This window comes from Duganella sp. CF458 (genome assembly GCF_900113115.1).
Classification (GTDB): domain Bacteria; phylum Pseudomonadota; class Gammaproteobacteria; order Burkholderiales; family Burkholderiaceae_D; genus Rugamonas.
In genome coordinates, this window is the sequence record NZ_FOOF01000007.1 from 171,849 (window position 1) to 229,364 (window position 57,516).

General features: G+C 62.0%; 51 protein-coding genes (2 of these 51 running past the window's edge). 17 read left to right on the forward strand and 34 right to left on the reverse strand.

The window, feature by feature from the left end; all coding sequences use genetic code 11:
• From BM269_RS12690 to BM269_RS12725, 8 genes are all read right to left on the reverse strand, one after another.
• Positions 1-725: the 5' portion of a Zn-dependent hydrolase gene (locus tag BM269_RS12690; protein ID WP_090437375.1), read on the reverse strand. 511 nt of this gene lie to the left of the window's left edge; 725 of the gene's 1,236 nt are visible here — the first part of the coding sequence; the start codon lies at positions 723-725; its stop codon lies beyond the left edge, outside the window.
• 10 nt (positions 726-735) lie between these two features.
• A complete protein-coding gene (hydA, locus tag BM269_RS12695; protein ID WP_090437376.1) occupies positions 736-2,130 on the reverse strand; it encodes a dihydropyrimidinase in 1,395 nt (464 codons plus the stop codon).
• Positions 2,131-3,609, reverse strand: coding sequence for an NCS1 family nucleobase:cation symporter-1 (locus tag BM269_RS12700; RefSeq protein WP_090437377.1), 1,479 nt, complete (start codon positions 3,607-3,609; stop codon positions 2,131-2,133). It abuts the gene before it with no gap.
• The gene (gene preA / locus BM269_RS12705; RefSeq protein WP_090437378.1) at positions 3,606-4,892 is read right to left on the reverse strand and encodes an NAD-dependent dihydropyrimidine dehydrogenase subunit PreA; all 1,287 of its coding nucleotides are present in this window, start codon (positions 4,890-4,892) and stop codon (positions 3,606-3,608) included. Before preA ends, BM269_RS12700 begins: the two co-directional genes overlap by 4 nt.
• A complete protein-coding gene (locus BM269_RS12710; protein WP_090437514.1) occupies positions 4,892-6,259 on the reverse strand; it encodes an NAD(P)-dependent oxidoreductase in 1,368 nt (455 codons plus the stop codon). Before BM269_RS12710 ends, preA begins: the two co-directional genes overlap by 1 nt.
• 11 nt (positions 6,260-6,270) lie before the next feature.
• Positions 6,271-7,773: a CoA-acylating methylmalonate-semialdehyde dehydrogenase gene (locus tag BM269_RS12715; protein ID WP_090437379.1), complete on the reverse strand. Its 1,503-nt coding sequence runs from the start codon at positions 7,771-7,773 to the stop codon at positions 6,271-6,273.
• A gap of 15 nt (positions 7,774-7,788) precedes the next feature.
• Positions 7,789-8,904, reverse strand: a complete 1,116-nt coding sequence (gene ald, locus BM269_RS12720) for an alanine dehydrogenase (RefSeq protein ID WP_090437380.1) — start codon at positions 8,902-8,904, stop codon at positions 7,789-7,791.
• Positions 8,905-8,984: 80 nt separating this feature from the next.
• Positions 8,985-10,301 (reverse strand): omega-aminotransferase AptA, encoded by a 1,317-nt coding sequence (locus BM269_RS12725; protein ID WP_090437381.1) that lies wholly within the window; start codon positions 10,299-10,301, stop codon positions 8,985-8,987.
• A gap of 163 nt (positions 10,302-10,464) precedes the next feature.
• On the opposite strand from BM269_RS12725, the gene BM269_RS12730 reads away from it, so the two are divergent.
• Positions 10,465-11,919: an aminotransferase-like domain-containing protein gene (locus BM269_RS12730; protein WP_090437382.1), complete on the forward strand. Its 1,455-nt coding sequence runs from the start codon at positions 10,465-10,467 to the stop codon at positions 11,917-11,919.
• Positions 11,906-12,562 carry a TetR/AcrR family transcriptional regulator gene (locus BM269_RS12735; protein WP_090437383.1) on the forward strand — a complete coding sequence of 219 codons (657 nt, stop codon included), beginning with the start codon at positions 11,906-11,908 and terminating at the stop codon, positions 12,560-12,562. Before BM269_RS12730 ends, BM269_RS12735 begins: the two co-directional genes overlap by 14 nt.
• Here BM269_RS12735 and BM269_RS12740 read toward each other — a convergent pair.
• The 5 genes from BM269_RS12740 to BM269_RS12760 form a co-directional block, all read right to left on the reverse strand.
• Positions 12,559-13,638, reverse strand: coding sequence for a hypothetical protein (locus BM269_RS12740; protein ID WP_090437384.1), 1,080 nt, complete (start codon positions 13,636-13,638; stop codon positions 12,559-12,561). The genes BM269_RS12735 and BM269_RS12740 overlap by 4 nt on opposite strands.
• Positions 13,639-13,720: 82 nt before the next feature.
• Positions 13,721-14,665 carry a sensor domain-containing diguanylate cyclase gene (locus BM269_RS12745; RefSeq protein ID WP_090437385.1) on the reverse strand — a complete coding sequence of 315 codons (945 nt, stop codon included), beginning with the start codon at positions 14,663-14,665 and terminating at the stop codon, positions 13,721-13,723.
• Positions 14,666-14,668: 3 nt separating this feature from the next.
• The gene (locus BM269_RS12750; RefSeq protein WP_090437386.1) at positions 14,669-15,106 is read right to left on the reverse strand and encodes a nuclear transport factor 2 family protein; all 438 of its coding nucleotides are present in this window, start codon (positions 15,104-15,106) and stop codon (positions 14,669-14,671) included.
• Positions 15,106-15,477 (reverse strand): VOC family protein, encoded by a 372-nt coding sequence (locus tag BM269_RS12755; RefSeq protein ID WP_090437387.1) that lies wholly within the window; start codon positions 15,475-15,477, stop codon positions 15,106-15,108. The genes BM269_RS12750 and BM269_RS12755 overlap by 1 nt, the downstream gene beginning before the upstream one ends.
• A 45-nt stretch (positions 15,478-15,522) precedes the next feature.
• A complete protein-coding gene (locus tag BM269_RS12760; RefSeq protein ID WP_090437388.1) occupies positions 15,523-16,125 on the reverse strand; it encodes a hypothetical protein in 603 nt (200 codons plus the stop codon).
• Between the two features lie 101 nt (positions 16,126-16,226).
• On the opposite strand from BM269_RS12760, the gene BM269_RS12765 reads away from it, so the two are divergent.
• From BM269_RS12765 to BM269_RS12795, 7 genes are all read left to right on the forward strand, one after another.
• Entirely contained in the window at positions 16,227-16,778 is a 552-nt protein-coding gene (locus BM269_RS12765) for a GNAT family N-acetyltransferase (RefSeq protein WP_090437389.1), read from the forward strand.
• 113 nt (positions 16,779-16,891) lie between these two features.
• Positions 16,892-17,134: a hypothetical protein gene (locus BM269_RS12770; RefSeq protein ID WP_139232726.1), complete on the forward strand. Its 243-nt coding sequence runs from the start codon at positions 16,892-16,894 to the stop codon at positions 17,132-17,134.
• Positions 17,127-18,023 (forward strand): sensor histidine kinase, encoded by an 897-nt coding sequence (locus BM269_RS12775; RefSeq protein ID WP_090437391.1) that lies wholly within the window; start codon positions 17,127-17,129, stop codon positions 18,021-18,023. Before BM269_RS12770 ends, BM269_RS12775 begins: the two co-directional genes overlap by 8 nt.
• Before the next feature lie 3 nt (positions 18,024-18,026).
• Positions 18,027-18,812 (forward strand): LytR/AlgR family response regulator transcription factor, encoded by a 786-nt coding sequence (locus BM269_RS12780; RefSeq protein ID WP_090437392.1) that lies wholly within the window; start codon positions 18,027-18,029, stop codon positions 18,810-18,812.
• 78 nt (positions 18,813-18,890) lie between these two features.
• The gene (locus tag BM269_RS12785) at positions 18,891-19,316 is read left to right on the forward strand and encodes a VOC family protein (RefSeq protein ID WP_090437393.1); all 426 of its coding nucleotides are present in this window, start codon (positions 18,891-18,893) and stop codon (positions 19,314-19,316) included.
• Positions 19,316-19,714: a VOC family protein gene (locus BM269_RS12790; protein WP_090437394.1), complete on the forward strand. Its 399-nt coding sequence runs from the start codon at positions 19,316-19,318 to the stop codon at positions 19,712-19,714. Before BM269_RS12785 ends, BM269_RS12790 begins: the two co-directional genes overlap by 1 nt.
• Positions 19,715-20,095, forward strand: coding sequence for a YybH family protein (locus BM269_RS12795; protein ID WP_090437395.1), 381 nt, complete (start codon positions 19,715-19,717; stop codon positions 20,093-20,095).
• A 4-nt stretch (positions 20,096-20,099) separates the two neighbouring features.
• Here the strand turns inward: BM269_RS12795 and BM269_RS12800 are convergent, their stop codons facing one another.
• The 7 genes from BM269_RS12800 to xapA form a co-directional block, all read right to left on the reverse strand.
• The gene (locus BM269_RS12800; protein WP_090437396.1) at positions 20,100-21,314 is read right to left on the reverse strand and encodes a nucleoside deaminase; all 1,215 of its coding nucleotides are present in this window, start codon (positions 21,312-21,314) and stop codon (positions 20,100-20,102) included.
• Positions 21,315-21,320: 6 nt separating this feature from the next.
• A complete protein-coding gene (locus BM269_RS12805; RefSeq protein ID WP_090437397.1) occupies positions 21,321-21,725 on the reverse strand; it encodes a cytidine deaminase in 405 nt (134 codons plus the stop codon).
• Between the two features lie 115 nt (positions 21,726-21,840).
• Positions 21,841-23,163: a thymidine phosphorylase gene (deoA, locus tag BM269_RS12810; protein WP_090437515.1), complete on the reverse strand. Its 1,323-nt coding sequence runs from the start codon at positions 23,161-23,163 to the stop codon at positions 21,841-21,843.
• Between the two features lie 93 nt (positions 23,164-23,256).
• Entirely contained in the window at positions 23,257-25,644 is a 2,388-nt protein-coding gene (locus BM269_RS12815) for an aldehyde dehydrogenase family protein (protein ID WP_373994389.1), read from the reverse strand.
• Between the two features lie 12 nt (positions 25,645-25,656).
• Positions 25,657-26,619: a deoxyribose-phosphate aldolase gene (gene deoC, locus BM269_RS12820; RefSeq protein ID WP_090437399.1), complete on the reverse strand. Its 963-nt coding sequence runs from the start codon at positions 26,617-26,619 to the stop codon at positions 25,657-25,659.
• Complete coding sequence (locus tag BM269_RS12825; RefSeq protein WP_090437400.1) at positions 26,616-27,809, reverse strand: phosphopentomutase; 1,194 nt, start codon at positions 27,807-27,809, stop codon at positions 26,616-26,618. The genes deoC and BM269_RS12825 overlap by 4 nt, the downstream gene beginning before the upstream one ends.
• Before the next feature lie 113 nt (positions 27,810-27,922).
• A complete protein-coding gene (gene xapA / locus BM269_RS12830) occupies positions 27,923-28,762 on the reverse strand; it encodes a xanthosine phosphorylase (RefSeq protein ID WP_090437401.1) in 840 nt (279 codons plus the stop codon).
• A 221-nt stretch (positions 28,763-28,983) separates the two neighbouring features.
• Between xapA and BM269_RS12835 the strand changes: the two genes are divergently transcribed.
• Genes BM269_RS12835 through BM269_RS12845 form a run of 3 tightly spaced genes read left to right on the forward strand, consistent with a single transcriptional unit; the run spans position 28,984 to position 31,902 of the window.
• Positions 28,984-30,084 carry a carbohydrate kinase gene (locus BM269_RS12835; protein WP_090437402.1) on the forward strand — a complete coding sequence of 367 codons (1,101 nt, stop codon included), beginning with the start codon at positions 28,984-28,986 and terminating at the stop codon, positions 30,082-30,084.
• Positions 30,085-30,088: 4 nt separating this feature from the next.
• Positions 30,089-31,015 carry a pseudouridine-5'-phosphate glycosidase gene (locus BM269_RS12840; protein WP_090437403.1) on the forward strand — a complete coding sequence of 309 codons (927 nt, stop codon included), beginning with the start codon at positions 30,089-30,091 and terminating at the stop codon, positions 31,013-31,015.
• Positions 31,000-31,902 carry a LysR family transcriptional regulator gene (locus tag BM269_RS12845; protein WP_090437404.1) on the forward strand — a complete coding sequence of 301 codons (903 nt, stop codon included), beginning with the start codon at positions 31,000-31,002 and terminating at the stop codon, positions 31,900-31,902. Before BM269_RS12840 ends, BM269_RS12845 begins: the two co-directional genes overlap by 16 nt.
• Here the strand turns inward: BM269_RS12845 and pcp are convergent.
• The 4 genes from pcp to BM269_RS12865 form a co-directional block, all read right to left on the reverse strand.
• Complete coding sequence (gene pcp / locus BM269_RS12850; RefSeq protein ID WP_090437405.1) at positions 31,899-32,543, reverse strand: pyroglutamyl-peptidase I; 645 nt, start codon at positions 32,541-32,543, stop codon at positions 31,899-31,901. The genes BM269_RS12845 and pcp overlap by 4 nt on opposite strands.
• Entirely contained in the window at positions 32,540-33,490 is a 951-nt protein-coding gene (locus tag BM269_RS12855) for a DUF979 domain-containing protein (protein WP_090437406.1), read from the reverse strand. Before BM269_RS12855 ends, pcp begins: the two co-directional genes overlap by 4 nt.
• On the reverse strand, positions 33,487-34,182 hold the full coding sequence (locus BM269_RS12860; RefSeq protein WP_090437407.1) for a DUF969 domain-containing protein: 696 nt from the start codon (positions 34,180-34,182) through the stop codon (positions 33,487-33,489). The genes BM269_RS12855 and BM269_RS12860 overlap by 4 nt, the downstream gene beginning before the upstream one ends.
• Before the next feature lie 93 nt (positions 34,183-34,275).
• Complete coding sequence (locus BM269_RS12865) at positions 34,276-36,543, reverse strand: TonB-dependent receptor (RefSeq protein ID WP_090437408.1); 2,268 nt, start codon at positions 36,541-36,543, stop codon at positions 34,276-34,278.
• A gap of 392 nt (positions 36,544-36,935) precedes the next feature.
• On the opposite strand from BM269_RS12865, the gene BM269_RS12870 reads away from it, so the two are divergent.
• From BM269_RS12870 to BM269_RS12885, 4 genes are all read left to right on the forward strand, one after another.
• Positions 36,936-37,949, forward strand: a complete 1,014-nt coding sequence (locus tag BM269_RS12870; protein ID WP_090437409.1) for a BMP family lipoprotein — start codon at positions 36,936-36,938, stop codon at positions 37,947-37,949.
• Positions 37,950-38,029: 80 nt separating this feature from the next.
• Positions 38,030-39,559 carry an ABC transporter ATP-binding protein gene (locus BM269_RS12875; RefSeq protein ID WP_090437410.1) on the forward strand — a complete coding sequence of 510 codons (1,530 nt, stop codon included), beginning with the start codon at positions 38,030-38,032 and terminating at the stop codon, positions 39,557-39,559.
• Positions 39,560-39,561: 2 nt separating this feature from the next.
• On the forward strand, positions 39,562-40,644 hold the full coding sequence (locus tag BM269_RS12880) for an ABC transporter permease (protein ID WP_090437411.1): 1,083 nt from the start codon (positions 39,562-39,564) through the stop codon (positions 40,642-40,644).
• Positions 40,645-40,648: 4 nt separating this feature from the next.
• Positions 40,649-41,620 carry an ABC transporter permease gene (locus tag BM269_RS12885; protein ID WP_090437412.1) on the forward strand — a complete coding sequence of 324 codons (972 nt, stop codon included), beginning with the start codon at positions 40,649-40,651 and terminating at the stop codon, positions 41,618-41,620.
• Here BM269_RS12885 and BM269_RS12890 read toward each other — a convergent pair.
• The gene (locus BM269_RS12890; protein WP_090437413.1) at positions 41,607-42,170 is read right to left on the reverse strand and encodes a PEP-CTERM sorting domain-containing protein; all 564 of its coding nucleotides are present in this window, start codon (positions 42,168-42,170) and stop codon (positions 41,607-41,609) included. The two genes, BM269_RS12885 and BM269_RS12890, sit on opposite strands and share 14 nt — an antisense overlap.
• 145 nt (positions 42,171-42,315) lie before the next feature.
• On the opposite strand from BM269_RS12890, the gene BM269_RS12895 reads away from it, so the two are divergent.
• Positions 42,316-43,212, forward strand: a complete 897-nt coding sequence (locus tag BM269_RS12895) for a hypothetical protein (RefSeq protein ID WP_229204628.1) — start codon at positions 42,316-42,318, stop codon at positions 43,210-43,212.
• Positions 43,213-43,238: 26 nt separating this feature from the next.
• On the opposite strand, the gene BM269_RS12900 is transcribed toward BM269_RS12895, so the two are convergent.
• The 9 genes from BM269_RS12900 to xdhA all read right to left on the reverse strand — a co-directional run.
• Positions 43,239-44,264, reverse strand: coding sequence for a S1/P1 nuclease (locus BM269_RS12900; RefSeq protein WP_090437415.1), 1,026 nt, complete (start codon positions 44,262-44,264; stop codon positions 43,239-43,241).
• Entirely contained in the window at positions 44,261-45,517 is a 1,257-nt protein-coding gene (locus BM269_RS12905; RefSeq protein WP_090437416.1) for a phospholipase D-like domain-containing protein, read from the reverse strand. Before BM269_RS12905 ends, BM269_RS12900 begins: the two co-directional genes overlap by 4 nt.
• 13 nt (positions 45,518-45,530) lie before the next feature.
• A complete protein-coding gene (locus BM269_RS12910) occupies positions 45,531-47,186 on the reverse strand; it encodes a bifunctional metallophosphatase/5'-nucleotidase (RefSeq protein ID WP_090437417.1) in 1,656 nt (551 codons plus the stop codon).
• A 124-nt stretch (positions 47,187-47,310) separates the two neighbouring features.
• Positions 47,311-50,745 (reverse strand): TonB-dependent receptor, encoded by a 3,435-nt coding sequence (locus tag BM269_RS12915; protein ID WP_090437418.1) that lies wholly within the window; start codon positions 50,743-50,745, stop codon positions 47,311-47,313.
• A 424-nt stretch (positions 50,746-51,169) separates the two neighbouring features.
• Complete coding sequence (locus BM269_RS12920) at positions 51,170-52,588, reverse strand: adenosine deaminase family protein (RefSeq protein ID WP_090437419.1); 1,419 nt, start codon at positions 52,586-52,588, stop codon at positions 51,170-51,172.
• Positions 52,589-52,601: 13 nt separating this feature from the next.
• Positions 52,602-53,909 carry a guanine deaminase gene (gene guaD, locus BM269_RS12925; protein WP_090437420.1) on the reverse strand — a complete coding sequence of 436 codons (1,308 nt, stop codon included), beginning with the start codon at positions 53,907-53,909 and terminating at the stop codon, positions 52,602-52,604.
• Between the two features lie 3 nt (positions 53,910-53,912).
• Positions 53,913-54,836, reverse strand: coding sequence for a xanthine dehydrogenase accessory protein XdhC (gene xdhC / locus BM269_RS12930; protein ID WP_090437421.1), 924 nt, complete (start codon positions 54,834-54,836; stop codon positions 53,913-53,915).
• Position 54,837: 1 nt separating this feature from the next.
• Positions 54,838-57,180: a xanthine dehydrogenase molybdopterin binding subunit gene (xdhB, locus tag BM269_RS12935; RefSeq protein ID WP_090437422.1), complete on the reverse strand. Its 2,343-nt coding sequence runs from the start codon at positions 57,178-57,180 to the stop codon at positions 54,838-54,840.
• A 9-nt stretch (positions 57,181-57,189) separates the two neighbouring features.
• A protein-coding gene (gene xdhA, locus BM269_RS12940) for a xanthine dehydrogenase small subunit (protein WP_090437423.1) crosses the window boundary here: on the reverse strand, positions 57,190-57,516 show its end. The gene runs 1,140 nt beyond the window's last position; 327 of the gene's 1,467 nt are visible here — the last part of the coding sequence; its start codon lies beyond the right edge, outside the window; the stop codon is at positions 57,190-57,192.

Consider the following 57,516-nt stretch of genomic DNA (forward strand, 5'->3'; position numbering starts at 1 on the left):
GCGACCTGCATCGCATCCTTACGCAAGTGCATCGGGGTCGGTCCGGCGTGTGCTTCCATGCCGGTCACGGTGCAGTCGTACCAGGAAAGGCCCATCACGGCAGGCACTACCCCGATCACCTTGTCTGCGTCCTCCAGCACAGGGCCTTGCTCGATGTGCGTTTCGAAGTAGGCGCCGATAGGGTGCTGGCCGGGCACTTCATCACCCTTGTAGCCGATGCGTTCAAGCTCCTCGCCTACCGTTTTGCCCTCGGTGTCTTTAGCGGCGTAGGCATGTTCCAGCGTGAAGGCGCCGCAGAACACGCCCGAGCCCATCATCACCGGCACAAAGCGCGATCCTTCCTCGTTGGTCCAGAATGCGACTTCGATTGGCGCGCGTGTTTTGATGCCTTTGTCGTTCAGGGTGCGGACTACTTCCAGGCCTGCCAGCACGCCGTAGTTTCCATCGAACTTCCCGCCCGTAGGCTGGGTGTCGATATGGCTGCCCGTCATGATCGGCGGCAGCGTGTTGTCTTCGCCGTCGCGGCGCATGAAGACATTTCCTATCTGGTCGACCGTGATCGACAGTCCGGCATCGCGCGCCCAACCTGTCACCAGGTCGCGGCCCTGCTTATCAAGGTCGGTCAGGGTCAAGCGCTTGACGCCCCCTTTCGGGGTGGCGCCTATCTTGGCCAGCTCCATCAGCGAATCCCACAGGCGGTCGCTGTTAATGCGTAGATCGCTCATGATGCACTCCTTAGCGCGCCGTCACCGGCGCAAAGGCAGGACGGTCGACGTGGCGCCCAGCGCCTTCGACTGCCCGCAAATCCCCACGATGAAACACGACCTTGCCTGCCGCTACCGTGGTGCTTGGAATCCCTTTGACGGTACGTCCCTCGAAGACATTGAAGCCGCCCTTTGCAAACTGGGTCTTGGCCGAAATCGTGCGGCTACCCTCGGGGTCCCACACGACGATATCCGCATCCGAGCCAGCAGCTATCAGCCCCTTGCGCGGATAGATATTGAAGATCTGCGCTGCATTGGCCGATGTTACGCGCACGAACTCGGACGGCGTCAGCTTGCCGCTGTTGACGCCTTCGTCCCAGATCACCGCCATGCGGTCTTCGACACCGCCGCAACCGTTCGGGATCTTGGTGAAGTCGTTGCGGCCCGCCGCTTTCTGCTCGGCGCAGAAGGTGCAGTGATCCGTGGCGGTGGTGTGCAGGTTCCCCCCTTGCAGGCCTTGCCATAGCGCTTTCTGATGCTCGCGGCTGCGGAATGGCGGGCTCATGACGTGTCCCGCTGCGAAGTCGAAGTCGGGATGATCGTACACGCTGTCGTCCACGATCAGGTGGCCCGCCAGCGCCTCGCCATACACCCGCTGGCCGGCCGCGCGGGCGCGGGTAATGGCGTCCAGCGATTCCTTGCACGATACGTGCACGATGTACAGCGGAGTATTCAGGACATTGGCAATGGCGATGGCGCGGTTGGCCGCCTCCGCCTCCACTGCCGGTGGGCGCGACAGCGGATGCGCTTTCGGGCCAGTGATCCCTTGGCGCAGCAGATCCTGCTGCAGCTGGTACACCAGTTCACCGTTTTCGGCATGCACAGTCGGGATCGCGCCAAGTTCCAGCGCGCGGCGGAAGCTTTTCACCAGCGTTTCATCGTCCGCCATGATGGCGTTCTTGTACGCCATGAAATGCTTGAAGCTGTTCACGCCATGGTTGCGCACCAGCGTGCCCATTTCCTCATGCACCTTGTCCGACCACCAGGTGATCGCCACGTGGAAGGTGTAGTCGCCGGCCGCCTTCTCCGCCCAGCCGCGCCATTGGTGATAAGCCTCGAGCAATGGTTGCTGCGGATTGGGGATGACGAAATCGATGATGGTGGTGTTGCCGCCGGCCAGGCCGGCTGCCGTTCCGGTGAAGAAGTCGTCCTGGGTGACAGTGCCCATGAAGGGCAAATTCATATGCGTGTGCGGATCGATCCCGCCCGGCATGACGTATTGGCCGCCGGCGTCGATCACTTCCGCCCCGGCGGGAGCCAAAAGCGAGGGTCCCACAGCGACGATCTTGTCGCCTTCACACAGCACATCGGCGCGGAAAGCACGGTCCGCGTTGACTACAGTACCGCCACGAATCAAAGTTGCCATTTACGCTTTCTCCGGAATCGGTGGTTGCACGGCCTTGGCCGCCCTGCCCTTCATCAAGATGCCGTACACCAGCGCCGCAATCGCGATGCCGACGAACCATGCATAGGTATAAATCAGCTTGAAGCCCTCACCCACATCGCCGAACGATGCCGGGAAGGCGGCATTCAGGAAGCCTGGCACGTTGGGCGCCACGCCGAACGCAAAGGCCAGCAAGGCGGCGGAGTTCCAACCGTTGGTGTAGCTGTATTCGCCGTTGTCGACATACAGCGCGCCAACGTTCAACTCGGTCTTGCGAATCAGGTAGTAATCGACGATCAGCACGCCCGCGATCGGACCGAGCAAGGCCGAATAGCCAATCAGCCAGGTAAAGATATAGCCTTGGGTGGTCTCCAGCAGCTTCCAGGGCATCATCGCCAGTGCAATGCCAGCCGTGATGTAGCCGCCGGTGCGGTAGGAGATGTGCTTTGGCGCCAGCGCGGAAAAGTCATACGCAGGACCAACGAGGTTAGCCGCCAGGTTGACCGAGATGGTGTCGATCAGCAGAACGATCAGCGCCACCAGCACGGCAATACCGGTCATGCGGCTGGCCAGGTCGACCGGATCCCAGATCGCTTTGCCGTACAGGACGACGGTCGCCGAGGTGACGATCACCGCCAGCGCCGCCAGCAAGCCCATAGGCACCGGCAGGCCGACCGACTGCCCCAGCACCTGGTCGCGCTGCGTCTTTGCGAAGCGGGTGAAGTCCGGGATGTTCAACGCCAGCGTGGCCCAGAAGCCGATCATCGCCGTCAGCGAAGGCCAGAACGTCGGCCAGAACTGCCCGGCCTTCTTTCCGCCCTCAACGAATTGCGATGGCTGTTCCAGCAGGGTTCCGAAGCCGCCGGCCTTCTGGTACACCCAGCCAAGCAGCACGAAGCAGATGATGATCTTCAGCGGCGCGGTATAGGTTTCCAGTTTGCGGATCGCATCCATGCCGTGCACGATGTACCAGAACTGGATCGCCCAGAAGGCTATAAAGCAAAGCAGCTGTGCGCCATTGATGCCAAGGCCGCCGATCTTCGCGCCGCCGATATCCCCGCCCATCATCACACCCAGCAGCGTATAGATCATCTGCCCGCCGAACCAGGTCTGGATACCGTACCAGCCGCAGGCCACAATGGCCCGCATCAGCGCCGGCAGCCGCGCGCCGGACGTGCCGAACGAGGCGCGCGCCAGCACGGCGTATGGAATGCCGTACTTGGTGCCGGCATGCCCGATCAGCAGCATCGGCAACAACACAATGGTGTTGGCAAGGAAGACGGTGAGGACAGCCTGTCCCGCCGACATGCCGCCCTCAATCAGGCTGGCGGCCAGCGTGTAAGCGGGGATGCACATGACCATCCCAACCCAGAGTGCAGCGAAGTGATACCAGCGCCAGGTGCGCTGCGATTCATTGGTCGGGGCCAGGTCTTCGTTCCACAGCTGGGAGTTGTCACTCATGCAGTCTCCTTGATTTCGGCGCGGGGATTGCGTGGATCCTGCGTCCAGTTCATGTAAGGTTTGCCCGTTGGGACTGCGACCATCGTAATACAACCTTGCACCGGACAGGTAATTTCGCACAGGTTGCAGCCGACGCATTCCTCGTCGTTGACCTTGTAGGTACGCGTGCCGGTGGCTTCGTTCACCAGTTGGAAGATGGACTGGTGCGACGTATCCTCGCAAGCCACATAGCAGCGGCCGCACTTGATACAGTCGTCCTGGTTGATGTGCGCGATGGACTTGTAGTTCATGTCCAGGAACTTCCAGTCCGTGGTGTTTGCCACTGCCTTGCCCATGAAGTCGTCCAGCGTCTGGTAGCCTTTGGAATCCATCCAGCGCTCCAGGCCATCCTTCATCTCCTGCACGATGCGGAAGCCATGCAGCATCGCTGCAGTGCACACCTGCACACAGCCTGCGCCCAGCGCGATGAATTCAGCAGCATCCTTCCAGTTGCCGATGCCGCCGATGCCGGAGATCGGCAAGCCACGCGTTTCGGGGTCGCGCGCAATCTCCGCCACCATGTTCAGCGCAATCGGCTTGACGGCCGGGCCGCAATAGCCGCCATGCGTGCTGGCGCCGCCCACGTTGGGGAAGGCGACCATCTTGTCCAGGTCCAGCGAGGTGATCGAGTTGATCGTGTTGATCAGCGAAACAGCATCGGCACCGCCTGACTTGGCTGCGCGTGCCGGGCGGCGGATGTCGGTAATATTAGGCGTCAGCTTCACGATCACCGGCAGTTTGGTGTGCTTCTTGCACCACGCCGTCACCTGCTCCACATATTCAGGCACCTGGCCGACCGCGGAACCCATGCCGCGCTCCGGCATGCCGTGTGGACAGCCGAAATTCAGTTCGATGCCATCGGCACCGGTGGCTTCCACTTTCGGCAGGATCGCGGCCCAGTAATGTTCTTCGCAAGGCAGCATCAGCGACACCACGATGGCGCGGTCCGGCCAGGCCTTCTTCACCTCGGCGATTTCCTGGAGGTTCAGGTCCAGCGAGCGGTCGGTAATCAGCTCGATGTTATTGAAGCCGAGGACTTCACGGTTCTTGCCATAGATGGCGGAGTAGCGTGAAGACACGTTGACCGCCGGCGGATCTTCACCCAGCGTTTTCCAGACCACTCCGCCCCACCCTGCTTCGAAAGCGCGGATCACGTTGTATGCCTTATCGGTCGGCGGTGCGGAGGCGAGCCAGAATGGATTCGGCGCCTTGATGCCGCAGAAATTGACGCTCAGGTCGGCCATTATGCTGCCCCCTTCTTCGATTGAATGTCGGAATGGATTGCCATTGCGGCGCGCTTGCCGTGTTCCACGGCCTGCACGGTCAAATCCTGGCCGAGAGAGACGCAGTCGCCGCCGGCATAAATGCCCGGCAGGATTGTGCGGAAGCTGTCGTCCACATGGATCTTGTCGCCATCGCGCTTCAACATTGCTGCCAATGGGTCGGTCAGTACGGCCGGCTCCATCGCCTGCCCTATCGCCTTGAAGATCGCATCGGCCGGCAGTTCGAAAGTAATGCCGGTGCCGATCATGCGCGTCCCCTCCATTGCGGTGCGCTCGAAGCGCATGCCGCGCACCCGGCCCGCTTCGTCCAGCAGTACTTGCTGCGGCTGCGCCCAGGTTTGCATGCGCACCTGGTTGGCCTTGGCGATGTCCTGCTCGTGATGCGTGGCGCTCATCGCATCGAAACCGCGGCGATACACCATCGTCACTTCTTCCGCGCCCAGGCGCTGGATCTGCACTGCCATGTCGATGGCGGTATTGCCGGCGCCAATCACGATAGCGCGGCGTGGCAGCGGCAGCTTGGCAAGGTCGTCCGCCTGGCGCAGCTCGGCGATGTAGTCCACCGCCGCCATCAGTCCTGGAGCATCTTCACCGGTCAAGCCCAGCGCACGGCTGGCGCCTAGGCCGAGCCCGAGGAAGACTGCGTCGTATTGCGCGTGGAGGTCTTTCAGGTGCAGGTTAGCGCCCAGCTTCTGGCCGTGGCGCACCTCGATGCCGCCGATCCCCAACAGGAAGTCGACTTCCTTTTGAGCGAAATTGTCGGTCAGCTTGTATTTCGCTATGCCGTACTCATTCAGCCCGCCCGATTTCTCGTGCGCCTCGTAGATCACGACATCGTTGCCCAGCATGGCCAGGCGATGCGCGCAGGACAGGCCCGCCGGCCCTGCGCCGACAACGGCCACTTTCCTGCCGGTCGATGGAGCGCGCTTGAAAGGGTGGCCGTCCAGCGTGGCGTTATCGAGCGCGAAGCGTTGCAACAGGCCGATCTTGACCGGCTGGCCTTCCGCATCGTGGTTGCGCACGCAGGCGTCCTCGCACAGGATCTCGGTCGGGCAGACGCGAGAGCAGCTGCCGCCCAGGATGTTCTGCTGCAGGATCGTGACGGCAGCGCCGTTCACGTTCTTATCGTGGATGTTGCGAATGAAGCTCGCAACGTCGATGCCGGTCGGGCAGATGCGCGTACACGGCGCGTCGTAGCAATATAGGCAACGCGCGCTTTCAATAGCAGCCTGGCGCCCATTCAGGGGTGGCGCCAGGTCGGTGAAATGACCGGCCAGCTCTTCGTTCGTGGCTTTCGGCTGCGGTATGTATTTGAGTGACTCGATCATTGGTTCCATCCTCACTTCATTTGTGGGAAAGCAAACTGTGCGCCAGCACTTGCCGTATTTGGCCAGCGCTCCATCACGGCCTTGTGGCGGGTGTAGAAACGCACGCCCTCCGGACCATAGGCGTGGTGATCGCCAAACAGGCTGCGCTTCCAGCCGCCGAAGCTATTGAAGGCCATCGGCACCGGCAGCGGCACGTTGACGCCGACCATGCCGACCTGGATCTGGCGTACGAATTCGCGCGCCACGCCTCCATCACGCGTGAAGACAGCGACGCCGTTGCCGTACTCGTTCTTGTTAATCAGCTCGACTGCCGTGCCAACGTCCGGCAGGCGCACCATGCACAGCACGGGGCCGAAGATCTCTTCCTTGTAGATGGTCATGTCAGGCGTGACGTGGTCGAACAGCGTGCCGCCGATGAAGAAGCCGTTCGGGCGGTCGGCAACCTGGTAGTTGCGGCCATCGACCACCAGGGTCGCGCCCTGCTCCACGCCTTCGCCAATCAGGCGCTCGATACGCTGCTTGGCGGCCGACGTGACGACCGGCCCCATTTCCGCATCGGACGCCATGCCGTCGCGCACTTTCAGTGCAGCGGTGCGCTCTTTCAGTGCATTCAGCAGCTTGTCGCCCGCATCCCCGACCGCCGCGACAACGGAGATCGCCATGCAGCGCTCCCCAGCCGATCCGAAGGCCGCGCCCATCAGCGCGTCGACGGCCATGTCCATGTCGGCGTCCGGCATCACCACCATATGGTTCTTGGCGCCGCCCAGCGCTTGCACGCGCTTGCCGTGCTGCGAGCCGCGCGAATAGATGTACTCCGCGATCGGCGTCGAGCCAACGAAGCTGACCGCCTGCACGACCGGGTGATCCAGCAGCGCGTCAACCGCTACTTTGTCGCCCTGCACGACGTTGAACACCCCGTCCGGCAGGCCGGCTTCCTTCAGCAGGCGCGCGTGCAGCAACGACGGTGAAGGATCGCGTTCGGAAGGCTTGAGAATGAATGTATTGCCGCAGGCGATCGCGATGGGGAACATCCACATCGGCACCATCACAGGGAAATTGAACGGCGTGATGCCGGCCACCACGCCCAGCGGCATGCGCATCGACCAGGCGTCGATGCCGCGTGCGATCTGGTCGGTGTACTCTCCCTTCATCAGCTGCGGGATGCCGACCGCGAATTCCACCATCTCGATACCACGCGCCACTTCACCCTTGGCGTCCGCGAACGTCTTGCCATGTTCGCGCGTCAGCATGGCGGCGAATTCCTCGGTGTGCTGGTGGCACAGCTCGAGATACTTGAACAGCACGCGCGCACGGGTCAACGGCGGCGTGTTGGACCAGGCCGGGAAAGCCGCCTCCGCAGCGCGCACGGCCGCATCGACTTCATCCACCGTGCCTAGCGCCACGCGGGCTACCGGCTCGCCCAGCGCCGGATTGAAAACGTCGCCATAGCGCCCGCCGGCCGTATCGACCTTGGCGCCGTTGATAAAGTGGGTAATGGTATCGAGATTGCTCATTTCAAGCCCTGAGGATTAGGCCAGCAGCGATTCCGCCGGCACGTAGGTATAGCCAAGGTCGTGCGCCACCGCTTCATAGGTGACGTGGCCCTGGCAGACGTTAAGTCCATTGCGCAGGTGCGGGTTGGCCTTCATGGCCTTGGCCCAGCCCTTGTCGGCCAGCGCGACCGCATGGCCGATGGTGGCGTTGTTCAGCGCAAAGGTGGAGGTACGGGCAACCGCGCCCGGCATATTGGCGACGCAGTAGTGCACTACGCCGTCGACGATGAAGGTCGGGCTTTCGTGCGTGGTGGCGTGCGAAGTTTCAAAGCAGCCACCCTGGTCGATGGCCACGTCGACCACCACCGAGCCTTGCTTCATGCGCGACACCATGCTGCGCGTGACCAGTTTCGGCGCCGCGGCGCCGGGCACCAGCACGCCGCCGATCACCAGGTCGGCATCGGTCACCGCATCGTCGATGGTGTGGGCGTTGGAGAACATGGTCTGGATGCGGTTGCCGAACACCAGGTCAAGCTGGCGCAGGCGGTCGACGTTCTTGTCGAGCACCGTCACGCGCGCGCCCATGCCGACCGCAATCTGCAGCGCATTGGTGCCGACCACGCCGGCCCCGATGATCGCCACGTGGCCCGGCGCCACGCCAGGCACGCCGCCCAGCAGTAGGCCCATGCCGCCCTTGGATTTTTCAAGATGGGCAGCGCCAGCCTGGATCGACATGCGCCCTGCCACTTCGCTCATCGGCGCGAGCAGCGGCAAACCGCCGTTCGCGCCGGTGATGGTTTCATACGCAATGCAGACCGCGCCGGATTTCACCAGCGCCTTGGTCTGCTCTGGATCGGGAGCCAGGTGCAGGTAGGTGTAAAGAATCTGGTTCTCGCGCAGCATCGCGCATTCCTGCGGCTGCGGCTCCTTTACTTTGACGATCATATCGGCCTTGGCGAAGATTTCCTCCGCGGTCGGGATGATCGTGGCGCCGGAGCCCACATACATTTCGTCGGTCAGACCGATTGCAGCGCCCGCGTTGTGTTGCACCAGGACCTGGTGCCCGCGGAGTGTCAGTTCCTTTACGCTGGCCGGGGTAAGGCCAACGCGCGATTCCTGATTCTTGATTTCCTTCGGTACGCCTACCAACATGGTTCGTCTCCTTTGGTTGTTGTATTTAAAACCGGTAAACCAGGGTACGACCCATAGGGTCGGACCCAGGTTTACCGGTTTCAATCAAGCGTCTTCAACACCTTTCCGAGCTTCCCGAACAATTCGTCGATGTGCTTCTTCTCAAAGGTGAGTGGTGGCGACAACGCGACGATGTCGCCGGTGGTGCGGATCAACAGCCCATCCGCGAAAGCTTTCTTGAACGCGGCGTAAGCGCGCGTTCCGGGCGCACCTTCACGCGGCGCCAGCTCGATGCCGGCTACCAGTCCGATGGTGCGAATGTCGATCACGTGCGGCAAGCCTTTCAGCGAATGCACCGCGTCTTCCCAGTACGGCTGGATCTCCTTGGCGTGGTCGAGCAGCTTCTGCTCCTTGAATACCTCCAGCGTGGCCAGCGATGCGGCGCAGGCCACCGGGTGGCCGGTATAGGTATAGCCATGGAACAGTTCAATACCGGCCGGGGCTTCCATGAAGGCGTCATGGATGAACTTTTTGCTGAACACAGCCCCCATCGGAATGGTGCCGTTGGTCAGGCCTTTGGCGGCGGTCATCATGTCCGGTTCGACATCGAAGTAGTCGGTCGCGAACGGCGTGGTCAAGCGGCCAAAGCCGGTGATCACTTCATCGAAGATCAGCAGGATGCCGTGCTTGGTGCACAGTTCGCGCAGGCGCTTCAGGTAGCCCTTTGGCGGCACCAGCACGCCGGTGGAGCCGGCCACCGGTTCCACGATCACCGCAGCGATGGTGGAGGCGTCGTGCAACGCGACGATGCGCTCGAGTTCATCGGCCAGGTGGGTGCCGTATTCCGGTTCGCCGCGCGTGAAAGCATTTTTTTCAATGTTGTGCGTGTGCGGCAGGTGGTCGACGCCCGGCAGCAGCGTGCCGTAAGGCTTGCGGTTGCCGGCAATGCCGCCGACCGAGATACCGCCGAAGCCCACACCGTGATAAGCACGCTCGCGGCCGATCAGGCGGGTGCGCGACGCTTCGCCGCGCGCCTTGTGATAGGCCAGCGCGATCTTCAGCGCGGTATCCACCGCTTCAGAGCCTGAGTTGGTATAGAACACGTGGCCGAAGCGATGGTTGGTATATTCCATCAGTTTTTCGGCGAGGTCGAAGGCGGCCGGGTGGCCCATCTGGAAGGTTGGCGCGAAGTCGAGCTGGCCGACCATTTCGCTGACCGCCGCCACGATTTTCGGCTGGCGGTGGCCGCAGGGTACGCACCACAGGCCGGCAGTGCCGTCCAGGATCTGGTTGCCATCGACGTCCTTGTAATACACACCTTCCGCCGAAACCAGCAGGCGCGGATTGGCCTTGAAGTCTCGGTTGTTCGTGAACGGCATCCAGAAAGATGCCAGGGATTGCGGCCGGGCTTCGTTCATTGCTATCTCCCTCGGTGGGTTTTTTACGATGCTCAAAAAACTTTACCAGTTGGCAAAATCATGATGCAATAATAGACAGCAAGTTAACTATGGCACATATACACATACGCGGAAACGTTCCAACCGTACAGGTAGTAAAAACAGTACAGTTCTAGAGGCCCGAATGGACGACAGCGCAACTCCCAACTCCGCATGGCCCGTGCTTTCCATCGAGCGCGCGAAGAAGGGCAGCCTGGTTGAACAGATCGTCGATGCCATCAGCGCCATGGTGGCCAGCCGCGAGCTGCGCGTGGGCACAAAGATGCCCTCAGTCAGGCAATTCGCGAAGTGTAATGGCATCAGCACCTTTACAGTTGTGGAGGCTTACGACCGCCTGGTCACCCTCGGACTGTTGTCGTCACGCCGCGGTTCAGGCTATTTTGTTGCTCGTCACGACGTTCCCGCCCTGCTGCCGCCGGCCGCCATGTTCGCCACGCCCGCCGCCGTCGACGCCCTGACGCCCGAACTGTATTCCGGCGCCTCCGAAGCGCTACCGGTCGGCGCCGGCTGGCTGCCGCCCGAGTGGTATGGCGAAGACACCATCCTTGACGCCGTGCGCCATGCCATGCGCATCCCCGCCAACCGACTGCGCGGCTACGGCCATCCGCTCGGTTTCCCCGGCCTGCGGCAATACATGGCGTCCACCTTGAGCGACGAATTGTTCGCCGTCGAAGCGGAGCAGGTTCTGCTCACGCACGGCGCCACCCACGCCTTCGACCTGATCCTGCGCACCCTGACCAAGCCGGGCGACACCGTCCTGGTGGAAGACCCGGTGTACAGCAATCTGCTGTCGCTGATCCGCCACCACGGCTGCCATGCCATCGGCATTCCACGCGACGAGCATGGCCTGGACATGGATTTCCTCGCGGCCCAGGCATGCGAGAGCCAGCCCAAGCTCATGTTCGTCAACACCGTGCTGCAAAACCCGCTCGGCACCAGCCTGACGCAGGCCCAGGCCCACCGCCTGCTGGGCTTTGCCGAACAATTCGATTTCTGGCTGGTGGAAGACGACATCTACCGCGAGCTCACCGCGCGCGGCGAAGCCTCGCTGGCTGCGATGGATGGCCTGCGGCGCGTGATCCGCGTCGGCAGCTTTTCCAAGACACTGTCGCCGGTGCTGCGCGTCGGATCGATCTGTGCCTCCGCTTCGCTGCTGCCGGAACTGGTCCGCGTGAAGATGCTGGCCGGCCTTACCACATCGGAAGTGAACGAGCGCGCCGCCTACCACGCCATTACCGCGCGGCCCTACAAGCGCATGGTGGAAAAGCTGGTGTCGCAATTGGCCGAAGGCCGCGAGCGCACCATCGACCTGCTTGCACTGGCCGGCATGGCGCCGATCGCCAAGCCGCGCGGCGGCATGTTCGTCAGCGCCGGCTGGCAACAGGCACCGTCGCCGGAATGCAACGGCAAGCTGCTTGCCGACCAGGCGTTAAAGGCCGGCATCCTGCTCGCACCAGGCGAGTTTTTCCAGTTGCGGCTGCCGGCATCGATCTGGTTCCGCTTCAACGTCGCTTATTCGGACAGCCCACAACTGCGGAATTTCCTGCAGTCCATGAGGAGGGAATATGGCATCAGCTAAATTGCGCCGCGTGATCAACCGCGACCGGCTGGAAGCGGATATCGCCGCCGAAGCCGTGCGCGTGTTCGCGGAGTCGGGCTACGAAGGCGCCTCCGTCTCCAGCATCGCGGAGAACGTCGGCCTGTCGAAGCAGAACCTGATGTACTACTTCCCCACCAAGCAGGCGCTCTACCAGCGTGTGCTGGACGACGTGCTGGATGAATGGCTGGCGCGCATGGCCAATATCGCGGAACCGGACGGCGAGCCGGCCGAAGTGCTGCGCGCTTACATCAAGGCCAAGCTGGATTTTTCGCGCGAACACCCCTGGGGATCGCGTGTCTACGCCATGGAAGTGATCAGCGGCGCGCCACTATACGGCGAGCAGATTCGCGCGCGCGTGGTACCGCTGGTGCGCAAGGATATCGAAGTGTTCCAGCGCTGGATTGCCGAAGGCCGCATCGCGCCCGTCAATGCCACCCACCTGCTGTTTGCCATCTGGGCCATGACGCAGTCCTACGCCGACTTCGCCGCGCAGATGCAACTGGTGCTTGGTGCCGGCCAACTGACCGGCACCGATTTCGCCGACGCCGAAGAGACCATCACCAGGCTGGTGATCGCCTCATTGGTTCCGGCCGCGCGCCGGGCCGATGGCGGCTCCGTTTAGTCCAGGCTGACTTTGGCCGAGCAGCCAGGCTGTTCCAGCATTTTTCCGGACAGTTCGGTATATGGCGAAACCAGGCGAAGCTTGCTGTGGTCCAGTTGCACGGTGGTGACCTTGTTCAGCGTTTCCCAAGTGCGGTTCAGCAGGTCGCCGTATTGGCCGCGCGCGGCATCGGCGAAACGCTGCAACTCGCTCTCGCTCATATTCGGGGGCAAATAGCGCGTGATGTCATTCACCGCCAGGATGGCTTTGCCATCCCTGAACTCGGGACGGAACGAAATCGTGATGCGCTGCCCGTCGCTGGCCTTCATCAATACAGTAGCGCTGTGGAAGCGGCAAATACGGTCGACGCCTTTGCCAAAGCCTGCCAGCGTCTTGGCGTCGAACGTGCCGATATTGGAGAATTCGACGCGGCTGCCATTCGGGGCAATCCCGTAGCTGTTACCCGACACCACTTTGGGACCGTACTCGAATTTGGGAACGCCGGCGGGCAATTGCACGTCGAGCTTTGCCACTTCCTCCACCGTCATGCCCAGGCATGCCTTGGCCAGGCAAACTTTGCGCTCGGAACCGGATTGAACGATGGCGGCGCTCGAACCAGCGACCTGGCCGCCTGCGCTCTTTGCCGCCGGTGCCATCGGAGCTGCCGCAATCTGCTTGCGCAGGGACTCCGCAATCTTGCAGAAGTGGTCCTTGACCGCGCGTTCCGGCGAATTCACGCCGGCCGGATTGTCGTACACGATGGCGAACACCATGCCGTTGTCGGTCGCCGCAGTGGAAAAGGTCAGCTCTCCGGTCTTTCCGCTGGCAGTAACCTGGGAATTGCGCGCAAAGCCAGCGTTCTGCTCCGGAACGGTCTGGTAGACCTTCCACCCCTCCTGGCCAACCACTTGCTGCGAAAGTTGGAAGGCCTGGCCTACATTATTGCCGGGCAATTGGGCCAGCGCGCTGTATGAGGCGCCGCCGGCCTTGTTTTTGCCGACCTGGAAATTGCTCAAGCAATCCTGCGCCAATGCAGGTGCCGTGGCGCCGAAAAATGCCGCGACGATGGCCGCCTGGCGGAATGCACTTTGCCTCATTTCTATCCTTGGGTAATAAAATTTTGGCAATATTAGCAGAACATTCCATCCATGCAACTTCATACGCAATCGAACGCGATATTCAATCCGCCGCCCGTGCCATCGCCAACAGCTCGGAGATGGCCCTGCCATCTTCGGGATACAGCGCGCCGCCAAAGCGCAACGCCAGGTCGACTTTCGCCCCCTCCGGCAGCAGGAGCGGCTCTCTTGTAGCAGCCTGCTTGAAGCGCAGCACCTGGCTTTCCACGATGGAGCGCCGCGCGGCCACGCTCAGGATCACCCCGAATTCATCGACGCCCAAGCGTGCCAGCACATCGCCCTCGCGGCATTCCCTGGCAAGCCGCCGCGCTATTTCCACCATCACTTCGCGCTGCTGTGGCCGCACGCGCGCCACCATCACGCCGACGTGGCCACTGCGCGCTATCGCATCGTCCACGCGAACCCGCAATTGTTCGTAGAACGATGATCGGTTGGGCAGCCCGGTTGCAGGGTCTTGCGTCACCTTGCGCTGCAAGACTTGCGCGCCTTCTTGCGAAGCATGGAACATCAGCGCGGCAGTCATGTCGGCAATCGCCTGCCCAACCGTCACTTCATCTTCATCGAAAGGACGCGGTTCGCGCCATGCCAGTTTCAGCACGCCGCCCGCCTGTTCGCCAAACAGCAACGGCAGGATCGCCATCGAACGCAAGCCCACGCGGCGGCAGGCTTCGCGGTTCACGCGTTCGTCGATGTCGGAATCGGTGCAGGTGGCGGCCTGGCGCGAAGTCAGCACGAGTCCCGACAAACTGCCTTTGATCTGCATGCGCAGGCCAAGCTGCGCTTCCGCCAGGCCATGTGCCGCGCGGTAGACCACTTCGCTGCCTTCCACCAGTTCGATCACGGCACCATCCGCGCCGGTCAACTGCACGGCCTTTGCCGCGGCCAGGTCCATCAGGGCGCCGAAGGCCGGTCCAAGCCGCGCCAGTTCAAGCTGGGCATCGACAATGGCGACCAGCTTCGATTGGGGAAGATCCAGCCGGTCGCTCATGAATTACTCCTGTACCGGTGTGATTTGCACGCTTGCTACGCGCCACTTCCCTTCCTTGCGCACGTAGACGTCGATATAGCGGTAATAGCTGCCGAATGCCTTGCCGTCGTAACTGCCGGTCATGCGTGTACGGCCGCTCACCAGCGCAACGTCCTCGCCGTAGAAGCGTATATCCATGTCTTCCACGCCATAGGGATTGATGACCAGCTTGGGCGACATGATCGCGTCGAGGAAGGCAGCCTTGCCGGCCACGTCGCCGCGCGCGCTGATCTGGCGGAACTCTTCCGCCATGTTTTCCGCAATGGCGGCGCGGTCCTTGCGGACAATGGCCTTGTCCCAGGCGTCGGCCTGGCGCGCAAGTTCCTCGGACGGCGACACGGCGAACGCACTCACCGCGCCCAGCGCCAGTGCGACTGCAATCATCGTTATACGGATCTTCATCAGATATGCTGGTCAATCAGGATAGGATTGCCGTCGGGGTCAACGGCGATGATATAGGCCGGGCCGCTAGTCGATTCGTCGGCGCGTGCGGCCAGCACCACGCCGTTTTCTTCAAGCCGGTATTGCAGCTGGCGCACATCGGTGTAGCCCGGCACGAGCTGGGCATTGCTGTCCCAGCCGGGATTGAAGGTCAGGGTGTTCTTCTCGATCATGCCCTGGAACAGGCCGATCACCTGTTCGCCGTTCTTCATGATGAGCCAATTCTGCTCGATGTTGCCGCCAAAGTCCTGGAAGCCGAACTTCGCGTAAAACTCGCGCGAAGCACGGATATCTTTGACGTTCAGGCTAAGGGAAAACACGCCGAGTTGCATACCGAACTCCTCCGATCGCTTGGACCATGCCAATCTAACATTGGCTCACATTGCCAGCAAGGCCTCGGGGACTTTGACGCCTGCTTGCTGGCACGCCTGCGCCACAGCGCGAATCTCCTGTTTCAGGCTGGCGGTGCTGCCCGACAGGCTACGCAGCATGAAGAAGGTTGGCGTATCGACCTTGCTGATCTTGCGCACGGTATTCATCGCTGCCTTGGCTTCCGGCAAGTCTTTCAGCAACTGCTCGTATTGCGCAACCGCCTGGGCCAGCGAGGCCAGGCCCTGTTCAAGCTGTGCGGCTGGCACCTGGCCACCGGCGGCAAGCGCCTTGCTGGCCGACGTCATGCCGCGCAACTGCGCCTCCAGGGTTTCCTCAACAGCACGGCGCGACATCGCTTCGGACAATTGGCCGGCGCGCTCGCCCATCGCCGCCGCTTCCTGCGACTGGCCCAGGGCGCTCAGCAATTGCTGGTTGCCCGCCAGCGTCATGCGGCTGGCATCGATAAAGCGCACCATCATTTCCCTGGTCGGATCATTGGCCCGATCCATGCCGTTGAACGCCGCTCCGCCATTCCCGCTCGACATCTGGGCTTGCGCGACCGGGGCGAATAGGGATAAAACCAGGGCACTGGCCAGCAAAATACGCATAACTGCTCCATTGATGGATGAATAAATAATATCAAAAAACCAAGACTGATTTTACTGTTCTTTCTTGTTAAAATGCAAAAATTCCCTAGAGTCAGCACTCCATGCCAGCATTCGCGCCATTCACCCTGAACTCCAAGCGCCTGCAACTGCGCTTCCTGTCCGCAGCCGATGTGCCTGCGCTGTATCGCATGTATTCCAACCCGGATGCCATGCGCTATTGGAGCAGCGCGCCCTGGGACAGCATGCAGCAGGCCGAAGCCTATGTCGCCGCCGCCCAGGAGGGCTATGAAAGCGGCGGCCTGCTGCGCATGGGCGTCGAAGTTGACGGCGCACTGGCCGGTGTTATCAACCTGTACAGCTTCAGCCAACAGAACCGCCGCTGCGACATCGGCTATATGCTGGACCGCGCGTTCTGGGGCAACGGCTATATGCAGGAAGCCATGACCGCCCTGATCGACCATGCTTTCCGCGTGCTGCACTTGCACCGCATCGAGGCCGACATCGATCCGCGCAATACCGCTTCGGCCAAGCTGCTGAAGAGCTTGCATTTCGCGCATGAGGGCCATATGCGCGAACGCTGGATCGTCAATGGCGAGATCTGCGACACGGACTTTTTCGGCCTGCTGCACTCGGATTGGCTGGCGGCACGCTAGCCGTCCATCGCGCCACATGGCAGGTCATCCGCCCCGCAGCGCAGTTCGTCGGATGCCCCTCCCCTGTTGCCGGCTGGAGCGGTACAGTTGCATCATCGAAACGCAAGGAGGAAATGATGAAAACGATTAACAAGAGCGCCAAGGAAACCGTGAAAGAAGTGTGGCAAGCCTTTGTCGGCATCGGCCGCCACTTCGTCCGCACGCTGGACCATATGTCCTGGCCTGCCATCGTCGGCATGTGCATTGTGATCGCCCTGTTCCTGACCATCCTGCCGCTGGTGATCACCCTGTTCATCGCCGTGCTGATCGCCAAACTGGCCATCAACGTCTTCGGAGACAAGAAACAGCATGGGTAACCGGACGCGCAGCGTGCTCTCCTTCGTTGGAGAGATCGGCGAGACAGCCAGCAGCCTATGGTGGGACTTCTTCGACTGGCTGGCCCAGGTGCCCTTGCGCCAGCTGGTCGTCACGTGGATGCTCGCCTTCCTGCTCGGCCTGACGCCCGTGCTGCATCCGAAACAAGTTGCATTCTTCATCATCGGCTCGGCCGGCCTGAAGATCCTCGCCGGCGGCAAGCGCAAGGCGGAAATCGAAGCGCGCAAGTCGGCTGCCCAAGCCGGCAATGAAAGCCTGGAGCGCCGCCTGGTGGAAGCCCAGATGTCGGCCCTGCAGGCGCAGGTCGAACCGCACTTCCTGTTCAACACCCTGGCCCTGATCGGCCAGTTGATCGAGACCGACCCGCCGGAAGCGGCCAAGATCCACACCCACCTGATCGAGTACCTGCGCGCCACCCTGCCCCAGATGCGCTCGCGCGGCAACGGCACGCTGGGGCGCCAGATGCAGATGGCGCATTCCTATCTGGCCATCATGCAGGCGCGCATGAAGTCCCGCCTGTCGGTATCGATCGACGTCCCGCCAGAACTGGAAAGCGCGACCTTCCCGCCGATGATGCTGCAGATCCTGATCGAGAATTCGATCAAGCACGGCCTGGAGCCGAAAGTGGAAGGCGGCCGCATCGACATCCGCGCCAGCGTCAACGGCAGCGTGCTGCAAGTCGACGTGCAGGATGATGGCGTCGGCTTCAACGCCTATGCCGGTGACGGCGTCGGCCTGAACAATGTACGCGAGCGCTTGAAGCTGATGTACGGCATCCGCGCCCAATTGCTGATTGAACAGCCGGTCGACGGCGGCTGCCGCGCCACGATCTGCATTCCGTTTGCACCAGATATCTTTGCAAAGCCCTGAGTCATGAGCAACCAGCCCAAAGCCACCGCCATCATCGCCGACGATGAAGAACCGATGCGCGACATGTTGCGCAAGCGCCTGCACGAAGCCTGGCCCGAACTGGACATCGTGGCCGAAGCGGCCAACGGCATCGAGGCGATCGCACTGGCCGGCCAACACCAGCCCGACATCGTGTTCCTTGATATCCGCATGCCCGGCCTGACCGGCATCGAAGCGGCGCGCATGCTGTTCAACCGTTGCCACATCGTCTTCATCACTGCCTACGACCAATACGCGATTGAGGCATTCGAACAGGGCGCGCTCGATTACCTGCTCAAACCCGTCAACCTGGAGCGCCTGAAAACCGCCTGCGAGCGCCTGCAGGCGCGCCTCGGCAAAACGCCCAACAATATCGAACGCCAGCTCAGCCAACTCTTGCAGCAGACCGGACGCAGCCCGGCCGGTACCGGCGCGCCGCAGCCCGAATACCTGCACTGGATCCAGGCCCAGGTCGGCAACAGCTTGCGCATGATCTCCACCAAGGAAGTGTTGTTCTTCCGCGCCGATGAAAAATATACGCGGGTGCAAACGGCACAAGGCGAGTTCCTGATCCGCAAGACCTTGAAGGAACTGGAAGATGAGCTGGACCCGAACGAATTCTGGCGCATCCATCGCTCCACCCTGGTGCGCGTCGATGCGATTGCCGAGGTGACGCGCGACCTGCGCGGCCGCCAGATGGTCCGCGTGCGCAACTCCCCGGAAGAACTCGAAGTCAGCCGCGGCAACACCCATTTATTCCAGCAAATGTAGGCTGCCCGCGCTCGCTTGCCCCCTGTACGGTGCTAGTCTATATTGACCTGACCATGCTGCGATTACCGGGAGAGAACGATGACGATTCCAAAGGCCACGCGCGCGACCATCCTGCCTTGCCTGCGTTACCGCGACGCGCCCGCCGCTATCGACTGGTTGTGTAAAACGTTGGGCTTCAAGGCCACGCTTGTGGTCCCCAACGAAGACGGCACCATTGCCCATGCCCAGCTTTCTTACGGTAACGGCATGGTCATGCTAAGCTCCATCTTTGACACCGACTATGGCCGTTTACTGAAGCAGCCAGCCCAGCTCGGGATGGTTGTCACCCAGACCGCCTACCTCATCGTCAACGACGCCGACGAAGTGCACGCGCGCTGCGTGCAAGCCGGGGCGCCAATCGAGATGCCCTTGCAGGACGAAGATTACGGCGGCCGTGGCTTTACCTGTCGCGATCCCGAAGGGCATGTGTGGAGCATAGGCACTTATGACCCTTGGGAGCACTGATGGGACGCACAGTTCACTTTGAGATCCAGGCCAGCGAGCCACAAGCCCTGATCGATTTCTACGGCAAGATGTTCGACTGGAGCTTTTCCAAATGGGAAGGCGGCGAATACTGGCTGGTCGGCACCGGCGAGGTCGGTGCGCCCGGCATCAATGGCGGCTTGCTGCCGCGCCGCGGGCCACGCCCGGACGAAGGAACATCGGTCAACGCCTTCGTCTGCACCATCGATGTGGAAGACCTCGACCAATCCATTGCCCTGCTGAAGGAATTGAAAGGCACCGTCGCAGTGCCGCGGATGCCCGTGCCCGGCGTCGGCTGGCTGGCCTACGCCAAGGACCCGGACGGCAATATTTTCGGCATGATGCAGAACGATGCCGGCGCATCTTTCGAGGGGGCCTGATTGAGCGATGAACAGGCAATCCGCGACCTGGTCGCGGAATGGACGCGCGCCACCCTCGCTGCGGAAGTCGACCGCATCCTGCCCTTGATGACGGAAGACGTGGAGTTCTACGTTCCCGGCCAGCCCATCATGCGCGGCCGTGCGGCCTTCGAGAAAGGCGTGCGCGCTGTGCTGGCCTCGCACCGCGTCGAATCGCATGCCGAGGTGCAGCAGGTGGAAGTCAGCGGCAACCTGGCTTATTGCACCACGCAGCTGCGCGTGGCGATCACGCCGCTGGCCGGCGGCGAAATCATGCGCAAGGAAGGCAATGTGCTGTCGGTGTATCGCAAGAATGCTGCCGGTACATGGCAGCTGGCGCGCGACGCGAACCTGCTTGCTTGACTGCTCAGTTGATAGCCGCGACTAGCGCGGCATCTGCCACCTGGGTCGGGCGGATCTTGATCAGGCTGCGGTATAGCGGAGGTAGGTGGCTGCACAATTCGTGCAGCGCCTGTTCCGGCATCGATGGCCGCACATACTGGAACTGGGCCGGGTTGTTGTGCGGCAGTGCGCCTTCCATCGTCGATCCATACGCGCCGAGCGCCATGAAGCTCAAGGCACTTTCATCCGGGCCGACTGCAAACACAAAAGTGCCGTCTTTCGGGTGTCCCAGGTAATGGCGCACCTCTGCCTGGGTCGCGGCATCGGCGCCTTCCATCAGCTTGTAGCGCAGTTGTGCGTAGGCGCGCGTGCACTCCATGAAGGCGCTGCGGATGGTGGAAGCCTGCAGGCGGCCATGGCAGCACAGCAGCAGGTTGCCGAAGGAGTCCAGCAGCGCCACTGCATCGCCCTTGCCGCCTTGCGCCTTGTCGCGCGCCATCGCTTGCTGCAAGTAGGGCGCCAGCCCCACGTCCGGCGTGCGCGGCTCGCAGCGGTAAGTCAAGGCATCGGGGAAGGCGCGCTTCAGGGCGCGCACGATGAAATGGTCTTCCGCCAACGTGGCCGGGTCTTTCAACTCCGCTTGCGGCGGGTCGATATTAAACAGGTCCATCACGTTGGCCGACGTGGCCTCGAACACCAGCGAGCATAAGGCTTGCGTAGGCTCGGCGATGGTCTTGCCGATGAAGAACGGCTTGGGCGAGGCCCCTGCCCCGCGCCGTGCATACGAGGAAGTGCCCAGCACGGCCGGATAGGAGAAAGTGCGCTCGGCCTGCGGGCGCAATGCCACCGGCAGCGATGGATAAAAGGCGGAACCGTTGTAGTTGATGCCGGCCTTGCTGTCCGGCGCCGCAACGACGACGTTGAAGCCCGCCGCCAGGATGGCGCCCGTGCACATGCAGCACGGGTCGAGCGAAGTCACGATCGTGATTTCCTCGGGCGGCGGCAGCTCGTTGCCTTTGGCGCGTTCGGCGAAGTACCAGTCAATCAACTGGCGTTCACTGTGCGCGGTCGGGTCGTAGATCAGGCCATGCTTGATGACGTTGTTATGCAGCGCTTTCAGCACGGTGCCGCTGGCGTCCAGCATCACGCCGCCGACGCCGAAGGTGCCTTGGGTCTTTGCCGCAATGGCTTCAGACGCCGCGATGGCGACAGCTGTTTGAACGTCGATGGCCTTCTTCACGCTTGTTTACTTCTTCAAATCCCAGCCGCCGAAGGCTTCAGGGAGCAGTTCGGCTGCGGTGGTTTCGCGGACGTCGCCTTTCAGGTTGGCCAGCACGACCGGCAGCTGGTTGCCGCCCAGTTCGAGCGTGACCTGGCGGCAAGCGCCGCATGGAGCGATCGGCTTGTCCGTTTCGCCGACCACAGCCAGCTTGTCGAAATCGCCCGGCTGGTAGCCTTGCGCGACTGCGCTGAAGAAGGCGGTGCGCTCGGCGCAGTTGCACAGGCCGTAGCTGGCGTTTTCCACGTTACAGCCGTGGAAAACTTTGCCGTCCTTCGCCAGCAGTGCAGCACCGACTTTGAAGTTGGAATATGGCGTGTAGGCTTTCAGGCGCGCTGCCTTGGCCTCTTCGATCAGTTTTTGGTTGTTCATATGACTCCAAACCGGTAAACCTGGGTCTGACCCAAGGGTCAGACCCGCGTGTGCTGAAACCGCTGACTCCGGAAATGGCGGGTCCGACCCTTGGGTCGTACCCTGGTTTACCGGTTTATGGACGAATGGTGCGATAAACGATCGGATTCGCCGCAGGCGCAGCATCGGCAATCGTGTAAGCCGCCTGCACTTCGCGCACCGCCTGCTCGGCTGCGGCTTGAGTACGAGCATGCACCGTGGCCATTGGCTGGCCGGCTTGCAGCGGCTGGCCCAGTTCCACCAGGTCGGTCAAGCCGACAGCGAAGTCGATCGCATCGGTCGGACGGCGACGGCCGCCGCCCAGCGAGACCACGGCCAGGCCGATATCACGGCACACGGTCGAAGCGGCGTAGCCTGCGCGCGGCGCCGGGACCTGCACCACGATCGGCGCCTTCTCCAGGTGCTTGTCCATATTCTCCACCAGGTCGGCCGGACCGCCCAGCGCAGCCACCATGCGCGAGAAGCGCTCGGCAGCCTCGCCGGAGTCGAGGGCGTGCTGCAGCTTGGCGCGTGCATCGGCTTCGTTGGCGGCCAGCTTGCCCAGCACCAGCATCTCGGCGCACAGCGACATGGTGACTTCATGCAGGCGGGCAGGACGGAACTTGCCGGTCAGGTAGTCGATCGCGCCGCGTACTTCCAGCGCATTGCCGGCCCATGGCGACAGCGATTCGTTCATATCGGTCAGCAGGGCCGAAGTCAGCGTGCCAGCACCATTGCCCACCTTGACGATGGATTCGGCCAGTTCCACCGATTTCTCGTAGGTTGGCATGAAGGCGCCGGAGCCGGCTTTCACATCCATTGCCAATACGTCCAGGCCGGCGGCCAGCTTCTTCGACAGGATCGAGCCGGTGATCATCGCCACCGATTCAACGGTCGCAGTGACGTCGCGGATCGAATAGAAACGCTTGTCCGACGGAGCCAGCGAGGCGGTCTGGCCGATGATGGCGACGCCGACGTTCTTCACGACTTCACGGAACTTGTCGTTGGTCGGAACGGTGGAGTAGCCAGGGATGGAATCGAACTTGTCCAGCGTACCGCCGGTGTGGCCCAGGCCGCGGCCGGAGATCATCGGCACGAAACCGCCGCAGGCAGCGATCATCGGGCCGAGCATCAGGGACACCACGTCGCCCACGCCGCCGGTGGAGTGCTTGTCCATGACCGGACCTGGCAGGTTCAGCGATTTCCAATCGAGCACTTCGCCGGAATCGCGCATGGCCAGGGTGAACGCTACGCGTTCGTCCATGGTCATGTCGTTGAAGAATACTGCCATCGCCAGCGCGGCGATCTGGCCTTCGCTGACGCTGTTGTCGGTAATGCCTTTGACAAAGAATTGGATTTCTTCTTTGCTCAGCACACCGCCGTCGCGTTTTTTACGGATGATTTCCTGGGGGAGGAACATTTTTTTGATCTCTTTCTTTTTTACTTCCAAACCTGATACGGGGTGCCGCAAACCTGGTGTCCGACCCTGCGGGTCAGACACCGCACTAGCGGTTTAAACGCCGTAAGGAATCCAGATGTTTTTCACTTGCGAGGCATGCGCCAGCACTACGCGCCCGCCTGCCTGCGCGGTGGAGAACCAGTCGCGGCCCTTGGCGCCGCCGGTCCAGGTGCGCTTCAGCGAACCGGCCGACAGCTTCTCGACTTCCGCGCAACCTGCGGCGGAACCGTCGTGGCGCCATACGGCGTCAACATCGGCGTGCGAAGCCAGGGTGCGCGCCAGTTCGTCCGCCGAACCGGTAACGATGTTCACTACGCCGCCCGGCAGGTCGGAGGTATCGAACACCTGGTACAAATCGGTCGCCGACAGCGGGTACGCTTCCGAAGGCACGGCTACCACGCGGTTGCCCACGGCGATAGCGGGAGCCACCAGCGAGATGAAGCCCAGCAGCGGGTTCTCGTTCGGGCAGACAACGCCGATCACGCCGATTGCTTCGTTCAGCGCAACGGTGATGCCGTGCATCGGCGGCTGGTGTGCCAGGCCGTCGTATTTGTCAGCCCACGCCGCCCAGTAGAACAGGCGTTCGATGGAAGCTTGCACTTCCTTCTCCGCGTTCTTGGTGCCGGTCTGCGCGGCGATACGCTCCGCGAATTCGGCGCCGCGGGCAGCCAGGTTCTCGGCGATGTAGTACAGCACTTGCGCGCGGTTGTGCGCGGTCGCCTTGGTCCAGCCGGTCGCCTTGTGCGCTGCTTCAACCGCGTTGCGGATGTCCTTGCGGTTGCCCTCGCCCACTTCGCCCAGGAACTTTCCGTCGGCGCCGTGGATGGCGCGCGAGTAGGCGCCGTCAGGGCGTGCCTGCTTGCCGCCGATGTACAGCTTGGCGGTACGGTCGACTGCGAACGGATCGGTCGACGCAACGTGCTCGGTATCCGGCTTGGCAGGCTTCTTGAACGATGGCGCGGCCGGGCGTGCATCTTCCGACACAGGCACCAGGTACTCGAACATGCCTTCGCGGCCGCCCTCACGGCCATAGCCCGATTCCTTGTAGCCGCCGAAGCCGCAGGCGGCGTCGAACTGGTTGGCGGTGTTGATCCACACCACGCCGGCCTTGATCTGCGGCGCCATGTCCAGCGCCAGCGAGATGTTCTCGGTCCAGACGCAGGAAGCCAGGCCGTAGACAGTGTTGTTAGCCAGTTGCACCGCTTCGGCTGGAGTACGGAAGCTCATCGCCACCAGCACCGGGCCGAAAATCTCAGCCTGCGCCACGGCGGCGGAAGTCGACGCGCCGGTAATCAGGGTTGGCGGGAACCACGAGCCGGTGGCCGGCAGTTCGCAGCCGGCCGGCTGGTACACCTCGCAGCCTTCGGCGCGGGCGGAGTCCACCAGGCCGGCGATACGTTGGCGCTGGATCGGATCGACCAGGGCGCCGATGTCCATCGACTTGTCCAGCGGGGAACCCAGGCGCAGGTTGTCCATGCGCGCTTTCAGCTTCTTCAGGAAACGCTCTTGCACGGATTCCTGCACCAGCAGGCGGGAACCGGCGCAGCAAACCTGGCCCTGGTTGAACCAGATCGAATCGACCAGGCCCTCGACCGCAGCGTCCAGATCCGCGTCTTCGAAGACGATGAACGGCGACTTGCCGCCCAGTTCCAGCGACAGCTTCTTGCCGGTGCCGGCGGTGGCTTCGCGGATGATGCGGCCAACTTCGGTGGAGCCGGTGAAGGCCAGCTTGTCGATGCCCTGGTGGCCGACGATGGCTTCGCCGGTGCGGCCGTCGCCGGTCACGATGTTCACGACACCGGCAGGCACGCCCGCTTGCAGGCAGATATCGGCGAACAGCATCGCGGTCAGCGGCGTGAATTCAGCCGGCTTGAAGACGATGGTGTTGCCAGCTGCCAGCGCAGGAGCGATCTTCCATGCCAGCATCAGCAGCGGAAAATTCCAAGGCACGATCTGGCCGACCACGCCCACGGCACGGTGGCCCGGGAATTCTTCGTCCAGCAGTTGCGCCCAGCCGGCGTGGTAATAGAAATGGCGCGCCACCAGCGGCAGGTCGGCATCTCGGGTTTCGCGGATGGTCTTGCCGTTGTCCAGGGTTTCCAGCACGGCGAACAGGCGCGCATGCTTTTGCATCAGGCGTGCGATGGCGTACATGATCTTGGCGCGGCCATGGCCGCCCAGCGCCTGCCAGCCCGGCAGCGCCTTGCGCGCCGCGGTGACAGCGCGTGCCACGTCGACAGCGGTTGCCTGGGTCAGTTCAGCCAGTTGCGAGCCATCGGCAGGGTTGAAGCAGGCGAAGGTTTCGCCCGGCTCGGTCCACTGGTTGTCGATAAACAGGCCGAACTTGCGGGAGCGCTGCTCCAGCCACGCTTGCGCTTCTTTCTGGCTTTCTGGTGCAGGGCCGTAGTCCATGGTGTTGAGGATCTCGTTAATAGTTGGCATGGCAATGTCTTCTTATGGTTGCGCGTGGCGATGGGCGGCGGAGTAGGCGCCGGTCACATGGTGCTCCAGCTGGCGCTCGATGTCGGTCAGCAGGCTCGATGCGCCGATACGGAACAGGTGCGGCTCCAGCCACTCGTTGCCCAGTTCTTCCTTCATCACGGTCATGTATTGCAGCGCGGTCTTGGCGCTGCCGACGCCGCCTGCCGGCTTGTAGCCCACCTTGAAGCCGGTGCGCTCGTAGTATTCGCGGATCGCACGCACCATCACCAGCGATACCGGGATGGTGGCGTTGACGCCTTCCTTGCCGGTCGAGGTCTTGATAAAGTCGGCGCCTGCCATCATGCAGACCCACGATGCCTTCGCCACGTTTTCCAGCGTCACCAGGTCGCCGGTAGCCAGGATGGCCTTCACGTGCGCTTCGCCGCAAGCCTTGCGGTAGGCCAGCATTTCATCGTACAGCGCTTGCCAGTTGCCGGTCAGGACGTGCTGGCGGGTGATCACGATGTCGATCTCTTGCGCGCCTGCCGCGACGGACAATTCAACTTCGCGCACCTTGGTTTCCATGCTGGTCAGGCCGGCAGGGAAGCCGGTCGACACCGCAGCGATAGGCAGGCGGCCTTTCAGCACCGCGTCGGCGTGCTGGATCATCTCGTGGTACACGCAGACGGCGCCGGTCATCAGCTTGCGTTCCTGCAGGCCGAGCGCTTCCACCAGGTCCTGGCGCAACGGGCGCATGGCTTTCATGCACAGGCGCTCAACGCGGCCCGGGGTGTCGTCGCCGGCCAGGGTGGTCAGGTCGATCAGTTCGATCGCCTTCACCAGCCAGGCAGCCTGGTACTCTTTCTTCACCGTGCGGCGGTTCGCCAGCGATGCGGCGCGGCGGTCCGCGGCGGACTTGTTCACATGGATGTGATTCAGCCAGCCCAGGTCGAGGCCAATCGCCTCGTTGCGCTTGAAGTCAGGGGTCATAGTCATAGCAGGTTGGTTCCGTTGGAAAGAGGTTTCACGCCCAGGTGATGCGCGATGGTCTGGCCGATGTCGGAGAAAGTTTCCGAGATGCCGAGCGACTGCGGCTTGACGCCAGGGCCGAAGAACAGCACAGGAATATGTTCGCGGGTGTGGTCGGAACCTGGTGCGGTCGGGTCGCAGCCGTGGTCGGCGGTGATCACGCACAAGTCGCCATCCTTCAGGTTGGCGATGAATTCCGGCAGGCGCGCGTCCATTTCATGCAGCGCGTTCGAGTAGCCGGCAACGTCGCGGCGGTGGCCGAAGTGCATGTCGAAGTCGACGAAGTTGACGAAGGTCAGCGACTTGTCGCCGGCTTCGCGCTGGGCTTCCAACAGCTTGTCGAACAGCGCCATATTGTCCGGGCCTTTCAGCACGCGGCTCACGCCTTGCGCGGCGTAGATATCGCTGATCTTGCCCAGTGCGATCACCTCGCCGCCCTCGTTCTTCACGTGGTCCAGCAGGGTTGGCGCGCTTGGCGGCACGGCGTAGTCGTGACGGTTGGCGGTGCGCTTGTAGTCGCCGTTGGCGCCGACGAATGGGCGGGCGATGATGCGGCCGATGTTGTACGGTTTGACCAGTTCGTAGGCTTTCTCGCACATATCGTACAGGCGTTCCAGGCCGAAGAGCTCTTCGTGGCATGCGATCTGCAGCACGGAGTCGGCGGAGGTGTACAGGATAGGCTTGCCGGTCGCGACGTGCTCGTCGCCCAGTTCATTGATGATGGTGGTGCCCGACGCGTGGCAGTTGCCCAGGAAGCCGGGCACGCCGGTCAGTTCCTGCAGCTTGTCGGTCAGTTCTTTTGGGAAGGACGGCACTTCTTTCGGGAAGTAGCCCCAGTCGAACAGCACCGGCACGCCGGCGATTTCCCAATGGCCGGACTGGGTGTCCTTGCCGGTGGATTGCTCGCGCGCTGCGCCGTAAGCGCCGGTGAAACCGTCGCGCTTTTCAAAGCCGGCAGCCCACTGGCCGGATGCGGTATGCGCGGCGGCGGCCAGGCCGAGGCCTTCCATGGTTGGCAGGGACATCGGCTTGCCTTCGTTGGCCGCCCATTTGGCGATGTGGCCGAAGGTGTTGTAGGCCTGGTCGCCATATTTGTGGGCGTCCGGCGTTGCGCCGAGGCCGAAGGAGTCTAACAACAGGATAAATGCGCGGGACATGGGGTGCCTCTCAATTCAAACCCGAAAATCTGGGTCTGACCCAAGGGTCAGACCCGCTACGCGACGGCGACCGGTCGGGTCTGACCCTTGGGTCTGACCCAGGTTTACCGGTTTTAAGCCTTTGGAGCCTTGGCCACTTTCTCCAGGAACGCCAGGATCAGCTTGATCAGCGATTCCGCGCCAACAGCCGCGTACTTCAGCGTCTGCTCGTGCGACAGCGGGAACGGCGACAGGCCTTCAGCCAGGTTGGTGATCACGGAAACGCCAACCACCTTCAAGCCGCAGTGACGTGCCGACACCACTTCCGGCACCACCGACATACCGACTACATCCGCACCCAGCGTCTTGAACGCGCGGATTTCCGCAGGGGTTTCGAAGTTCGGGCCCGGGTAAGCGATGTACACGCCTTCATGCAGGGTGATCGACTTGTCCGCAGCGGTCGATTGCAGCAGCTTGCGCAGGTCCGCATCGTAAGCATTCGCCATCGAGAAGAAGCGCGGACCGAAACGTTCGTCGTTCGGGCCAACCATCGGGGTGCCAGGCAGGAAGTTGATGTGGTCATTCAGCGCCACCAGCGAACCGGCATCCACTTCGGGACGCAGCGAACCTGCCGCATTGGTCACGAACAGCATCTCGCAACCCAGCAGCTTGATGGTGCGCACGGCGGAAGTCATCACCGCCGGTCCGTAGCCTTCATAGAAGTGGCCGCGGCCCTTCAGGCAGACAACCTGCACGCCGGCAAGCGTGCCCAGCACCAGCTGGCCGGCGTGGCCATGCACGGTGGAGATCGGGAAACCTGGCAGTTCGTCGAAGGAAATCGACACTGCATCGGTCATCTGTTCGGCCAGCACGCCCAGGCCGGAGCCCAGGATCATTGCCACGCGTGGCTGGAAATTGGCCGGCATGCGGGCACGGATGATGGCGGCGGCCTGGAATGGGGTATTGGAAGACATGGAGTTCCTCGTTTTTATATCTTTAGGTGAGCTGGCCAGAACAGGCCCTTGAACGTACCACGACACTATGCATCATCGTCTATATGTATGGCAAATACCATTTTTCTTTGCTATTTATACGCAAGCGCTATAAATATGGGTTTATTATAGGAGCGCCTTCCGTTTGACATGCAACGGACAAATGTTTAGCATCGCAAACAAATGTTTATAGCGAGCTTTTCGTGACCGATCTCTCCCGCAAGGAACAGCTGTACGAGCTGATTCGGGCCAATCCCTTTATCTCCCAGCAAGAGCTGGCGGAGCAGCTCGCCCTGTCGCGCTCTGCCGTGGCCGGTCACATTGCCAGCCTGATCCGCGAGCGCAAACTGCTGGGCCGCGCCTATGTGTTGCGCAATGAGCGCACGGTGCTGTGCATCGGCGCCGCCTGCCTCGACCGCAAACTGCGCCCGCATGCCCCGCTGCAAATGGCCACCTCCAATCCAGCTTGCGCTGAAGAAAGTTTCGGTGGCGTGGCACGGAATATCGCGGCCAATCTGGCCCAGCTCGGCCTGCCCTGCTCCCTATTGACCGCCCTTGGCGACGACTCCTCCGGTCGCGCCCTGCGCGCCCAGGCCGAAGCATTCGGCATCGGCATGGAAGGCAGCCTGCAGGTCAACGGCATCGGCAGCGGCACCTACACCGCGGTGCTGGATGCTTCCGGCGAAATGGTGGTCGCACTGGCCGACATGGCCATCTTCGACCAACTTACCCCGGGCTGGGTCGCCAGCCGGCAGCCGCAGCGCAATGCCGCCGGCATGGTGGTGGCGGACCTGAACCTGCCGATCGACTCCGTGGCCATGCTGCTGGCCGATGCCCGCGTTTCCGGCGTACCGCTGGTGGTGGTCGCGGTGTCGCAGCCAAAGATGGCGCGCCTGCCGAAAGACCTGAATGGCTTGTCGCTGCTGATCCTGAACCGCGGCGAACTGGAAACCCGCGCCGGCCGCGCGCTGCCAACCGAAGCCGACGTGCAGGCAGCGTGCCACGAGCTGCAAGCCGACGGCGCGCGCGACATCATCGTCACGTGCGGCGCCAGCGGCGTCTACCACACCCTTGGTCAGGCCCTGCACTGGCTGCCGGCGCACGACGCCCGGGTAGTCGACGTTACCGGCGCCGGCGATGCCTTCTCGGCCGCCGTCTGCTGGTCGCTGTTGCAAGAACCCGAACAACTGACCCTGGCCTGCCAGCGCGGACTGAAAGCCGCCTCCATCACGCTGGCCAGCCCACACACCGTGTCGCCCGAGCTGAACGCAGACCTGCTCGCCACCGCGCATACAGAGGAGTAAAAACATGCACCAATTCCTGTCCTTCTCCCCAGAAGTCGCCAACGCCCGCACCACCGGCAAGCCGATCGTCGCGTTGGAATCGACCATCATCTCGCACGGCATGCCCTACCCTCAGAACGTGCAGACCGCACGTGAGGTGGAACAGATCATCCGCGATGCAGGAGCAGTGCCGGCCACCATCGCCATCATCGGCGGCAAGATCTGCGTCGGCTTGACCGAAGAACAGCTGGAAGAACTGGGCAATTCGCCGGACGCGATCAAGGTGTCGCGCCGCGACCTGGCCTATGTGCTCTCGCAGGGCAAGCTGGGCGCGACCACCGTGGCGGCGACCATGATCTGCGCGCAACTGGCCGGCATCAAGGTCTTCGTCACCGGCGGCATCGGCGGCGTGCACCGCGGCGCGGAAACCAGCATGGACATTTCCGCCGACCTGCAGGAACTGGCCCAGACGAATGTAGCCGTGGTGTGCGCGGGCGTAAAATCGATCCTCGACATCGGCCTGACCCTGGAATACCTGGAGACCCACGGCGTGCCGGTGGTATCGGTCGGCCAGCCGGGCTTCCCGGCCTTCTTCACGCGCGAGAGCGGCTTCAATGCCGACTTCCAGCTCGACACCGCCATCGAACAGGCATCCTTCATCTCGACCAAGTGGGCCCTGGGCCTGAACGGCGGCGTGGTGGTTTCAGCGCCGGTGCCGGTGGACGAGGCGATGCCGAAAGATGAAATCGACGCCATCACCCTGCGCGCCTTGCAGGAAGCGGAAGAAAACGGCGTCACCGGCAAGAAGGTTACGCCCTTCCTGCTGGCACGCATCAAGACTCTGACCGAGGGTCGCAGCTTGAAGACAAATATCGCCCTTGTGAAAAACAACGCGCGTGTGGGCGCTGCCCTGGCACGCGCGCTGCAGGAGCATCCATGTCCATCGACCTGAAACAGTTAAAGTACTTCCTCGCCGTCGCCGAAGAAAAGAGCTTCAGCCGCGCCGCCGAACGCCTGCATATCTCGCAGCCACCGCTTTCGCAGCAGATCATGAAGCTGGAAGCGGAGCTGGGCGTGAAGCTGTTCGCCCGCACCACCCGCACCTTCGAGCTGACTGTCGCCGGCAAGGCGCTGATGCAAGAGGCCTCGGACCTGCTGGCGAAGATGCGCATGACCATCGATACCGTGCGCCAGATCGACCGCGGCGAAGTGGGCCGCTTGCGCGTAGGCATAGTGGGATCGGCGATGTGGGGGCCGATTCCATCCATGCTGGAGGAATTCCAGAGCAAGTATCCGCGCGTCACCTGGACCATCCACGAGTCCGGCCCGACGGTGCAGTACGACGCCCTGCGCGCCAAGCAGATCGACGTCGGCTTCTGGCGCGAACCCAAGCTGGATGACGACGAGCTGCGGCGCGACAACCTGAAGCAGGAGCTGTGCTTCCGCGAGAATGTCTGCGTAGCAGTGAATGAGCACCATCCACTGGCGAAGATGGACGCGATCGAGCTGGCCGATATTGCCGATGATCCGATGCTGACGCTTGCCCTGGATAAGTCGGCGTTCCCGCGCTACCTGATCCAGTGCTGCGTGAATACCGGCTTCCAACCTGAGATTTTCCAGGAAGCGCATGAGCCGCAGACCTTGCTGGCCATGGTGGGCGCGGGCCTGGGCGTGACGCTGATGCCGGAAACTACCGCGCGTATCGGCTGGCCTGGCGTGGTCTTCCTGCCGATCCGTACCAACCCGCCGTCGGCGAACCTGTACATCACCTACACCACACTGGATGACGCGCCAGTCGTGCGCGCCTTCCTCAACATCCTGCGCCCGCCTGGCGCCTAATGGGTCGCGCCCGCGGCCACCACGGCGTCGCGGTCAACCGCCTGCGCCGTGCGGACCGCCACGCGCAGGCCTTCTTTCATCTGCTCCAGCGACATGCTGGCCGTACCGGGATGGCGTGCGGCCTGCTCCGGCAGATAAGGAATGTGGATGAAGCCCGCCTTCACATCGTCGCGCCCAGCCACGGCGTGCATCAAGCCGTAGAACACGTGGTTGCAAACGAAAGTGCCCGCAGTCTGCGACACCGACGCCGGCAAGCCTGCAGCGCGTAGTGCAGCGACGATCGCCTTGATCGGCAGCGTCGCAAAATACGCCGCCGGCCCGCCCCGCACAATCGGTTCATCGACCAACTGCTTCTCCGCGTTGTCCTTGATCGGCGCATCGTCGACATTGATTGCCACCCGCTCGACCGACAGGTCCACACGTCCTCCCGCCTGGCCCACCGCGATCACCAGCGCCGGCTTCAGTTCTTCGATCAACGCCGTCATGGCCGCATTCGCATCGCCGAACACGCAAGGCAGCTGGCGCGCCACAACACGGAAATCGCCCTCACCCCAGCCATCCAGCGCGCGCACGGTTTCCCAGGCAGGGTTGACAGGCTCTTTATTAAAGGGCTCGAAGCCCGTCAGCAGAACAGTTTTCATAGCAAGAAATACAGCAGGATGATATTTGCGCCAAGCAGCGGCAAGGCCGTCGGAACCTGCGCCTTGATCACGGCATTACGGTCGGTCAAATCCAGCAACGCAGTCGGGATGATGTTGAAGTTGGCCGCCATCGGCGTCATCAACGTACCGCAATAAGCGCTGAACATGCCGATCGCCGCCATCACCGCAGGATTGCCGCCAAACTTTGCCACCAGCACCGGCACACCGACACCGCCGGCCATCACCGGGAAAGCGGCAAAGCCGTTGCCCATCACGATGGTGAACAGCGCCATGCCGACACAATACACCGCCACGGCAACCAGCTTCGAATCGAGGCCAATATAAGTCGTCGTCACCTGCGCCACTGCCTTGCCCACGCCAGCCTCGCTGAACAACAGGCCCAGCACCGCCAGCATATGCGGCAGCACGATCATCCAGCTCATGGCATCGATCAGGCGACGCGATTCGCGGCCGGCCTGCAGCGGCGTGGAACGCGTCATCCAGCAGGCTACGCCAACCGCGATCACCGCCGCGCAACCAAGGCTCACCAGGGTAAGGTGTTTCGGGTCCAGCACCAACAACTCGCCGATGCGCACTTCCTTAAGCAGCGTCGAGCCGGCCATCGTGACCGCCGGGATCACCAGTGCCGGCACGAACAGCCTGTGCCCGAGCCGCGCAGCACTGGCGCTGCGCGCGCCTTCGGGCAGCACGTCCGGCTTGCCGCTCCGGACGCCGCCAAAGCTCGCCAGCAGCGCCATCACGATCATTGACAGCCCCACTGTTGCCGGCGGCAGTCGCTCGCCCACCAGATAGACCATGGCATATAGTGTCCAGAACACGCCCGTGGTCCAGCGGCGCGGATTGCTGCGGTCGGCAAAGGACATCAGCGCGACCAGCGACAGCATGATCCCCAGCAAATAGTAGAAATATTCGACGCGGATGATCATGCGCGCCCTCCGCCGCTCGGTCCCAGGTAGCGGTCCAGCCGGCGTAGCCTCCACGCGTGGATGATGAAGGCGCTGATTGCCGTCGGAATGCCCCACAACGCCATATGCAGGGGATCGACTTCGATACCCTCCGCACGCAGCACGGTCTGCATCAGGGCGATGGCGCCGAAGGCGACGAAAATATCCTCGCCGAAGAACAGGCCGACGTTATCGGTGGCGGCAGCCATGGCACGCACGTGCTGGCGTTGTTCGTCACTGAGCGAAGGATTGCGAAGCTGCGCCGCTCCTTCCGCCATCGGCGCCACCACCGGGCGCACCATATTCGGATGGCCGCCCAGCGACGTCAGGCCCATTGCGGCGGACAGCTCGCGGACAGCAAGATAAACAATCAGCAGCCGCCCGGCCGTTGCCGACCGCATGCGCGCCACTGCCGCCTGCGCATGTTCGCGCAAGCCGAAACGTTCCAGCAAACCGATCGCCGCCAGCGGCAGCAGGTAGATCATCGGCAGGTTGCGCGTCTTAACGAAGGCGGTTCCGAGCGAAGCAAGCATCGTTTCGACCGGCATGAATGCGGCGAAACCGGTAGTGAAGCAGGCCGCGACAACCACCAGCACCGGGTGCAGCCGCAGCAGGAATCCAAGCACAATCACGGCCACGCCAAGCAGCGGCCACATATTGACAGCAGTTTGCATCTCCCCTCCCCAAGGAAGGCCACATATTACCCCAGCACGGGCGAAAAAAAACGCGCACCGGAGTGCGCGTTTTTCGAGAGGACTACGAACCTGTCAGAAGTTCGCCTTGAACTGCACACCGTAAGTGCGCGGTTCGTTGACGATGCCGGTCAGGTTGTTGAAGTCGATCGCGCCCAAGGCCTGGATGCGGTTGGTGATGTTGCGGCCGTAGGCTGCCAGCTCATACTTGCCGTCGTTCCAGCGGTACCCCACGCGCAGGCCGCCTTCCAGCAGTTCCTTGGCCTTGTACTCGCTGGCTTCGTACAGGAAGAAGTTGTACGAAGTGCGGTAAGCCCAGTCGGTGTAGGCGTAGATCTCGCCATCGCCCAGCGGCTGGCTGTAGCGCAGGGTGAAGTTATGCTGCCACTTCGGTGCGCGCGGCAGGGGATTGCCGTTGATCAGGGCTGCGCTGCCGATTACATTGCCATTGGCATCCTTGAACTCGATCCGTGGATCCAGCGGGGTGCAGCCGCCACCGCAGGATTGGACGAACAGGTCTGCATCCTTGATCTTGGTGTCGTTGTAACTGGTGCCGAAGGTCACGGCCCAGGCATCGCTCAGGTTGGCCTGCAGGTCCAGTTCCACGCCGCGACCGGTCACCTTGTCGGCGTTGATCAACTGGTTCATGTTCACGGTGCCGGAACCTGCGGTGAGCTGCTTGTCCTTCATGCGGTAGTTGAACACGGTGGCCGACATCCGCGCACGGCGGTCAAACAGGTCCTGCTTCACACCGAATTCCACGGACACCGCTTTTTCCGCGTCAGCTTGCGATGGCTTGGAAGTCAGGTCGAACAGGCGGCCCTGCATCGACGGCGCGCGGTAGCCGGTGGCGACACGGCCGAACAGGTTGGTATCCTTGTTCAGGGTGTAAGTACCGCTCAGGTCCCAGCTCACGTTGTTCGACGTGTTGTTCAGGGTGTTGGTAGCCGATTGAGGCGGTTCTACTCGGGTGGCGACGAAATCCTTCTTGTCTTTGGTGTAACGCAGGCCGGCACGCAGCTTGAAGGCTTCGTTTACGGTGTAGTTGATGGTGCCGAACGCCGCATACGACTTGGCATCCTGCTGCTGGGTCGCGTAGGCGGCGTTCTGCGGGTTGCCAGCTGTGAAGGAATCGAAGGAGATCGAATCGATCTGGATCTGTTCATCGAAGTAGAACACGCCGGCGATCCACTGCAGCGGGCCCTTGTTGTTGGACTCGACGCGGAACTCCTGCGAGAACTGCTTATGGTCAGGAATCAGGTCGGCGGTTTCGACCGGGAACGGAATGAAGCCTGGGCCCATCGGCGGATGGAAGGAGGCGCCAAAGCCGCCGTCCACGTCGCCGCGGCTGAAGAACTCCAGCTTTTCATAGCCGGTGATCGAGTGGAAGGTCAGGCCCGGGGTATCCCAGCGCAGGCGCAGATTGGCGCCCTTGTTCTTCAGGTGCTGTTCGTTGCCGCCATCGGTCGGGTAGGACTTGTAGTCGAAGTTGTCGACCAGCTCATTGGTGCCCTTCTTCAGGATATTGGCGCGGAACAGGGTGGCGTTGCCGTCCATGTCGCGGCCATGCAGGTTCAGCAGCGCGCTGAAGTCTTTATTAGGCTTCAGCAGGAACTGGATGCGGCCGGCGTTGTCCTTGTAGCCTTCGAAATCGGTGGTCGGTGCGCCCGGGCGGTCATTGTGCACGCGGTTGCCGCGGTGCTGCGATTGCAGCGAGATGCGGGTGGCCAGCACCTCGTTGACCGGGAAGTTGTACGCGCCTTCATAGTTGCGCACGCGGTCCTTGCCGAAACCGACGTTGACATAGCCTTCCTGGCGGAACACCGGCTTGGCCGAATCGAACTTGATCACGCCGGCTGGGGAGTTACGGCCGAACAGGGTGCCTTGCGGGCCGCGCAGCACTTCCACCTGGTCCACGTCGAACACAGGGAAGCCCTTCAGCATCGGGTTTTCCTGCACGATGTCGTCCATCACCAGGCCAACCGGCTGGGAAGCGTTCAAGTCGAAGTCGGTGTTGCCCAAGCCGCGGATATAGAAACGCGGGAAGGTGCGGCCGTAGTCGGATTCAACAGAAACAGATGGCGAACGGCCGTTCAGGAAACGGATATCCTGCCCGCCCGAAGTCAGCACGTCCAGCTTCTCGCCTTTCAGGGTGGCGATCGCCATCGGCACGTCCTTGATGTTTTCAGCGCGGCGCTGCGCCGTAACGATCACGGTCTCCAGTTGACCCGGCTTCTTGGCTTCTTCGGTTTGTGGCTGTGCTTCCTGGGCCGAAGCGTTATATAAAGGGAAGGCGCTGGCCACGGCCAGGGCAATCAAAGAGTGTTTGAGGCGTTTATCCATACCCGATGTTCCAATCTTTAAAAGAAAAGTAAGGTAATGTTGCAATGGCGCCAATGCTAACACGAAAGCAAATGCCCTCTATTACTTGCGAGAAACCCTTCATTTAGTTGACTTGCATATAAATAACTAAGCAAAAACGTATTTGCCATACATATAGCGCCTGCTGCATAGTAGTGAGCCACGAATCCATGCCGTGAGAAGCGGATTCGACTGCAGGAAGATGTGTTTGCAGTTTGATTACGTGCCCAAGAATTAATCAAGGGTACATGTACAAAATTTGCATTTGTGCGTTGTTGGCAAGCTACAAGGTGCCGTGGCCGGGATTGGCGCGAAAAAGCGGAACGAGGCACTCCATAAAAATATACAATAACGAACTTCGACGGAGCCCTTACATGAAAATCAAACAACTTAGCATGATGATCGCCGCAGTTATGGTGACAACCATAACAGTGGCGCGCAGCGCAAATGCGGCTGATCCGAAGCTGGGCATCGTGTACGACGCTGGCGGTAAGTTCGACAAGTCGTTCAACCAGTCCGCTTTCGAAGGCGCCGAGCGCTTCAAGAAAGAAACCGGCATCAAATTCATCGAAGTCCAAGCCAGCAGCGATACCCAGGCTGAGCAGGTGTTGCGCGGCCTGGCCCGCAAGAATCTGGACCTGATCGCTTCCATCGGCTTCGCCCAGACCCAGGCGGTGCAAAAGGTCGCGAAAGAATTCCCAAAAGTCCGTTTCGTCCTGGTCGACGGCGTTGCACAGGGCAATAACGTCAATTCCGTGACGTTCAAGGAAGAAGAAGGCTCTTACCTGGTGGGCGTGGCGGCGGCCATGGCTTCCAAAACCAAGAAGCTGGGCTTCATCGGCGGCATCGACATTCCGTTGATCCGTACCTTCGCCTGCGGCTATGCCCAGGGCGCCAAGGCGACCGACAAGAAAACCGAAGTGATTTCGAACATGGTGGGCACCACCTCCGCCGCCTGGAACGATCCTGCCAAAGGTGGCGAACTGGCACGTGCCCAGTTCGACCGCGGCGTGGACGTGGTGTTTGCCGTGGCCGGCGGTTCCGGCATGGGCACCCTGCAGACTGCCAAGGAAAAAGGCAAGCTGTCGATCGGCGTGGACTCCAACCAGAACCACCTGTACCCAGGTTCGGTGCTGACCTCCATGGTCAAGCGCGTGGACAACGCGGTGTACGACTCCTTCATGCAAATGAAGAACGGCACCTGGAAGGCTGGCGTCACCGCCAAGGGCCTGAAGGAAGGCGGCGTGGACTGGGCGCTGGACGCGAACAACCGCAAGGTGATCACGCCCGAGATCGAAAAGAAAGTCATGGGCGCGCGCAAGGACATCATCGATGGCAAGATCAAGGTCATCGACATCCGCACCACCAACGCAGCCTGCCCGGCTTAACCAGTAGTTCCAATATAGAGAACGCGCCGACGGGATATCCCGTCCGGCGCGTTTTTCAGTAAATAAGACCGAAAATCCTTATGACGCCAGCAGTAGAATTCCGCAATATCTCCAAGCACTTTGGGGCGGTAAAGGCGAATACGGACGTCAGTTTCTCCATCGCCAAAGGGGCCATCCATGGCCTGGTGGGAGAGAATGGCGCCGGCAAGTCGACCTTGATGAGCATCCTTTACGGCTATTACCGCGCAGATGGCGGTGAGATCCTGCTGGACGGTAAGGTGCAGCACATCCACAACTCGCACGAGGCGATCCGCCTCGGCATCGGCATGGTGCACCAGCACTTCATGCTGGTCGAGAACATGACCGTGCTGGACAATGTAATGCTTGGTAGCGAAGGCGGCTTCCGCCTGCGTGAACACCGCGCTACCGTCGAGAAGAAGCTGCGCGAAATCTGCGAACGCTATCGCCTGGACGTCGATCCGTTGGCCACCATCCACGACCTGTCGGTGGGCGCCCAGCAGCGCGTCGAGATCCTGAAGCAGATCTACCGCTCGGCCAACATCCTGATCCTGGACGAGCCGACCGCCGTCCTGACCGCGCAGGAAACCGAATCGCTGTTCGAAATCCTGAAGCTGTTCAAGGAACAGGGCAAGACCATCATCCTGATCACCCACAAGCTGCAGGAGATCAAGGACATCACCGGCACCGTCACCGTAATGCGCGGCGGCCGTGTGGTGGGCGCAGTACAGACTGCCGACACCACCAAGGAAGAACTGGCGCAGATGATGGTCGGCCGTCCGATCGAGAACAACCTGCCGCGCGGCGAGTACAAGCCGGGCGCGCCGGTGCTGGAGGTGAAGAACCTGCAGCTGGCCGACGACAACGGCGTCAAGCTGCTGCAGGATATCGGCTTCACCCTGCGCGCCGGCGAGATCGTGGCGATTGCAGGCGTGTCCGGCAACGGCCAGTCCGAGCTGATGGAAATCCTGTCCGGCATGAAGCTGCCTACTTCCGGCGACGTGCATTTTGAAGGCACGGCCCTGCCCTTCCCGAAAAGCGGCGATGCCGACGGCCTGCCGACCAAGTTCCGCAACCTGGGCATCGGCCACGTGCCGGAAGACCGCCTGCGCGACGGCGTGATCAAGGCTTTCTCCGTCATGCAGAATACCTTCTTCGGCTACCAGGACAAGGTCAAGAACAAATGGGGCCTGATCGATTTCAAAGGAATCGCCCAGCGCTGCGCCGGCCTGATGAAAGAGTTCGACGTGCGCCCGGCCAACCCGGACCTGCGCATCGGCCTGCTGTCCGGCGGTAACCAGCAAAAGGTGGTGATCGCACGCGAAGTGCTGGCCAAGCCGAAGCTGATGCTGGTCGGCCAGCCGACCCGCGGTGTCGACATCGGCACCATCGAATCCATCCACACCCAGCTGCTGGCCCTGCGCGACCAGGGCGTGGCGATCCTGCTGGTATCGGTGGAACTGGAAGAAGTGCGCGCCCTGGCCGACCGCATCCTCGTGATGTGCGGAGGCAAAATCACCGGCGAACTGAAAATCGACGAATTCGACACCACCCGCATCGGCTTGCTGATGGGCGGCATGCATAAACACTGATTATGACCACGAACGATATGCCACGTTGGGCAACCGGCCTTGTCCTGCCCATCCTGAACCTGCTCTCTGCGCTCCTCGTGTCCGCGCTGGTGATCCACCTGCTCGGCGAAGACCCGCTGGAGTCGCTGCAAATCCTGATCAACAGCGCCGTCATCAATCCGGAAGGCTTGTCGTACACGCTGTTCTATGCCTCCACCTTCGTGTTCACCGGCCTTGCCGTGTCGATCGCAATGCAGGCCGGCCTGTTCAACATCGGTGCGGAAGGCCAGATGTATTTCGGCGGCCTTGGCCTGACGCTGGCCATGCTGGCCTTTGACGCTACGCTGCCGTGGTACCTGCTGATCCTCGCCGGCATTCTTGGCGCCGCCCTGTTTGGCGGGCTGTGGGCCTTCATTCCAGGCTACCTGCAGGCCAAGCGCGGCTCGCACATCGTGGTGACCACCATCATGTTCAACTTCATCTGCGCCTCGCTGATGAACTTCGTGATCGTGAAATACCTGATCCCGCCGGGCGAGCAGAACACCGCCTCGCGCGTATTCTCGGCTGCCGCCGAAATGCCGCGCCTGAACGCATGGTTCCCTGTGCTGGGCGAAACCCCGCTCAATATCGGCTTCTTCTTCGCCATCATCGCGCTGGCAGTGTACGGCATCGTGATGTGGCGCTCGGCGTGGGGCTACAAGGTGCGCGCTCTGGGCCTGAACCAGCACGCAGCCCATTACGCCGGCGTCAAGATCAGCGCCATGATCATCATCGTGATGGCCATCTCCGGCGCGCTGGCCGGCTTGGGTGCCGTTAATTCCATCATGGGCTCGACCCACTACCTGTCGCTGAACTTCGTCGGCGGCGCTGGCTTCGTCGGCATCGCGATTGCGCTGATGGGCCGCCAGCACCCGGTCGGCATCTTCCTGTCCTCCGTGCTGTTCGGCGCGCTGATCCAGGGCGGCTTCGACCTGTCGCTGGAAAAACCGAACATTCCGACCGAAACCTTCATTTTCATCCAGGGTTTGATCATCCTGTTCTGCGGCGCTATGGAAAACCTGTATGCCCCGGTCATCATCAAACTGATCAAATCGCGCAAGGGCTGACACCATGACTTTCGAAGATCTCCACCTGGGCTCCATTCTCGTCTCCACCGTGCGCAACGCGCCGGTGCTGATTTTCGCCGCTATGGCCGGCCTGTTCGCGGAACGCTCCGGCGTGATCGACATCGGCCTGGAAGGCAAGATCCTGGCCTCCGCCTTCGTCTCGGCAGCCGTGGCCTTCGCCACCAAGAACCCGTGGTTCGGCATCCTGGCCGGCATGGGCGTATCGGTCGTTTTGGCAATGCTGCAAGGTTTTGTCGCCGTCACCCAGAAAGGCAACCAGCTCGTGGGCGGCATCGCGATCAATATCGCCATGAGCGGCCTGACCTTCGTGCTCGCGCAATACTTCTTCCAGCAAGGCGGCCGTACGCCTGACCTGGGCGAAGCGCGCCTGTTCGACGTCGTACTGCCGGGCAGCGCCGCAGTCGCGGACGTGCCCTTCCTCGGCTGGTTCTACACCAAACTGATTGGCGGCCACTCCGTGCTGGTCTACCTGGCCTTCCTGCTGGTACCGCTGGTGCACTGGTTCCTGTACCACTCGCGCTTCGGCCTGCGCCTGCGTGCCTGCGGCGAAAACCCGCACGCAGCCGACGCTGCCGGCGTCTCCGTGGAACGCACCCGCTACAGCGCCATGCTGATCGCCGGGGTGCTGTGCTCCTTCTCCGGCGCCTACCTGGCCATCGTGCAATCGGGCTTCTTCCTGCGCGACATGTCGGCAGGTGCCGGCTACTTGGCGCTGACCGCCATGGTGTTCGGCAACTGGCGTCCGCTGTACACCTTCCTCGGCTGCCTGATGTTCGGCTTCTTCGGCGCTGTGCAGATCCAACTGGAAGGCGTGGACCTGCCGGTGATCGGCCGCATCCCCGGCGCCCTGATCCAGATGGTGCCTTACGTCGTTACCGTGATCGTGCTGGCAGGCCTGATGGCCAAGTCGGTGGCGCCGAAAGCCATCGGCGTACCGTTCGTCAAATCGCGCTAAGTGCGCCCTCCTTCACCCTGCGCCGGCCCCAGCCGGCCAGGGTCGCCAATCCCGCCAGCAGCATCGCTCCGGTCCCCGGCTCCGGCACTTGTGGAGCTGGCGTGATATCGAACACGGTCTGGCTGGTCCAGTACCAGGTTTGGCTCCAGTCATCCCATCCATAGCTCCACTGCGAGTAGCGGTCTCCCGTACGAAAGCCGGCGCCCCAGCCCGAGAATGCCTCGTCGTTCCCCCACCAATTGGCGTCCACCGACAACTGCCCCGTCAACTTGTAACTGAAGCCACCGATCTCGCAACGGAAATAGGGGTCGCTCAGGCTCAGGCATCCCTCCAGGTATTCGCGCCCAGCGATGACCAGCGAGCTAAGCTCCGCCAGGGAGATGACACCATCAAGATCAAGGTCGGTCCCGCGAAAGCTGCCGTCGACACGGGCATCGTGAATGAACGCGCCATTCTCATTGAAGCCTGTGTAACTGAATTGCCAATCTTCCGCGCAGGCGTTGCCGGCGGCACAAACCAATGCCAGCGCCAAAACATGTCTGTAAGCCATGATGCCCTCCCTGGTGAGAACCGGACTTTGATGCTAGCAGCAAGCTGCGAAACACCGAACCCAGCCGGTATGCCGTGCGCAACACGCATCGTTGTTGTGCCCGGCGGGTAGCCGGTTTATATTGCAGGGAGCAAGGAGGTCCCGAATGGATCGGCGCGCCTGGATTTTGCAGAGTTTATTGCCAGCGGCAATGTGCTGCCTGCTCGCGCCTGTCCGTGCGCACGACGGCCCCGCGACAGCGGTGGTCTACCCCCGCTATTTCTCGATACTCGACACCAGCAAGGGATTCGACTGGATCGTGTTGCGTGCCGCGCTGGAAAAGACAGCCGCCAAATACGGCCCTTTTACACTGGCCCAATCGCAAGCACCGTTCTCCGTCCCGCGCATGCTGCAGGAATTGAGCCGTCCCGGCGGCACGGTCAATGTCATCGCCCGCGCCACCCACCGCGACCTGGAAACGCAATTCCAGCCGATCCGCATTCCGATCGACCGCGGCCTGATGGGCCTGCGTTTGCTGCTGGTACGAAAATCCGACCTGCCGCGCTTTGCCCGCGTGCGTACGCTGGCGGACTTGCGGCACCTGAGCGCCGGCCAGGGCAAGGGTTGGGTGGACGCTTCGGTACTGTCGGCCGCCGGCATCAGCGTGGTGGAGTCGCCACGGCCAGGCAGCCTGTTCGGCATGCTGGAAGCGGGCCGCTTCGACTTCTTTCCGCGCGCGCTGGATGAAGCACCGCGGGAATATGATGTGATCAGCAAGTCGCACACGGAGATCGTGATCGAACCAACGCTGATGTTGCGCTATCCCCTGCCGCGCTACTTCTTCGTACGGCGCGATGCGGAAGGCGCCAAGCTCGCGGAGCGGATCAAGACGGGCCTGGAGATGATGTTGAAGGACGGCTCGCTCGTCGCGCTGTTCCACCAGCATAAAGACCCGCTCATCGAACGGGCCCAGATCGGTAAGCGGCGCATCATCGAACTGCAAAACCCAGCGCTGCCGCCGGAGACTCCGCTCCAGCGCAGCGAGTTGTGGTACCGGCCTTGAGGCCAGCGTATTTAAGGCCAGCGCATTCAAGGCCAAATGCGTTGCAGCAGGCCCGCCAGGTTATAGCCGCCCTTGATCAACTGTTCGCGCGCCAGTGCGGAGGAAGGCACCGGGTAGCTTTCCGGGACGGTCATTGCCCACACAGTGTAGGTTTCTCCGCTACGGCTGGTCTGCTTGCTCGCCACGCCAACTTTCACGTCGGCGTACGCCTGCTTGGCAGCCACCAGCGAATCGTTGGCCCACTGTGCGGGCCAGGTGATGGCATCGCCCTTCGGCAGCGTGACAACCGGCTTGCCGTCAATCGCCCACTGGCTGAACTTGTCCACCGTGCGCATGCTGCTGCGGCGCATGGCGTAATCGACCACCGTAGTGTCCCAGTAAGAGTGGAAAGGCTTGGTCGGATACTTGGATGGCGCTTCTTCGCCCGCAGGGATGCCGCTCTTCGCGCTGGCAGCGGCCAACGCCGCTTCATCCATCTGCAAGTTATTTCCGCCGCGCGAATCGAAGATGTTCAGGGAGTCGATTTCCTTGTCAGTCTTCGGCACCACGAACTTGCCTTCCTTGTCGACGAAGGCCGCGCCAACGTGCAGCGGCTGGTGGATGTCGCCGGCCAGGTGGGTCAGGATCAGCAGCGCCTGGCGCTTGGTGAATTTGCCGTCGCCCTTGCCCTGCAAGGTCGCGATGCATTGCTGCAGCGTCTGCACCACGTCGTGGTCGGAGGTGCCGGCGCCGTGCAGGTGATACTCGGTCAGCTGGAACGGCACATCGGTGTAGTGGTATTCGCTGTGCTTCGGATGCGCGGCCACGTAGTCGTTCATCTCCTGCGTCTGCGGGCCGCAGAAGGTACCTTTCACGCAATCGGCCCAGTTGGCGATCTTTTCCAGGTCTTCGCCCGGCTGCAACAAGGCCTTCACCTGCTTCTCGGCGTTGGAGCCTTTGATCAGGTTATCGGCAATCGCGCCCACGACGCGGTGGCCGGCATTGCCCCAGGCCATGGCGTTGGTGGACAGGAGGGCGCCGGACAGCGCGGCGATCAGTGCGAGTTTCTTCATTCTTCTTTACCTTTGTTCGGTTTCGGGTAATCCTTGTTGACGTCCAGCGGCTGCGCATACTGCGAGCCCCATGCCTGCTCCTGCAGCGCGTACAGGCGCTTGGCCATGGCCTCGTTGCGCATCACCACTTCCATATTGCGCGACAAGTCGAAATAGCCGCCAGCCCAGTTGCTGGTACCAACCCACGCCAGCTTGCCGTCGATGACCAGGGTCTTGCTATGCCAAACGCGGGCGAACGGAATGAAGCCGGTGGACGTTTTCGGAATCGTCACGATGCGCACTTCCACGTTCGGCAACATAGCCAGCGATTTCAGGTGCTGGATGGCCGGCTTTTCGAGGTTCCAGTTCGACACCAGCAGCCTGACCTTGACCCCGCGTGTGGCCGCTGCGCGCAACGCGTTGTCGACCACTGCGTAGAACGGGCGCGTGCCGTTCGGGCCATAGCTCAGGGGCGCGTAGTCCAGCATCGAGACGCGGATCTCTTGTTTTGCATCAGCCAACAGCGCCGGCAACACAAGCTCTGAATCGGCCACGCCTGCGGGGTTGTAGCCGCCCGGACTCGCGATCAGGAAGTTGGCATCGGACGGCAGCGTCGACGCCAGCGCGGAGGCGGCCGGTGTGCCTGCCAGGATGGCGGCCTTGGCCTGCAACGGTGCAACCGTCTTGCCCGCGGCCAGTGCCGCCTGCGCGGTCCAGTCCTGCTCGAAGATTGCCTGCACTTGGCCAACGACCTTGGCGTCGGTAATGCGCAAGCCGGTTTCGTGGATGTGCGTGAATGCACGCCAGTCGAAATTCTGGCTGCCGATGAAGGCCACCTTATGGTCCACGGTCAGGTATTTGGCGTGGATGATGCCGTTGCCGGTGAGTTGGCTCACATCCAGCACGCGCATCTCCAGGTTCGGGATGGCGCGCAGCCGATCCACAGTAGCCTTGTCGGACAGGCCGCCCACGCCCTTCTTGTCGATCAGGAAGCGGATCTTCACGCCGCGCTTGCCGGCCGCCTCCAGGCGCTCGATCACCTTCTCGAACGGCGCGCCGGGCACGCTGGCAACGTAGAACTGGCCGATGCAGATTTCGGATTCCGCATTGTCGAACAACTCGGTCCAGACCTCGATCGAGCCGCGCAGGTCGTCGCTTTTCAGCGTGGTCTCCACGGGCGCGGTCTGCACCAGTTCAAAGCCCGGAATCTGGAAAGCCGCGTGGGCGCTGGTGAAACATGCAGCCAATGCGGCTGCGAGAAGATAGCGGCGCATAGCCTTCCTTTCTTTACTTGATGCGGATAATGCGCGGAACGGCGCCGTAGGTGCCGGCCGGCTTATTGTCCTGCTCCAGGCGCTGCAGGTAGCTGCGCAGCGAATCGACGTCGCGCACGCCGGTCGGCGCCTGGTTGCTGCCCTGGCGGAACGTCACGAAGCCGTCATTGCCTTCGGCCAGGAAGTTGTACACCGCCACGCGGTAGCTGGTCCCCTCCTCAAGCAGGGCGCCATTCAGCTTGACGCTGTCGCGCATGATGCGCTGGCCCTTCGGCTTGCGCGAGTCCCAGGAATAGCTGAAGCCTTCGGACACTTGCAGCAGGCCGCGCTTGTCGGCTTCACTGCCGCTCCACTGCCCTTCCAACAAGGCCAGGACCTGGGCGCCGGTCAGGTTCATCACCACGATCTCGTTCCCAAATGGCAGCACGGCCTGGGTCTGCCCTGCATTCACCACATTGCCGGCGCCGGCATCCAGCGCGGTGCGGATTCCGCCAGTGTTGGTGAACGCAATTTGCGCTCCCCATTTGCGGGCGGAAGCCAGGATCGCGTCTGCCACGACCTGGCCTAGCGGGGATTCATCGGCATTCGACATCAGGGTCTTGCTGATCGAAGTCACAGCGATCTTCGCCACCGGTTTGTTCAGCTCTTCGCTGCTGCGTGCGCGCACCGTGGCCAGCAACGCATCCACTTCCGGCATGCCGGCATACTTGCCCTGTTCCACCACGACATTGCGCGCGCTGGCGTCGACCACGGCGCCGGTCTGGCGGTCCACCACCAGCGAAATACGCGACAGCATATGGCCGAACTTGTCGGCCTGCGTCACCAGCTTGCCATCCACGCGGCACAGGTAGCCGGTATGCGAATGGCCGCTGACCACCAGGCGCACGGCAGGGTCGAGACGCTTGACCACGTCGGCGATGTCGCCATCGAGGTCGCTGCAGTACTGCTGGTCGTAGCGCGCCTTGGAGTAGCCGCCCTGATGGATCAGCACCACGAACACAGTCGCGCCCTGCGCGCGCAGTTCCGGCAGCAGGCGGTTGACGGCTTGCGCTTCGTCGATGAACTGCAAGCCGCTGATGCCGCTCGCTGCCACCAGTTCCGGCGTGTCCTTCAGCACGGTGCCGATGAAGGCGACCTTCACTCCCTTGACTTCATCGATGCGGTAAGCCGGCAACAAAGTCTGGTTGGTGCGCGTATCGATCACATTGGCGGCCAGGTAGCTGAACTTGGCGCCATCCCAGGACGGGTTGAATTTGCAGGCCTTATCAGGGCGTGGCGAATTGGCGCAACCACCCTTGGCCTGGCGCAGCAGCTCCACGCGGCCGGCGTCGAATTCATGGTTGCCAACCGAGGTGGCGCGCATACCGAGCATGTTCAGCGCCTGGATGGTCGGCTCGTCGGCGAACATGGCCGACATGGCCGGACTGGCGCCGATCATGTCGCCGGCTCCCACCACGACCAGTTCCGGATCGTCCTTGCGCCAAGCTTGCAGTGTCGCGGCCAAGGCATCGATGCCCCCGGCTTTGCCATCCTCAAAACGCGATGCTTCGAGGTGACCATGCAGGTCGTTCAGGCCGACCAGGGTCAGCTCAACCTGACTGTCGGGACGCTGCGTTGCGCAGCCAGCCAGCAGGGCCGCCAGGGCCAGGGGACGCAGGAAAGACTTCATGGGAATCGCTCTGGATAAAAGGAGATTGTACAGGTGCCGTCAGCCACGGCATATGCTGGGAAACGATATGTTACTTACAAAAAAAACGGGCCTTGCGGCCCGTTTTTGCTTCATGTACTCAAGCTTAGAACTCGTAGCGCAGGGTAGCCTGGATGGCCCACTGCGACTCGCCCTTGACCTGGCGAACTTCGTAGTCTTCCACCGAGTCACGCACGCGGTACACGTACTTGCCGGTCGCAGTATCAACACCAGCGAAGTCCACGAAGGAACGAGCGTGGCCGCCGGCGGAGTTGAAGCCCACTTCGTTGATATGACCCCACTTCTTGTTCAGCAGGTTGCCGACGTTGAAGATGTCGAAAGTGAAGGAAGCCTTGTGGCCGCTGAACAGGCCAGGGATTTCCTGCTTCACGCGCACGTCGAAGGAGTGGGTCCATGGAGCGAACGAATCGTTACGCTTCACGACGTGGCCCTTGGCGTTACGCAGGGAACGGTACTGGTCGACAGTCGCCCAGAAGCGGTCTTCGTTGGCGTGGTTGCTTGCAGTGTCGCCCGCGAAGATGACTTCGCCCGAACGTGGTGCCGATGGAATGTACATCAGGTCGTTCGAGTTGGTGCCGTCGCCGTTCATGTCGTTGTTGAAGGTCCAGCTGTATGGCTTGCCGGACTTACCTTCGTAGAACAGGCCGAAGGTGGTGTTGTAGTTACCGAAGAAAGCCTTACGGAAGTTGACCATCGCGTTGAAGCGGTCCTTCACCAGGTACGAGGAGTTGGACTCAACTTCTTCGTTCGGGTTGAAGGCTGGACGGGAACCGTAGTTCGAACCCGAGGTGGAAGAAGTCAGCGGCGACACTTCCTTCGCATCGGTGTAGGTGTAGGCCATGGACCAGCCGTAGCCAGCCAGCAGCGGACGGCTCAGGGACAGCGTCGCCAGGGTGCTCTCGCCGCCCTTGGTGTTGTTCGCCACCAGTACGTTGCCGTAGCTGGCGTTGCTGTTTGCCTTGCTACGCGCGCCTGCGCACTGGGCGCTGCCTGGTGCGGTGCCGTTGGTGGTGGTCAGGCTGCCGGTCGCGGTCCAGCAACCAGGTTGCAGGGCTTTGTCGGTGTAGTACAGCGCACGGCCGTCGGAACCGATCCGCTGTGGCGCACCCAGGTTCAGGTTCTGGTAGTAGATCGAGTCTTTGGTCTTCAGCTTCAGCAGCTCTGCGCCGAACACGACGTTATTCCATGGCAGTTCGGTGTCGAAGGCAATGTTAGCTTTCCATACGGAAGGCTGACGCAGGCCCTTCGCCAAGACATCGACGTTGGCCACTGGTGGCGAACCACCGGACAAGCTTGGCTGCTTGGTCACGTCCGGGGTAAAGATGCCGGTCGGGCAAGGAGTCGACGTGCTGCCGCACTGGATGGTCATGGTTGCCACACCGTTGTTCTGGTATGGATTGCCCAGCCACACGGACATAGCAGCGCCCTGGAACAGGCCTGCGCCGCCGCGGATTTGCGTCGGACGTTCAGCGTCCAGCTTGTAGTTGAAGCCCACGCGTGGCTGGAACAGTTTCTGGCCGTCAATGGTGTTGGTGTTATCCAGACCAAAGCCACCGGTCTGGCGGCCCTGGGTGGCGGCAGTGCCGGCAACTGGTGCGGCAGCCACAGCGGAATTCAAGGTCGGCGTTTCCGGCAGGTCGGCGTAGTCCACGCGCACGCCAGCCATCAGGCTCAGGCGGTCGTTCACCGTCCAGGTGTCCTGCAGGAACAGGCCATAGGACTTCAGGGTGAACTTGGCAATCGCGTCGTTGAAGGTACGGCCAGCCTGTGGCACCTGCACCGAGTAGCTCGAAGGACGACCGTTGGAGTAGTTCTCCAGCACGGCATTGATGACCTGCTGGTTGTTTGCGGTACCGCAGTTCAGCGGGGCGTTGTTGTTGAACGCGTAGTTGACGTTGTTCAAGCAAGCGAAGGTGTAGGAACCATATACGCCCTGCAGGAAGGCATTGGTCACCTCGTTCTTGTTCAGGTCGCCGCCGAACTTCAGCTGGTGGTCGCCCAGGGCCAGGTTACCGCCCAGGTAAGCGTCCAGGGTCTTGGTGCCCAGCACGTTACGCTGACGCGAGAACTCGGTACCGATGTTCAGGAAACGGTTGCCGGTCGGCACGGTCGATGGAGTGCCGGCAGGGTTAGGACCGGAGAACTGCAGGCCGATCGATGGCAGGGTGGAGTTCACCTCCGGCACGGAATCGTAGTCGCGGGTGGACAGCTTGAACTCGGTCGAGAAACTCGGGGTCCAGTCGGAGTACAGCTGGGCTACCTTGGTCTCGATCTCCTTCTTCTGCGCGTACCAGTAGGAGTTCAGCGACAGGCCGGTGTTGCTCAGGCCCGGGAATTGCGGTTCGGACTGCGCGGTCTTGGACCAGCGCACCATGAAGCGGTGGTCGTCAGTGATGTTCCAGTCCAGTTTCAGCAGCTTATCGGTGACGTCCATCGCCAGGCCGCTAGGAACCTGGGAGGTGCCGGCGTCGAAACCGTACTTATTCTTGGAAATATCCTGTGCCTGAGCAATCGCGGCAGGAGTGATGCCGACGTTGGTCATGCTCGAACCCAGCGGGCCGAACTGTGGTGCGGCGCGCGACGATTCCAGCTTCTCGTAGTTCGCGAACAAGAACAGTTTGTCCTTGATCAGCGGCAAGCCTACGGTTGCGCCCTTGGTGGTTTCCTTGAACGGGGCAGGAGCGGCATAGCTGTCGGTCGACAGGTTGTAACGGTCGCCTGCCAGGGTATCGTTACGGAAGACGTAGTAAACCGAACCTTTGACCTTGTTGGTGCCGGACTTGGTCACAGCGTTGATGTTGCCGCCGGTGTAGCCCTTCTGGGTCACGTCGTAGTTGGCAACGTTCACCTGCACCGACTGGATCGCTTCGATCGAGATTGGCTGTTTGGCGGTTGGGGAGCCGTTGGCTTCCAGGCCGAAGGTATCGTTCACGGCGACGCCGTCGATGGTCATCGAATTGAAGCGCGAGTTCTGGCCGGCGATGGACAGTTCGCCGCGTTCCTTGTCGGTCTGGGAAACGCGTGGGTCGCTACGGGCGTAGTCTTGCAGGTTGCGGTTGATCGAACCCTGGATTGCCAGTTCGGAAGCGCTGATCGAGGTCTGGGTACCCATATTGGTGCGCGAGAACTTCTCGGCACGTGCGGCGCTGGCGCCAGCGATGGTCACAGTCTGGATCGCCTGGCCGATGGTGGCGTCCACAGCGGCGGTTTCCGCCACTTCCACGAAGACGTTCTCACGCTTTTCCGAAACGCCGTTCTTGGTAATGGTGATCGTGTACGGACCGCCGGCGCGCAGGCCGCGGGCGATGTAACGGCCTTCACTGTCAGTCACGACATTGCTGGCCGAGCCCGACTCGACGTGCGTTACGGTAACGGTTGCGCCAGCAGCTGGCTTGCCGTCCGAGCCCGAAATACGACCGCCGATGGCGGAGGTCGTGTTCTGCGCGAATGCCGGAGCGGCAAACACGAGGGACAGGCTAAACGCGATTTGCGTCAGCCGGAGCCGTTTCTGATTCATCATTGATATATACCCCAAAAGAGAACAAATTATTGGTAAATGTCGGCATCTTGCTGCTTGCCGCATTTGCGCTTTTTACTAATGTTGCAAAAATTGTTGCCGCCCAGCGAGTTTACGCACCCACTATGACGTGGGTGCGACAGCGTTATGACCATTGTGTGACGCAGGGAATTCCCAGTTGCATAGACGTATCTTTCCGTCAACTATGCCTGAAAGGCGCAGCCGAAGACAAATTCATTTTCCCTTGCGTATTTATACGTAGGGAAAATAAATTGCTCTTCGTTATACGTTTTTCTGCAATTACCGGGGGCGCTAAGGCGGGATTATAAAGAATCCCGCGCTGTTGGAGGCTTTTGAAACGTTGGAGATTTGTAAAACGATGCGCGCACTTGTGGTGAAAGGACCACAAGTGCGGCCAAAGAGAAGCTTACTTCAGCGAAGTAGCCACGTCAGACTCGAACTTGGCAAAGCGGGCATCGAGTTGCTTCAGCAGGCGCTGTTTGTCGGCCTCCGCCACGAAGCCGTAGCGGATGCTGTCATATGACAGCTTTTTCACTTCCGCGTAGCTGGTCTTGTAGCGGCTGGCGAACAGCAGGTACTCGTTCGACAGGGTATTGCGGCTGACACCGGTGTCGTCACTCGACAGAACGAAGGGTACGCCGTACTTGCGGTAAATATTGACCGGATGCGCCTCCCCTTTTACGCCGAGAATGAACTCGTTCGAAGTCAGGTTCACTTCCACTGGAATATTTTTTTCGCGCATTTTCTTCAGGATCGCCAGCGGCTGGCGTTCGTGAGCGATGTCCATGCCGTGGCCGATACGCCTGGCGCCAGCCACATCCAGCGCTTCGGCGATGTGGAACTTCAAGCCTTCCGGTGGCACCTGGCCCAGGGCCAGCTCGCCGGCGTGCAGCGAGAGCTTCACGTTGGGATATTTAGCGCTCAGGAATTTGTACATGCGCATATGCAGGCTGTAGTCGCGCATCGACACGGGATAATGCTCGGCGCCCACAATATTGACCGACACCACTTTCGGGTTTTGGCTAGCAATCTTGAAGCCGGCTGCCATCTGCGAGAACACGATCGACGGCGACAGGAAGCGCAGCACGAACGGCTGGTAGCGCATGGTGAAGTTCTCGTCGTCGATGCCGGCGCTGCTGCTGTCAACGTAGGCGCTGTAGTCGGCAATGCCCTTGTTGAACGCCGGGCTGGCTTCCAGCTTGGCCAGGTAGGCGGCAAAGGCTGCTTCATCGGTCAGCTTGCCATCGAATTCGGCGTCGAACGTGATCGGGGCGATCTCGAACACGGTTTCGATGTAGCCGACATTTTCCGCGATCGCGCGCTCTTTCAGGCGCTTCTGGCCATCATTGCCATTGGTGGAAGCAACCCCGTCAAAGCGCAGGAAGGTGGTGAAGAAGGCCAGGTCCGGCGCCAGCTGGTCTTCGCTATGATTGTAGAAGTCCATGGTGGACCACTTGTGCATCAGCGAACGGTAGGCCAGCGGGTCTTTTTCCAGCTCGGCAACGGTTGCGCAGTTCTTGCGGTCGGCGGCCTTGTCGGTCTGAACGATCCAGGTGGTCTTGTCGACGCAGTACCCCAGCTTGTCGACCCATTCCAGATATTGCTCGGCATAGATGGAACCGGAGTAATGGTGGTGCAGGTCGGCGCCCTTCGGCATATTGTTGAAGAACATGGCCAGTTCGGCGGTCTTCGGCGCCGGGCCGGAGACCAGGGAGGCGAAGTGGCGCGCGGTAATCTCGGCGTTCGATGCTGCGCCGGCGGGCGCGGCGAAAGCGGCCGCAATTGCCGTGGCGATCACCATTCCGGTCAGGTTCTTCTTTTGCATGGGCGTTCCCTTATCAGTGTGCTTGGTGGACCAGCCGCCCTGCCGAATACGTCGCCGCGATGGCGCGGTCGTCCCCCAGTAGCGCCAGTGCGAACAGCTGTTCTTCCAGGCTGTCGGTATTGGCGCTGCGGCGTGCCAGCAGCGGCGTGGCCTGCGGGTCGATCACGATAAAGTCCGCTTCGCGGCCGGCGGCAAAACTGCCGATCGTGTCTTCCAGGTGCAGGCTGCGCGCGGCGCCCAGCGTCGCCAGGTAGAACATGCGCATGGCAGGCAGGTAGCTGCCCTTCAAGCGCGCTACTTTATAGGCTTCATTCATCGTTTGCAACATGCTGAACGAAGTGCCCGCGCCGACGTCGGTGGCTAGCGACAGCAGCATGCCGGCCTTGTCGGCCTGCTCGAAGTCGAACAGGCCGGAACCGAGGAACAGGTTGGAGGTCGGGCAAACGGCGGCGGCCGACTTGGTTTCAGCCATGCGCGCGCGGTCGGTTTCATCGAGCCAGATGCAGTGGCCATAGACGGCGCGCGGGCGCATCATGCCATAGCGGTCGTACACGTCGAGGTAGCTGCGCGCCTGCGGAAACAGGGTCTTGACCCAGGCGCATTCTTCCTTGTTTTCCGAGACGTGGGTCTGCAGGAAAGTGTCCGGGTATTTCTGCGCCAGCGCGCCGGCCAGTTGCAACTGGGCTTCGGTCGAAGTCGGAGCAAAGCGCGGGGTGATCGCATACAGCGACCGGCCCTTCTTATGCCAGCGCTGGATCAGGGCTTCGGTTTCTTCCGCGCCGCGTTCGGCGGTATCGCACAGGAAGTCGGGACAATGACGGTCCATCATGACTTTGCCGGCGATCATGCGCAAATCGCGCTTTCCGCTGGCGCTAAAGAAGGCGTCCACCGATTGCGGGTGCACCGTGCCATAGACCATGGCGGTGGTGGTGCCGTTGCGCAGCAACTCATCGAGGAAGAACTCGGCCACCTGGGCGCCATGCGCCGGGTCCGCGAACTGGCGCTCGGTCGGGAAGGTGTATTGCTCCAGCCATGGCAGCAGCCCGGGCGCCGGCGAGGCGATCATGTCGGTCTGCGGGTAATGCACGTGGCTGTCGATAAAGCCGGGCATGACGATCTTGCCGCGGTAGTCCTGCACTTCCGTTCCTGGCGGCAGGGTTGGCGCCAGTGTGGCGTAGTCGCCGGCAGCCTGCACCTTGCCGTCGGCCACGATCAGCAGCCCGTCTTCGTGCCAGGCGTGGGCGCGTTCGATAAAGGCTGGATCGGCGTGAAAATGCAGCAAGCCTGCTCGATAGGCTTGCACGCTGGTGGTTTTGCTCATTGCTTAGTCTTTCGCCTGGGATTCCCAGACCATCAGTAATTGGGCGGCCACCGAGGCGGCGATCACCGCTGGGGCCTTGTCGATGATACCCGGTAGGCCGATCGGGCATACCATGTTTTGCGTGCTCAAGCCTTTTACTTCCAGGCGGGAGGTGAACTGGGCGCGCTTGGTCTTGGAGCCGATCAGGCCGAACCAGCCGACCTTGGGGCGACGCAGGATGGCTTCGGTCAGTTGCAGGTCCAGCGCGTGGCTGTGGGTCAGGACCAGGTAGCTGGCACCGTCAGGCGCCTCATCGACGCAAGCTTCCGGCGTATCGGTGGCCTCGATGGTGACGTTGCCAGGCACTTCGGCGGGGAATATGGCGTCGCGCTCGTCGACCCAGGTGACGGTACATGGCAGTTCGGCCAGCGCGCGCACGATGGCGGCGCCGACGTGGCCCGCGCCAAACAGGACCAGGTGTGCCCGCGGGGCTTTCACCGTGTCGATCAGCCAGCGGCGGCCGTTGGCGTCGGTGTGGATGTGGGTTTCCTTGTGCTGTTCGTCGACGAGCCGGCACTCCATTTCGCCGTCAATGGCCGTGATGCGGCAGCTATCTTCCTTGCGCCGCTGGCGGAATTGCTCCATGACGCCGGCGAGTCCGCCCTGGATCGGCTCGAACAACAGCCAGACCACGCCGCCGCAGCATTGGCCCAGTGCAGGACCGAGTGGGAAGCGTTCCAGGTACGGCGCTGCCGCGCGCGTCCCGGCCAATATGTCGCGGGCGATGGCGAAGGCTTTATGCTCCAGGTGGCCGCCGCCGATCGTGTCGAACTGGCTGTTGGCGGTGACCAGCATATGCGTTCCCGCTTCGCGCGGCACCGAACCTTCGGCGCGCGCGACCGTGACGAGTACCGCCGGTTCCCCGGCTGGCGTCAACCAGTCAGCCATGTCATCCTGCCGCGGAAGTGGATACAGCTTCAACTGCCGCGATGGCGCGCAGGATTTCTTCGCTGGTCGCAGGCGCGTTCAGCGGTGGATTGACGCGATGCCCGCCGACTGCGGAAATCGCATCGCGAATGGCAAAGAACACCGAGAACGGCAGCAGCAGCGGCGGCTCGCCCACCGCTTTCGAGCGATGGATCGAATCTTCCACATTGCGGTTCTGGAACAGCTTGACGCGGAAATCTTCCGGGCAATCGGAAATCCCGGGAATCTTGTAGGTGGACGGTGCATGCGTCATCAGCTTGCCGGCGCCGTTCCACCACAACTGCTCGGTGGTCAGCCAGCCCATGCCCTGGATGAAGGCGCCTTCGACCTGGCCGACATCGATGGCCGGATTCAGCGACTGGCCTGCATCGTACAGCGCGTCGGCACGCAGCAGCTTCCATTCGCCGGTCAGCGTGTCGACCACCACTTCCGCCACGGCGGCGCCGTAAGCGTAGTAGGAGAACGGATGACCGTTCATGGTCTTCGGGTCCCAATGCAGGTTCGGCGTTGCATAGAAGCCGTCGGACCAAAGCTGCACGCGGGCCAGGTAAGCCTTCTGCACCAGCGCTTCAAACGGCACGCTCTGGCCGTTCACATGAACTTCGTTGGCGAAGAAGCGCACGTCGGCAGCCTCGCCGCCCAGCGTCTTGGCGGCAAATGCGGCCAAGCGATCGCGGATCTGGCGCGCCGCATCCTGCGCCGCCTTGCCGTTCAGGTCCGCGCCGGTGGATGCCGCCGTTGCCGAAGTATTCGCCACCTTGCTGGTATCGGTCGCCGTGATGCGCACGCGCTCCAGGTCCAGTCCCAGTTCGTGTGCAACCACCTGCAGCACCTTGGTGTTGATGCCCTGCCCCATCTCGGTGCCGCCATGATTGACCAGCACCGATCCGTCAACATACACGTGCACCAGCGCGCCGGCCTGGTTCAGGTGGGTCACGTTGAAGGCAATGCCGAACTTGACCGGGGTCAGCGCCAGGCCGCGCTTCAGCACCGGGCTGGCCGCGTTGTAGGCAGTCACCGCAGCACGGCGCGCGCGGTACTCGCTGCTTTGCTCCAGCTCCGCCACCAGTTCGTGGATCACGTTGTCGACAATCACCTGGCGATAAGGCGTTTCATTGCGCTCGGTCTTGCCGTAGAAATTCAGGCGGCGGATATCCAGCGGGTCTTGTCCCAGGTTGCGCGCGATCTCATCGATCACGTATTCGATCGCAATCGCGCCTTGCGGGCCGCCGAAGCCGCGGAAGGCGGTATTCGACTGGGTATTGGTCTTGCCGCAAGCAGCGTGGATCTCCACGTCCGACAGGTAATAAGTATTGTCGAAGTGGCAGACCGCGCGCGTTGCAACGGGGCCTGACAGGTCGGCCGAATAGCCGGCGCGCGAGGTCATGTCGACTTTGGCCGCCACGATGCGGCCCGTGTCGTCGTAGCCGACTTCGTATTCGTAATAGAAGCAGTGGCGCTTGCCGGTCACCAGCATGTCGTCATCACGGTCGGCGCGCAGCTTGACAGGCTTGCCGGTGCGTTGGGCAGCAATGGCCGCGGCAGCAGCCCATAGCGCCGATTGCGATTCCTTGCCGCCGAAACCACCACCCATGCGGCGGCACTCCACCGTCACATGGTGCGAGTGCAGGCCGAGTGCATGCGCCACCACGTGCTGCATTTCGCTTGGGTGCTGGGTCGAGCATTGCACCAGCATGGCCCGGCCTTCTTTCGGGATGGCGTAGGCAATCTGCCCTTCCAGATAAAACTGTTCCTGGCCACCGACGTAAAGCTGGCCCTTGACCGTGTGCGGCGCTGTTTCAAACGCTGCCTGCGCGTCGCCGCGCAGCAGCTTCATTGGCGGCAGCACATACGAGGCGGCCGCCTTGGCTTGCTGCGGGGTCAGGATGGCCGGCAGCTCCTCGTAGTCGACCACGCCGCGCTTGGCGGCGCGGCGCGCATTGGTGTGCGAATCGGCGACCACCAGGAAGATCGGCTGGCCGACATACTGCACCAGGCCATCGGCCAGGATCGGGTCGTCGTGGATGATCGGACCGCAGTCATTGATGCCGGGGATGTCGGACACCGTGTACACCGCGACCACGCCGGGCGCGGCGCGCACCGCATCCAGGTCCAGCGAAGTGATGCGTGCGTGGGCCTTGGACGACAGGCCCAGCGCCGCATGCAGCGTGCCGTGCAGTTCGGGAATATCGTCGGTATACGTCGCCTGGCCAAGCACGTGCAGCTCGGCCGATTCGTGCGCGCGCGGAATGCCGACGCCGGTCCAGGTGGCGGCCTTCAGTTCAGGCGTGACGGGATGGTTCATGCTGTCTCCTTACGCGCTGACGGCAAAGGCGTTGACGGCATCGGCCGCCAGCGGCGCATCGCTGCGCGTTTCAAGCCAGAAGCGGCGCAGCAGGTTCTGCGCGGTCTTCATCCGGTATTCGCTGCTGGCGCGCATATCGCTCAAAGGCGCGTAGTCGCGCGCCAGTGCCGCCATGGCGTCGGCCAGCGCGCCCTCGCTCCAGGCGCGGCCGTTCAACGCGGCTTCCGCTTGCGCGGCACGCTTCGGTGTCGCTGCCATGCCGCCGAAAGCGATGCGCGCCTCGGCAATCGCATCGCCGTCCATACGGAAAGCGAAGGCGGCGCAGACGGCGGAAAT

Bases quoted from the DNA above. Each gene is read 5' to 3' on its own strand.
- hydA (WP_090437376.1), bottom strand. From the start codon at position 2,130: ATGGCAACTTTGATTCGTGGCGGTACTGTAGTCAACGCGGACCGTGCT.
- BM269_RS12700 (WP_090437377.1), bottom strand. From the start codon at position 3,609: ATGAGTGACAACTCCCAGCTGTGGAACGAAGACCTGGCCCCGACCAAT.
- preA (WP_090437378.1), bottom strand. From the start codon at position 4,892: ATGGCCGACCTGAGCGTCAATTTCTGCGGCATCAAGGCGCCGAATCCA.
- BM269_RS12710 (WP_090437514.1), bottom strand. From the start codon at position 6,259: ATGATCGAGTCACTCAAATACATACCGCAGCCGAAAGCCACGAACGAA.
- BM269_RS12715 (WP_090437379.1), bottom strand. From the start codon at position 7,773: ATGAGCAATCTCGATACCATTACCCACTTTATCAACGGCGCCAAGGTC.
- ald (WP_090437380.1), bottom strand. From the start codon at position 8,904: ATGTTGGTAGGCGTACCGAAGGAAATCAAGAATCAGGAATCGCGCGTT.
- BM269_RS12725 (WP_090437381.1), bottom strand. From the start codon at position 10,301: ATGAACGAAGCCCGGCCGCAATCCCTGGCATCTTTCTGGATGCCGTTC.
- BM269_RS12730 (WP_090437382.1), top strand. From the start codon at position 10,465: ATGGACGACAGCGCAACTCCCAACTCCGCATGGCCCGTGCTTTCCATC.
- BM269_RS12735 (WP_090437383.1), top strand. From the start codon at position 11,906: ATGGCATCAGCTAAATTGCGCCGCGTGATCAACCGCGACCGGCTGGAA.
- BM269_RS12740 (WP_090437384.1), bottom strand. From the start codon at position 13,638: ATGAGGCAAAGTGCATTCCGCCAGGCGGCCATCGTCGCGGCATTTTTC.
- BM269_RS12745 (WP_090437385.1), bottom strand. From the start codon at position 14,665: ATGAGCGACCGGCTGGATCTTCCCCAATCGAAGCTGGTCGCCATTGTC.
- BM269_RS12750 (WP_090437386.1), bottom strand. From the start codon at position 15,106: ATGAAGATCCGTATAACGATGATTGCAGTCGCACTGGCGCTGGGCGCG.
- BM269_RS12755 (WP_090437387.1), bottom strand. From the start codon at position 15,477: ATGCAACTCGGCGTGTTTTCCCTTAGCCTGAACGTCAAAGATATCCGT.
- BM269_RS12760 (WP_090437388.1), bottom strand. From the start codon at position 16,125: ATGCGTATTTTGCTGGCCAGTGCCCTGGTTTTATCCCTATTCGCCCCG.
- BM269_RS12765 (WP_090437389.1), top strand. From the start codon at position 16,227: ATGCCAGCATTCGCGCCATTCACCCTGAACTCCAAGCGCCTGCAACTG.
- BM269_RS12770 (WP_139232726.1), top strand. From the start codon at position 16,892: ATGATGAAAACGATTAACAAGAGCGCCAAGGAAACCGTGAAAGAAGTG.
- BM269_RS12775 (WP_090437391.1), top strand. From the start codon at position 17,127: ATGGGTAACCGGACGCGCAGCGTGCTCTCCTTCGTTGGAGAGATCGGC.
- BM269_RS12780 (WP_090437392.1), top strand. From the start codon at position 18,027: ATGAGCAACCAGCCCAAAGCCACCGCCATCATCGCCGACGATGAAGAA.
- BM269_RS12785 (WP_090437393.1), top strand. From the start codon at position 18,891: ATGACGATTCCAAAGGCCACGCGCGCGACCATCCTGCCTTGCCTGCGT.
- BM269_RS12790 (WP_090437394.1), top strand. From the start codon at position 19,316: ATGGGACGCACAGTTCACTTTGAGATCCAGGCCAGCGAGCCACAAGCC.
- BM269_RS12805 (WP_090437397.1), bottom strand. From the start codon at position 21,725: ATGAACAACCAAAAACTGATCGAAGAGGCCAAGGCAGCGCGCCTGAAA.
- deoA (WP_090437515.1), bottom strand. From the start codon at position 23,163: ATGTTCCTCCCCCAGGAAATCATCCGTAAAAAACGCGACGGCGGTGTG.
- BM269_RS12815 (WP_373994389.1), bottom strand. From the start codon at position 25,644: ATGCCAACTATTAACGAGATCCTCAACACCATGGACTACGGCCCTGCA.
- deoC (WP_090437399.1), bottom strand. From the start codon at position 26,619: ATGACTATGACCCCTGACTTCAAGCGCAACGAGGCGATTGGCCTCGAC.
- BM269_RS12825 (WP_090437400.1), bottom strand. From the start codon at position 27,809: ATGTCCCGCGCATTTATCCTGTTGTTAGACTCCTTCGGCCTCGGCGCA.
- xapA (WP_090437401.1), bottom strand. From the start codon at position 28,762: ATGTCTTCCAATACCCCATTCCAGGCCGCCGCCATCATCCGTGCCCGC.
- BM269_RS12840 (WP_090437403.1), top strand. From the start codon at position 30,089: ATGCACCAATTCCTGTCCTTCTCCCCAGAAGTCGCCAACGCCCGCACC.
- BM269_RS12845 (WP_090437404.1), top strand. From the start codon at position 31,000: ATGTCCATCGACCTGAAACAGTTAAAGTACTTCCTCGCCGTCGCCGAA.
- pcp (WP_090437405.1), bottom strand. From the start codon at position 32,543: ATGAAAACTGTTCTGCTGACGGGCTTCGAGCCCTTTAATAAAGAGCCT.
- BM269_RS12855 (WP_090437406.1), bottom strand. From the start codon at position 33,490: ATGATCATCCGCGTCGAATATTTCTACTATTTGCTGGGGATCATGCTG.
- BM269_RS12860 (WP_090437407.1), bottom strand. From the start codon at position 34,182: ATGCAAACTGCTGTCAATATGTGGCCGCTGCTTGGCGTGGCCGTGATT.
- BM269_RS12865 (WP_090437408.1), bottom strand. From the start codon at position 36,543: ATGGATAAACGCCTCAAACACTCTTTGATTGCCCTGGCCGTGGCCAGC.
- BM269_RS12870 (WP_090437409.1), top strand. From the start codon at position 36,936: ATGAAAATCAAACAACTTAGCATGATGATCGCCGCAGTTATGGTGACA.
- BM269_RS12875 (WP_090437410.1), top strand. From the start codon at position 38,030: ATGACGCCAGCAGTAGAATTCCGCAATATCTCCAAGCACTTTGGGGCG.
- BM269_RS12880 (WP_090437411.1), top strand. From the start codon at position 39,562: ATGACCACGAACGATATGCCACGTTGGGCAACCGGCCTTGTCCTGCCC.
- BM269_RS12885 (WP_090437412.1), top strand. From the start codon at position 40,649: ATGACTTTCGAAGATCTCCACCTGGGCTCCATTCTCGTCTCCACCGTG.
- BM269_RS12890 (WP_090437413.1), bottom strand. From the start codon at position 42,170: ATGGCTTACAGACATGTTTTGGCGCTGGCATTGGTTTGTGCCGCCGGC.
- BM269_RS12895 (WP_229204628.1), top strand. From the start codon at position 42,316: ATGGATCGGCGCGCCTGGATTTTGCAGAGTTTATTGCCAGCGGCAATG.
- BM269_RS12900 (WP_090437415.1), bottom strand. From the start codon at position 44,264: ATGAAGAAACTCGCACTGATCGCCGCGCTGTCCGGCGCCCTCCTGTCC.
- BM269_RS12905 (WP_090437416.1), bottom strand. From the start codon at position 45,517: ATGCGCCGCTATCTTCTCGCAGCCGCATTGGCTGCATGTTTCACCAGC.
- BM269_RS12910 (WP_090437417.1), bottom strand. From the start codon at position 47,186: ATGAAGTCTTTCCTGCGTCCCCTGGCCCTGGCGGCCCTGCTGGCTGGC.
- BM269_RS12915 (WP_090437418.1), bottom strand. From the start codon at position 50,745: ATGATGAATCAGAAACGGCTCCGGCTGACGCAAATCGCGTTTAGCCTG.
- BM269_RS12920 (WP_090437419.1), bottom strand. From the start codon at position 52,588: ATGCAAAAGAAGAACCTGACCGGAATGGTGATCGCCACGGCAATTGCG.
- guaD (WP_090437420.1), bottom strand. From the start codon at position 53,909: ATGAGCAAAACCACCAGCGTGCAAGCCTATCGAGCAGGCTTGCTGCAT.
- xdhC (WP_090437421.1), bottom strand. From the start codon at position 54,836: ATGGCTGACTGGTTGACGCCAGCCGGGGAACCGGCGGTACTCGTCACG.
- xdhB (WP_090437422.1), bottom strand. From the start codon at position 57,180: ATGAACCATCCCGTCACGCCTGAACTGAAGGCCGCCACCTGGACCGGC.